Annotated in this window: 50 protein-coding genes and 1 riboswitch (1 of these 51 cut by a window edge); of the genes, 40 read left to right on the top strand and 10 right to left on the bottom strand. The window is 66.2% G+C overall.

Features of this window, described 5'->3' with window-relative positions:
- Positions 1–2,576, top strand: partial view of a M66 family metalloprotease gene (locus ABFX29_RS01805; protein WP_170287752.1) — the 3' portion only. It extends 613 nt beyond the left edge of the window; 2,576 of the gene's 3,189 nt are visible here — the last part of the coding sequence; its start codon lies beyond the left edge, outside the window; the stop codon is at positions 2,574–2,576.
- A gap of 123 nt (positions 2,577–2,699) precedes the next feature.
- Here the strand turns inward: ABFX29_RS01805 and ABFX29_RS01800 are convergent, their stop codons facing one another.
- From ABFX29_RS01800 to ABFX29_RS01790, 3 genes are all read right to left on the bottom strand, one after another.
- Positions 2,700–3,560 carry a PhzF family phenazine biosynthesis protein gene (locus tag ABFX29_RS01800; RefSeq protein ID WP_152227776.1) on the bottom strand — a complete coding sequence of 287 codons (861 nt, stop codon included), beginning with the start codon at positions 3,558–3,560 and terminating at the stop codon, positions 2,700–2,702.
- Between the two features lie 37 nt (positions 3,561–3,597).
- Positions 3,598–4,104, bottom strand: a complete 507-nt coding sequence (locus tag ABFX29_RS01795; RefSeq protein WP_152227778.1) for a flavin reductase family protein — start codon at positions 4,102–4,104, stop codon at positions 3,598–3,600.
- 48 nt (positions 4,105–4,152) lie between these two features.
- Positions 4,153–4,272, bottom strand: a riboswitch (SAM riboswitch).
- Between the two features lie 124 nt (positions 4,273–4,396).
- The gene (locus ABFX29_RS01790) at positions 4,397–4,831 is read right to left on the bottom strand and encodes a hypothetical protein (RefSeq protein ID WP_152227780.1); all 435 of its coding nucleotides are present in this window, start codon (positions 4,829–4,831) and stop codon (positions 4,397–4,399) included.
- Between the two features lie 132 nt (positions 4,832–4,963).
- On the opposite strand from ABFX29_RS01790, the gene ABFX29_RS01785 reads away from it, so the two are divergent.
- The 14 genes from ABFX29_RS01785 (at position 4,964) to nusB (ending at position 18,548) form a co-directional block, all read left to right on the top strand.
- A complete protein-coding gene (locus ABFX29_RS01785) occupies positions 4,964–5,800 on the top strand; it encodes a PhzF family phenazine biosynthesis protein (RefSeq protein WP_152227782.1) in 837 nt (278 codons plus the stop codon).
- A 104-nt stretch (positions 5,801–5,904) separates the two neighbouring features.
- Complete coding sequence (locus tag ABFX29_RS01780) at positions 5,905–7,305, top strand: replication-associated recombination protein A (protein WP_420831110.1); 1,401 nt, start codon at positions 5,905–5,907, stop codon at positions 7,303–7,305.
- Between the two features lie 265 nt (positions 7,306–7,570).
- A complete protein-coding gene (rpsD, locus tag ABFX29_RS01775) occupies positions 7,571–8,197 on the top strand; it encodes a 30S ribosomal protein S4 (RefSeq protein WP_152227785.1) in 627 nt (208 codons plus the stop codon).
- A gap of 197 nt (positions 8,198–8,394) precedes the next feature.
- Positions 8,395–8,769, top strand: a complete 375-nt coding sequence (locus ABFX29_RS01770; protein WP_055240989.1) for a DUF948 domain-containing protein — start codon at positions 8,395–8,397, stop codon at positions 8,767–8,769.
- Positions 8,770–8,805: 36 nt separating this feature from the next.
- Positions 8,806–9,060 carry a hypothetical protein gene (locus ABFX29_RS01765; protein ID WP_387013231.1) on the top strand — a complete coding sequence of 85 codons (255 nt, stop codon included), beginning with the start codon at positions 8,806–8,808 and terminating at the stop codon, positions 9,058–9,060.
- Positions 9,061–9,121: 61 nt separating this feature from the next.
- Positions 9,122–11,815: an alanine--tRNA ligase gene (gene alaS, locus ABFX29_RS01760; protein WP_152227787.1), complete on the top strand. Its 2,694-nt coding sequence runs from the start codon at positions 9,122–9,124 to the stop codon at positions 11,813–11,815.
- Positions 11,781–12,392 (top strand): Holliday junction resolvase RuvX, encoded by a 612-nt coding sequence (gene ruvX / locus ABFX29_RS01755; RefSeq protein ID WP_152227789.1) that lies wholly within the window; start codon positions 11,781–11,783, stop codon positions 12,390–12,392. The genes alaS and ruvX overlap by 35 nt, the downstream gene beginning before the upstream one ends.
- Entirely contained in the window at positions 12,389–13,750 is a 1,362-nt protein-coding gene (gene mltG, locus ABFX29_RS01750; protein ID WP_246167448.1) for an endolytic transglycosylase MltG, read from the top strand. Before ruvX ends, mltG begins: the two co-directional genes overlap by 4 nt.
- Entirely contained in the window at positions 13,751–14,632 is an 882-nt protein-coding gene (locus ABFX29_RS01745) for a shikimate dehydrogenase (RefSeq protein ID WP_152227791.1), read from the top strand.
- A 32-nt stretch (positions 14,633–14,664) separates the two neighbouring features.
- Positions 14,665–15,876 (top strand): chorismate synthase, encoded by a 1,212-nt coding sequence (gene aroC / locus ABFX29_RS01740; RefSeq protein ID WP_152227794.1) that lies wholly within the window; start codon positions 14,665–14,667, stop codon positions 15,874–15,876.
- On the top strand, positions 15,869–16,384 hold the full coding sequence (locus tag ABFX29_RS01735) for a shikimate kinase (protein ID WP_246167450.1): 516 nt from the start codon (positions 15,869–15,871) through the stop codon (positions 16,382–16,384). Before aroC ends, ABFX29_RS01735 begins: the two co-directional genes overlap by 8 nt.
- Complete coding sequence (gene aroB / locus ABFX29_RS01730; protein ID WP_152227796.1) at positions 16,385–17,506, top strand: 3-dehydroquinate synthase; 1,122 nt, start codon at positions 16,385–16,387, stop codon at positions 17,504–17,506. It begins immediately after the preceding gene.
- Between the two features lie 71 nt (positions 17,507–17,577).
- Complete coding sequence (gene efp / locus ABFX29_RS01725) at positions 17,578–18,141, top strand: elongation factor P (protein ID WP_055240995.1); 564 nt, start codon at positions 17,578–17,580, stop codon at positions 18,139–18,141.
- Entirely contained in the window at positions 18,138–18,548 is a 411-nt protein-coding gene (gene nusB / locus ABFX29_RS01720; RefSeq protein ID WP_152227798.1) for a transcription antitermination factor NusB, read from the top strand. Before efp ends, nusB begins: the two co-directional genes overlap by 4 nt.
- 87 nt (positions 18,549–18,635) lie before the next feature.
- Here the strand turns inward: nusB and ABFX29_RS01715 are convergent, their stop codons facing one another.
- Complete coding sequence (locus tag ABFX29_RS01715; protein WP_152227799.1) at positions 18,636–19,829, bottom strand: PrsW family intramembrane metalloprotease; 1,194 nt, start codon at positions 19,827–19,829, stop codon at positions 18,636–18,638.
- 112 nt (positions 19,830–19,941) lie between these two features.
- Here ABFX29_RS01715 and pyrR point away from each other — a divergent pair, with 112 nt between their 5' ends.
- The 13 genes from pyrR (at position 19,942) to ABFX29_RS01650 (ending at position 35,025) form a co-directional block, all read left to right on the top strand.
- Positions 19,942–20,523 carry a bifunctional pyr operon transcriptional regulator/uracil phosphoribosyltransferase PyrR gene (pyrR, locus tag ABFX29_RS01710; protein WP_152227801.1) on the top strand — a complete coding sequence of 194 codons (582 nt, stop codon included), beginning with the start codon at positions 19,942–19,944 and terminating at the stop codon, positions 20,521–20,523.
- The gene (locus ABFX29_RS01705) at positions 20,520–21,518 is read left to right on the top strand and encodes an aspartate carbamoyltransferase catalytic subunit (RefSeq protein WP_152227803.1); all 999 of its coding nucleotides are present in this window, start codon (positions 20,520–20,522) and stop codon (positions 21,516–21,518) included. The genes pyrR and ABFX29_RS01705 overlap by 4 nt, the downstream gene beginning before the upstream one ends.
- Positions 21,519–21,568: 50 nt before the next feature.
- Positions 21,569–22,912 carry a dihydroorotase gene (locus tag ABFX29_RS01700; protein ID WP_152228384.1) on the top strand — a complete coding sequence of 448 codons (1,344 nt, stop codon included), beginning with the start codon at positions 21,569–21,571 and terminating at the stop codon, positions 22,910–22,912.
- Complete coding sequence (locus ABFX29_RS01695) at positions 22,900–23,415, top strand: PH-like domain-containing protein (protein WP_152227804.1); 516 nt, start codon at positions 22,900–22,902, stop codon at positions 23,413–23,415. Before ABFX29_RS01700 ends, ABFX29_RS01695 begins: the two co-directional genes overlap by 13 nt.
- A gap of 38 nt (positions 23,416–23,453) precedes the next feature.
- Positions 23,454–24,590, top strand: coding sequence for a glutamine-hydrolyzing carbamoyl-phosphate synthase small subunit (gene carA / locus ABFX29_RS01690; protein ID WP_152228385.1), 1,137 nt, complete (start codon positions 23,454–23,456; stop codon positions 24,588–24,590).
- Entirely contained in the window at positions 24,590–27,886 is a 3,297-nt protein-coding gene (gene carB / locus ABFX29_RS01685; RefSeq protein WP_152227805.1) for a carbamoyl-phosphate synthase large subunit, read from the top strand. The genes carA and carB overlap by 1 nt, the downstream gene beginning before the upstream one ends.
- Positions 27,879–28,742 (top strand): orotidine-5'-phosphate decarboxylase, encoded by an 864-nt coding sequence (gene pyrF / locus ABFX29_RS01680; RefSeq protein ID WP_152227806.1) that lies wholly within the window; start codon positions 27,879–27,881, stop codon positions 28,740–28,742. Before carB ends, pyrF begins: the two co-directional genes overlap by 8 nt.
- A gap of 142 nt (positions 28,743–28,884) precedes the next feature.
- On the top strand, positions 28,885–29,202 hold the full coding sequence (mihF, locus tag ABFX29_RS01675) for an integration host factor, actinobacterial type (RefSeq protein ID WP_091604601.1): 318 nt from the start codon (positions 28,885–28,887) through the stop codon (positions 29,200–29,202).
- A gap of 64 nt (positions 29,203–29,266) precedes the next feature.
- Positions 29,267–29,836: a guanylate kinase gene (gmk, locus tag ABFX29_RS01670; RefSeq protein ID WP_152227808.1), complete on the top strand. Its 570-nt coding sequence runs from the start codon at positions 29,267–29,269 to the stop codon at positions 29,834–29,836.
- A 39-nt stretch (positions 29,837–29,875) separates the two neighbouring features.
- Positions 29,876–30,136: a DNA-directed RNA polymerase subunit omega gene (rpoZ, locus tag ABFX29_RS01665; RefSeq protein ID WP_091604606.1), complete on the top strand. Its 261-nt coding sequence runs from the start codon at positions 29,876–29,878 to the stop codon at positions 30,134–30,136.
- 34 nt (positions 30,137–30,170) lie between these two features.
- The gene (gene coaBC / locus ABFX29_RS01660; protein WP_152227810.1) at positions 30,171–31,445 is read left to right on the top strand and encodes a bifunctional phosphopantothenoylcysteine decarboxylase/phosphopantothenate--cysteine ligase CoaBC; all 1,275 of its coding nucleotides are present in this window, start codon (positions 30,171–30,173) and stop codon (positions 31,443–31,445) included.
- Between the two features lie 180 nt (positions 31,446–31,625).
- Positions 31,626–32,852, top strand: a complete 1,227-nt coding sequence (gene metK / locus ABFX29_RS01655) for a methionine adenosyltransferase (RefSeq protein WP_152227813.1) — start codon at positions 31,626–31,628, stop codon at positions 32,850–32,852.
- 4 nt (positions 32,853–32,856) lie between these two features.
- Positions 32,857–35,025, top strand: a complete 2,169-nt coding sequence (locus ABFX29_RS01650) for a primosomal protein N' (RefSeq protein WP_152227814.1) — start codon at positions 32,857–32,859, stop codon at positions 35,023–35,025.
- A gap of 6 nt (positions 35,026–35,031) precedes the next feature.
- Here ABFX29_RS01650 and ABFX29_RS01645 read toward each other — a convergent pair whose 3' ends face one another.
- Positions 35,032–35,439 (bottom strand): Hsp20/alpha crystallin family protein, encoded by a 408-nt coding sequence (locus ABFX29_RS01645; protein ID WP_170287753.1) that lies wholly within the window; start codon positions 35,437–35,439, stop codon positions 35,032–35,034.
- On the opposite strand from ABFX29_RS01645, the gene ABFX29_RS01640 reads away from it, so the two are divergent.
- Both ABFX29_RS01640 and ABFX29_RS01635 read left to right on the top strand, forming a co-directional pair.
- Positions 35,438–36,055 (top strand): DinB family protein, encoded by a 618-nt coding sequence (locus ABFX29_RS01640; protein ID WP_338079093.1) that lies wholly within the window; start codon positions 35,438–35,440, stop codon positions 36,053–36,055. The two genes, ABFX29_RS01645 and ABFX29_RS01640, sit on opposite strands and share 2 nt — an antisense overlap.
- Positions 36,056–36,142: 87 nt before the next feature.
- On the top strand, positions 36,143–37,156 hold the full coding sequence (locus ABFX29_RS01635) for an NADP-dependent oxidoreductase (protein ID WP_152227818.1): 1,014 nt from the start codon (positions 36,143–36,145) through the stop codon (positions 37,154–37,156).
- Here the strand turns inward: ABFX29_RS01635 and ABFX29_RS01630 are convergent.
- The 3 genes from ABFX29_RS01630 to ABFX29_RS01620 are packed head-to-tail and all read right to left on the bottom strand — an operon-like array spanning position 37,153 to position 40,006.
- Complete coding sequence (locus ABFX29_RS01630) at positions 37,153–38,247, bottom strand: glycosyltransferase family 4 protein (protein ID WP_152227820.1); 1,095 nt, start codon at positions 38,245–38,247, stop codon at positions 37,153–37,155. The two genes, ABFX29_RS01635 and ABFX29_RS01630, sit on opposite strands and share 4 nt — an antisense overlap.
- On the bottom strand, positions 38,244–39,170 hold the full coding sequence (locus ABFX29_RS01625) for an alpha/beta fold hydrolase (protein WP_152227822.1): 927 nt from the start codon (positions 39,168–39,170) through the stop codon (positions 38,244–38,246). The genes ABFX29_RS01630 and ABFX29_RS01625 overlap by 4 nt, the downstream gene beginning before the upstream one ends.
- Positions 39,170–40,006 (bottom strand): aldo/keto reductase, encoded by an 837-nt coding sequence (locus ABFX29_RS01620; protein ID WP_152227825.1) that lies wholly within the window; start codon positions 40,004–40,006, stop codon positions 39,170–39,172. Before ABFX29_RS01620 ends, ABFX29_RS01625 begins: the two co-directional genes overlap by 1 nt.
- A gap of 265 nt (positions 40,007–40,271) precedes the next feature.
- Between ABFX29_RS01620 and ABFX29_RS01615 the strand changes: the two genes are divergently transcribed.
- The 5 genes from ABFX29_RS01615 (at position 40,272) to ABFX29_RS01595 (ending at position 46,024) form a co-directional block, all read left to right on the top strand.
- The gene (locus ABFX29_RS01615) at positions 40,272–41,012 is read left to right on the top strand and encodes an MIP/aquaporin family protein (protein WP_152228387.1); all 741 of its coding nucleotides are present in this window, start codon (positions 40,272–40,274) and stop codon (positions 41,010–41,012) included.
- Between the two features lie 46 nt (positions 41,013–41,058).
- A complete protein-coding gene (gene glpK / locus ABFX29_RS01610; protein ID WP_152227827.1) occupies positions 41,059–42,585 on the top strand; it encodes a glycerol kinase GlpK in 1,527 nt (508 codons plus the stop codon).
- Between the two features lie 171 nt (positions 42,586–42,756).
- Positions 42,757–44,133: a flavin-containing monooxygenase gene (locus tag ABFX29_RS01605; RefSeq protein ID WP_338079092.1), complete on the top strand. Its 1,377-nt coding sequence runs from the start codon at positions 42,757–42,759 to the stop codon at positions 44,131–44,133.
- Positions 44,133–45,059: a bile acid:sodium symporter family protein gene (locus ABFX29_RS01600; protein WP_152227829.1), complete on the top strand. Its 927-nt coding sequence runs from the start codon at positions 44,133–44,135 to the stop codon at positions 45,057–45,059. Before ABFX29_RS01605 ends, ABFX29_RS01600 begins: the two co-directional genes overlap by 1 nt.
- Positions 45,056–46,024 (top strand): SDR family oxidoreductase, encoded by a 969-nt coding sequence (locus ABFX29_RS01595; protein WP_152227831.1) that lies wholly within the window; start codon positions 45,056–45,058, stop codon positions 46,022–46,024. The genes ABFX29_RS01600 and ABFX29_RS01595 overlap by 4 nt, the downstream gene beginning before the upstream one ends.
- A 57-nt stretch (positions 46,025–46,081) precedes the next feature.
- Here the strand turns inward: ABFX29_RS01595 and ABFX29_RS01590 are convergent, their stop codons facing one another.
- A complete protein-coding gene (locus ABFX29_RS01590) occupies positions 46,082–47,125 on the bottom strand; it encodes a sigma-70 family RNA polymerase sigma factor (RefSeq protein ID WP_170287754.1) in 1,044 nt (347 codons plus the stop codon).
- A 452-nt stretch (positions 47,126–47,577) separates the two neighbouring features.
- On the opposite strand from ABFX29_RS01590, the gene leuS reads away from it, so the two are divergent.
- The 4 genes from leuS to ABFX29_RS01570 all read left to right on the top strand — a co-directional run bounded on the left by leuS (position 47,578) and on the right by ABFX29_RS01570 (position 54,979).
- On the top strand, positions 47,578–50,019 hold the full coding sequence (gene leuS / locus ABFX29_RS01585) for a leucine--tRNA ligase (protein WP_152228389.1): 2,442 nt from the start codon (positions 47,578–47,580) through the stop codon (positions 50,017–50,019).
- Between the two features lies 1 nt (position 50,020).
- Complete coding sequence (locus tag ABFX29_RS01580; RefSeq protein ID WP_152227834.1) at positions 50,021–51,136, top strand: DegV family protein; 1,116 nt, start codon at positions 50,021–50,023, stop codon at positions 51,134–51,136.
- 477 nt (positions 51,137–51,613) lie between these two features.
- Positions 51,614–52,255 carry a ComEA family DNA-binding protein gene (locus ABFX29_RS01575; protein ID WP_152228390.1) on the top strand — a complete coding sequence of 214 codons (642 nt, stop codon included), beginning with the start codon at positions 51,614–51,616 and terminating at the stop codon, positions 52,253–52,255.
- Positions 52,256–52,513: 258 nt separating this feature from the next.
- The gene (locus ABFX29_RS01570; protein WP_170287755.1) at positions 52,514–54,979 is read left to right on the top strand and encodes a ComEC/Rec2 family competence protein; all 2,466 of its coding nucleotides are present in this window, start codon (positions 52,514–52,516) and stop codon (positions 54,977–54,979) included.
- 56 nt (positions 54,980–55,035) lie between these two features.
- Here ABFX29_RS01570 and ABFX29_RS01565 read toward each other — a convergent pair whose 3' ends face one another.
- On the bottom strand, positions 55,036–56,349 hold the full coding sequence (locus tag ABFX29_RS01565; RefSeq protein ID WP_211372380.1) for a TetR/AcrR family transcriptional regulator: 1,314 nt from the start codon (positions 56,347–56,349) through the stop codon (positions 55,036–55,038).
- Between the two features lie 248 nt (positions 56,350–56,597).
- Here ABFX29_RS01565 and holA point away from each other — a divergent pair, with 248 nt between their 5' ends.
- Positions 56,598–57,605 carry a DNA polymerase III subunit delta gene (gene holA / locus ABFX29_RS01560; RefSeq protein ID WP_246167455.1) on the top strand — a complete coding sequence of 336 codons (1,008 nt, stop codon included), beginning with the start codon at positions 56,598–56,600 and terminating at the stop codon, positions 57,603–57,605.
- The last annotated feature ends 66 nt before the right edge of the window (positions 57,606–57,671 follow it).

Raw genomic sequence — 57,671 nt, 5'->3', positions numbered from 1 at the left:
TCATCAGTTCAATTCAGCTTGGCATGCTGACCGATTACCCCCAGTCCAGCGGCCATTACATGTTCAACGAGCCGGAGAAGTCGGGTTCCGACTACTTCCAGACAATTCCGGTCTCCAAACTCACCATGGCCGTCTATGAACCGGTCCGGCTTGAAAAAGTCATTGTTGCCTCCGGAGTGATCTATGCGGAAAAAAGCGCCGTCAACGGAGATGTTTATTCCGGGGACCTGCGCGAGAACGTCGGCAAGGCGCAAGTCAGCACGGGCATCAACCTGGCGAATTTCGGCACCACCAGCGGACCCATGGACCAGCGGCAGCCCGGCACCTTCAACCAGCGGATCATTCACCACTCGGCCGGGAACTACGCCAACGGGGTGCACAAGCACGGGCTCAGCGGCGGCAATGGCATGGCAACCCTGTATGACTCCGTGGGCAACGAGCTCAGCCACGAACTCGGCCACTCCTACGGCCTGGGACACTACCCGGGAGTCGACACTTCCAAGCAGGGCGACGACCGGGTGATCAACGCCAGCCACCACAGTGAAAGCGGCTGGGGCTACATTGCCTACCGGGACCGGATGCGTTCAAACCTGTCCTCGAACACGGCCTTCACTGCCGAAGGATTCGACCTGAGCGCCGGCAAGTTCACGCAGAACTACCAGGGCCTCTACAACTACCACCGTGACACCATGTCCGGCGGAAGCAACTCCAGCACCCTTTCCCGCTACACCCACGTCACCGGCTACAGCACCGACATCACGCAGCGTTCCCTGCGCACCGTGGTGCCGGACCTCGCCTATCCCAGCGGGTACCGGGACTGGGACGCCGCCGCCGGAAAATACGTCGACGCGAAGGTGAAGACACCGGCGTTCTCCTCACCCCGGCCCGAGCAGGTAGGAGTGCCGGTCTACACCCTGCTGGGCGGGTACAACCCCGCCAAACCTGAGCAGACAGTTCTCTATCCGGCTTTCCGCAGCAACTATGGCAACGTGTTCAGCCTTCCCCAGGCGGACACCGCGGCCACCGATTCGACCCGCCGCTGCTGGCTGGAGGTCACCTTCGCCGACGGCCGGGTGGATAAGACGGCCCTGCAGGCGGGTGACGGCGTGAAGCAGTTCAACGTCAACCTGGCCCACACGGACCAGCCCTCAGGGGCGTCGATCTACTGCCGGACCAACGGGATAACCACCAAGCTGGGCAACTCGATTTCGATCGCTGCGGACCAGGAACCGCTGCGTCCCGCCGTCGTTATTGGCCAGGAGGCCGGGTACGAAGCCCTCCGCGCCGTTGAACTGCCGGAACTTGAGGCCAAGCTGCAGGCCGTGGCAGGCCGGCCCGCCCCGGTGCTGGATACCGACGGCGCCGTCCTCCTGGCCAGCTGGAAGGACAACCTGGGGCCACTCACCCCGGCCGCCCGCGCAATTGCCGAATCCGTCCTGGCCCAGACTGAGTCTGCCGCCTCGGTGGACGCATTCATCCAGCTCAACCAGGAACGGCTTGATGCCGCAGATGCGGCCGCGACGGCAGAACTGTTCGCCCTGCTGACCTCGGCCGGCTTCACTGAGAGCCCCACCCAGGTGCTGCCGGCGGGCGGGCGGCTGCTGGTCGACGGCGGCCATTGCCTGGTGCTGGGTGAGGACCTTGGCGTCACCGTGCCCCGGGACAAAACCCTGTGCGCCGATACAGCGTCACAGCGCTGGTTCCAGGACGCACGCGGAGCCATTCACAGCGAACTGCGCCCGGATCTGTGCCTGGTGCCCGGAACACCGGTGAGCACCGCGCCTTGTGCGCGGACCGCCGGAACCCAGGTCTGGATCCAGGAGGCTGACGGACACCTCAAGAGCGCTGTCTCCAGTTACCTGGACTTCTACCGCCACCAGGGAATAGCAGGAATGTACGGGAAGGGGACCGGAGCGAACCAGATCTGGACCGGCCTGGCTGCGGCTGGGAGTCCCGGCATGGCTCTGCTGAGCGCAGGCAGCCTGGCGACCCTCGCCGGCCTGGATTTCGCGGCTGCGTCAACGGATGCGTTTATCCAGGTGAACGGTGCAGCCCTTGAAGCCGGGGATCCGGCTGCGAATGCACAGCTCAAGTCCCTCCTGGCAGCGAACGGCTTTATGGAAAACCAGGAGAGGTTCCTGCCGGAGGGCAGCCGACTGCAGGTCAACAACGGCCACTGCCTGGTGTTGGGGGAGGACCTCGGCGTAACCGTCCCCATCAGCAAGAACCCCTGCGCGGATACTGACGCGCAGCGCTGGTTTATGGACGCCCGGGGTGCCATCCACAGCCAGGCCCGCCCTGACCTGTGCCTGGTGCCGGCAACCCCGGTGAAGGCAGCCCCGTGCTCTCCGGCTGACGGATCCCAGGTATGGCTTCCGGAGGCTGACGGGCACATCAAAAGCGCTGTCTCGAGCTACCTCGACTTCTACCGGGAGAGAGGGTTCGCCGGGATGTACTCGAGGAACGACGGGGCAAACCAAATCTGGACCGGACTCCAGACAGCTTCAAATCCGGGCCTGGCCAGGCTGAATTCGGGCAGCCTGGCCGTGCTGTTCCGGCTGGGACTCGATGCCTAGCTGAGTGCTCAGCGGTGCCCGTCCTGACGCAGGGCGTGCGCCGCTGAGGCGGCGGTTGAATCCGTACCACCGCCGAGATGTGCAGGAACGGAGAGTTTTCCCAAACCGGACCGATCCGCTGCGTCAGATCCTGAGAGTCCCGGCGATGAGGGTAGTGCACTGCCCGCCAACCCAGATGTCTTCCCCGTCAGCTTCAACATGGACGCGTCCGGTTCGGCCAAGGACCGTCCCCTGGGCGGCGACGTACGACGACGGTGCCCGGCCGCTGCCCATCAGCCACTGGGCCACCCCGGCATTGAAACTGCCCGTCACCGGGTCCTCGCAGGGAAGCTCATCGGCGATGAAGGTGCGTACTTCAAACGTGGTGGCGGCGCCGTCGGGATGCGGGCCGATGACACCGACGGCCAAACCGGCCATGGCGGGGTAGTCGGGCCGTACGGCCAGTACCTGCTCTGCCGAGTCGAGCAGCACACCGATCCACTCCGGACCGTTGACCAGCCAGGCGGCATCCCGCAGTGCCTCGCGGGGCAGCCCCAGGCCGGCGGCCACGCGGTCCAGCGCCTCTTCCGCAACAGGTCCGAACCGTGTCAGCGGCGGAGCCGCAAAAGCCAGCAGGCCGGCGTCGTCCGTCTTGATCCGTACCAGGCCGGCTGCTGATTCCTGGACAAGTGTGCCCTCCTGCCGGGGTTTCCCTCCGGCTTCAAGCCAGGCATGGGCAGAGCCAAGGGTGGGATGCCCGGCGAACGGCAGCTCCTCGGTGGGAGTGAATATTCGCACCCGATAGTCCGCCAGCGGATCAGACGGGGGCAGCAGGAAAGTGGTCTCTGCCAGGTTGGTCCAGTTCGCGAACTGCTGCATCCGGGCGGTGGTGAGGCCGGATGCATCGAGAACGACGGCGAGCGGGTTGCCGCCTAAGGGGTCGGGGCTGAACACATCGACCTGGACGAACGGTCGGCTGGTGGATACGGGAGTTTCGGAAGTCACTGTTTGAGCTTAGTGAGGCGCCCGGACCGCGGGCGACTCAGGCGAATGCCGGAACCGCGAGATTCCGGAACGCCGAGCCGTGGAAGACGAGCGGCTCATGTGCGCCGTCGTGGGTTGAGTAGCCGTGCACGCGGAGCAGGACGACGGCGTGGTCCCCGGCCGGAACCTCGTTCTCAACCGACGTTTCAAGCCAGAGGGCGGCCTCATCCAGGAACAGGGCGCCGGTGTCGGCTTCGTGCAGGCTCAGCCCGGCGAAGCGGTCGCCGTCGCGGGAAGCGATCTGGCGGCAGACGCCGTCGTGCCCCGTGCCCAGGATGGACACGCCGATCCGGACCGCAGTCCGAAGCAGCGGCCAGGTGCGGGAAGTATTCTGCACCGCGAACATGACCAGGGGCGGATCCATCGAAACGCCCACGGTGAAGGAAGAGGCCACGATTCCCTGCGGTGCGCCGTCGACTTCGGCGCAGAGCGCTGCGATTCCGGAGGGGAAGCGCCCAAAGGCCTGGCGCAGTGCGTTGGGCTGGAGATCGGTTTCAAGTGTCATGGAGATTCCTCTGCCTGACGCGCAGCCCGCGGCGCAATACCGCGGAAGACGCTGTACTTGCCGGACCGGGAGATCCACCGGAACGGCCGAATCGTCACCTGGAGCACCCCGCTACGGCGAGAGGGTTGCCGTCCAGCCGGCCAGGGCCTGTGGCTGGAACTCTTGATTCTGGCTACCAATCTAGGAGCCATGATGTCCCGGGGCAAACGTCCGTCACATATCGGCAATGCCGGGCAACAGTTCGTAACGGGCGTACTTAACCGGTGGGCGCCCGGATTTGTCCCAGTGCCGCCTACAGGCCGACCCAGTAATTGTCGAGCACGTACCCTTCGGGAAGGTACTGGTTCACCAGACCCACCACATCGTTCCAGTCGCGGTTCATTTTGAAATCAATTCGAACACTGTAGTCCCAGCCACCGTCATGCGGCATGCGCGTCATCGACAGATAGATGTAGCGGCTGATCCTGGCTTTGTCCTCCTCCGTGCAGGACTCGCTGAACCGTGCGGGGTGGGTATCGAGGTGCGGAACATCCGCCGGGTCCACACCACCCTCGTTGCCCTGCTTCGACCGGTCACCGTGATGGTGCATTGAAACGTAGACCGGGAATGGACTGTGATCATCCGGGCCAAGATACTCACCGGCGTAGCTGAGGCCTCCCGCAACCCACGTGGTGTTGTAGTGGTCAGGAACCACCTCCGGGAAGTCCTGATCAATACTTCGCTTCACTCTTGTTCCCGTCTGTAGTGCCCTGTGCTTTGGTGCGGCGGAAGAGGTTCTGCCGCTTTCTCATGTGTAGAGCCTAACGGCACCACCGGCACGCCTTTCCGCGCACGCGGGGCCAGCTATTACAGTGTCCGCATGAGACAACGCTGGTTCAAACAGGTAGACGTCTTCGGCAGCAAGCCTTACCAGGGCAACCCGCTGGCCGTGGTGCTGGACGGGGAAGACCTCGACGACGACGCGATGCTGCAGTTCGCCCGCTGGACGAACCTCTCCGAAACCACCTTTATCCTCCCGGCGACGCAGGAGGAAGCGGACTACCGGGTGCGGATCTTCACGCCGGGCGGGGAGATCCCCTTTGCGGGGCACCCGACGCTGGGAACCTGCCACGCATGGACCGAGGCCGGGAACACCCCGATGAAGGCCGGACTGGTCGTGCAGGAATGCGGAATCGGACTGGTTCCTCTTCGCGTCAACGCCGGTCTGGCCGCCTTTGCAGCGCCCCGGCTGATCCGCACCGGGCCGGTGGAGGAGGGCACCCTGGCCCGGGTAACGGCCGCGCTGGGACTCACTGCGGACCAGATCCGCGGCCATCAGTGGGTGGATAACGGTCCCGGTTGGCTGGGACTCCTGCTGCCCGACGCCGAGACGGTGCTCTCGCTGCGCCCCGACCACGCCGCGATCGGCGACCTGCGCGTCGGCGTGATCGGACCCCAGCCTGAAGCAGCGGAGACGGACTTCGAAGTCCGTGCTTTCGCGCCCGGCCTCGGCGTCTCCGAGGATCCGGTCACCGGCAGCCTCAACGCCGGACTCGCCCAGTGGCTGATCGGCGAGGGCATCGCGGAGGAACGCTATACCGTCACGCAGGGCACCGCCGTCCACCGCTCCGGACTGGTCCGCGTCTTCACCCGCGAAGGACGGATCTGGATTGGCGGCGAGTCCGTCACCTGCATCGACGGATCGGTTTCCCTCTAACAGTCCATCTAGTGCATCATGCCCATCGAGATGACACTTACGGCTCTTTTCAGCGCTGAAAGGAGCCGTAAGTGTCATCTCGATGGCACGGGTAGCCTTGAAGCGTGAATGACTTGTTCAACAGCGGCGAGGATCAGAACCTGCAGGACCACGACGACGACGACGCCACAGCGGACGGCGACTCACGGCAGCGCCCGCGCAGCCCCCTTGCTGTACGCATGCGCCCCCGCAGCCTGGACGAGGTTGTCGGCCAGCAGCACCTCCTGGCACCCGGGTCACCGCTGCGCACCCTCGCCGAAGCACCTCAGGGAGGGCCGGCCGGCCCTTCCTCGGTGATGCTCTGGGGCCCACCGGGCACCGGCAAGACCACCCTGGCGCACGTCGTTGCCCGTGGTCCCGGCCGTAAATTCGTGGAACTCTCGGCAATCACCTCCGGCGTCAAGGACGTCCGCCGGGTCATGGATGAGGCGCTGACGGCACGGGACCTGCACGGCATCACCACCGTCCTGTTCCTGGATGAAATCCACCGTTTTAATAAGGCCCAGCAGGACGCCCTTCTGCCCGGCGTGGAGAACCGGTGGGTTGTCCTGATCGCAGCCACCACCGAAAACCCGTCCTTCTCGGTGGTTTCCCCGCTGCTTTCCCGGTCCCTGCTCCTGACCCTCAAGCCCCTGACCGAAGCGGATATCTCCGGGCTGCTGGTGCGTGCAGTCGAGGACGAGCGGGGCCTGGCCGGGCGGGTGGAACTTAGCGGCGAAGCCCTGGAGCACCTGGTGCGCCTGGCTGCCGGGGACGCCCGCCGAGGGCTGACCGCACTGGAGGCCGCTGCCGGCGTCGCGTACTCCGAACGCGACCCCGACGTCGCTGTCCCCACCGTGGAGCTGGCACACGCCGAACAGGCCCTCGACGTCGCCGCACTGCGCTACGACCGGGCCGGCGACCAGCACTATGACGTCACCAGCGCCTTCATCAAGTCCCTGCGCGGATCCGACGTGGACGCTGCCCTGCACTATCTGGCCAAAATGCTTGAGGCGGGGGAGGACCCACGCTTTATCTCCCGCCGGCTGATGATCTCCGCCGCGGAAGACGTTGGCATGGCGGACCCGACGGCGCTGCAGACGGCGGTGGCCGCAGCCCAGGCCGTGCAGATGATCGGTATGCCCGAAGGCCGGCTGATCCTGGCCGAAGCGGTGGTGCACATTGCCACCGCGCCAAAGTCCAACGCGTCCTACAAGGCGATCGGTGCTGCCACAGCGGATGTACGTGCCGGATACGGGACAGGCGTTCCGGCGCACCTGCGCGACGCCCACTACCCCGGTGCCAAGCAGCTGGGGCACGGCAAGGGCTACATCTATTCCCATGACGAGCCGCACGGCATCGCCAAGCAGCAGTACGCCCCGGACGACCTGGTGGGCAAGGACTACTACAAACCCACCGCCAACGGGGCGGAACGGGATATTGCGGCACGGCTGGAACGCCTGCGCGGCATCATCCGCGGAAAGTAGGGTCCGCGGCGCCGCACGCCCGCACCCCGCAGGCCCGCGCATGCTAGGATTGATGGTTGACTGGCAAGCGCACTGCCGGACAATCCCACGTACCAGCCGGATTCACTTCCGGACGGGGTGGAACTGTGTCCGGTAACTGCGTTGCAGCAGAAGGCAGCGGTTGGCCGGAGCTCTCCCTAATGGAGGCCAGTGACTACGTATTAGCCGCGCACAGCGGGTTTTCCCGGTGCGTGCGGCAAGACCGCCAAAACAGTGAAAGGTGAACGTGGCTAACAACACACGTGCACGCCGTCAGGCCCGCGCTTCGCGCGCCCTCGGCATTGCTTTGACCCCCAAGGCAGCAAAGTACTTCGAGCGCCGGCCTTACCCCCCGGGTGAGCACGGCCGCGCACGCCGCAAGCAGGACAGCGACTACGCAGTCCGCCTGCGCGAAAAGCAGCGCCTGCGCGCACAGTACGGCATCCGCGAAGCACAGATGACCCGTGTCTTCGAGGAAGCCCGCCGCACCGCCGGTCTGACCGGTGAAAACCTGATCGAGCTTCTCGAGATGCGTCTTGACGCCCTCGTGCTGCGTGCCGGCTTCGCCCGGACGATCGCCCAGGCCCGCCAGCTGGTTGTGCACCGCCACATCATGGTTGACGGCGCCCGCGTGGACCGCCCGTCGTTCCGCGTGTCCGAAGGCCAGCTCATCCATGTGCACCAGCGCAGCGAGACCATGACGCCGTTCCAGGTTGCCGCTGCCGGCGCCCACCGCGACGTCCTGCCCGCTGTTCCGGGTTACCTGGATGTCTCCCTGGACAAGCTGCAGGCTCGCCTGGTTCGCCGCCCGAAGCGCTCGGAAATCCCCGTGACCTGCGAAGAGCAGCTCGTGGTGGAATACTACGCACGCTAATTCGACTCTCTTCCCGCTTTTGCGGGAGGTATGGCGAAATGGAACAGCCCGCGGCCCCGTGCCGCGGGCTGTTTCGTTTCCCGGCGGTGTCCGCGAACCTGCCGGGTACAGAACGCGCCGCCGCCAAGTAAGTGTCCGGTCCCGTCAATGGGTAAGGTACATAGCGGAAACTCTTCGAAAACAACCCAAGGAGAACCATGTCAGGTGGAGATATTGCCGGTCTGATCGCAGCCGGGGTTTTTGCCGTGCTGGTTGCGCTGCTGGCCGTCCCCATCCTCAAGCTTGGGAAGGTGTTCGACGAGCTTCGCGGATCGATCAAGACCCTCAGCGACGAGACCACTCCGCTGATTGACGAGGTCACCACAACGGTCTCCACCACCAATTTGCAGCTGCAGAAGGTTGACGGCATTTCCTCGAACGTCTCCGACGCCTCTGCCAACGTCTCCGCGCTCACGTCCCTGGTCGCCGCCACCGTGGGTTCCCCGCTGATCAAGGTATCCGCGTTCACCTATGGAGTCCGTACTGCCCTGGCCTCCCGCCGGCCCGCCGGGCGCGGACGCCGCAGCCGCTAGGGCCTTCCGCCATCCAGTCCACCACAGGAGCAGCACATGATTAAGCGTGTCTTTTGGATGTCGATCGGCATCACCATCGGCGTTATTGCGGTTCGGCGCATCTCCGACGCCAAGGAAAGCCTCGGCCCGGCCGGGCTCAACCGGGCCGTCGGCACCGCCGCCGACGCCCTGCACGATTTCACCGATGCCTTCCGTGACGCCATGACCACCCGCGAGGGCGAGCTCCGTTCCGCCCTGGGCCTGGACACCACGGACACGGTGTCCCAGACCATGTCCTCAGCCCGGCGCTGACTTTCTCCCGCCGCGCAGCTGCCCTGCGCGGCATTGATTTACCAGAAGGGTAAGAAACACCATGAAGTCCCACGAGATCGCACGCCGCTGGCTGGATTTCTTCAGCAGGAAGGGCCACACGGTCGTTCCCTCCGCGTCGCTCGTCACCAACGACCCCTCGCTGCTGTTCACCGTCGCGGGCATGGTGCCCTTCATCCCATACCTCACCGCGCGCGAAACCCCTCCCTACAGCCGGGCCACCAGCGTCCAGAAGTGCATCCGCACCGCGGACATCGAAGAGGTCGGCAAGACTGCCCGCCACGGTACGTTCTTCCAGATGGCCGGCAACTTCTCCTTCGGGGACTACTTCAAGGAAGACGCCATCACCTTCGCCTGGGAGCTGCTGACCAGCCCGGTTGAAGAGGGCGGCTACGGCCTGGATCCCGAGCGCCTCTGGGTCACTGTCTACGAAGACGGCGACGAGCGCGACGACGAGGCCCGCGCAATCTGGCGGGACAAGATCGGCGTTCCCAACGACCGCATCATCGGAACCGGCAAGGCAGACAACTACTGGAACACCGGCCAGGCCGGCCCCGGCGGTCCCTGCTCCGAGATCTACTACGACCGCGGCCCGGCATACGGCCTCGAAGGCGGCCCGGCCGTTGACGAGACCCGCTACATCGAGATCTGGAACCTGGTCTTTATGCAGTACCAGCTCTCCGAGGTGCGCTCCAAGACCGATTTCGACGTCGCCGGCGAACTGCCGCAGAAGAACATCGACACCGGCCTTGGCCTGGAACGCCTCGCCATGATCCTGCAGGGCGTCGAAAACATGTACGAGACGGACCAGGTCCGCCCCGTCCTGGACAAGGCCGCCGAACTCTCCGGCAAGGCCTACACCTCCGCGGAAGATCCCTCTGACCCGCATCACGCCGACGACGTGAAGATGCGCGTTGTGGCCGACCACATCCGCTCAGCCCTCATGCTGATCTCCGACGGCGTCACCCCCTCCAACGAAGGCCGCGGCTACGTGCTGCGCCGCCTGATCCGCCGCGCCGTGCGCGCCATGCGCCTGCTCGGCGTGGAAACCGCTGTGCTGCCCGAGCTGCTGCCCGTCTCCCGCGACGCCATGAAGGGCACCTACCCGGAAGTCGAGACCGACTTCGCGCGCATCTCCCGGATCGCGTACGCCGAGGAAAAGGCGTTCCTGCGCACCATCGCCTCCGGCACCGAACGCCTTGAAGTTGCCGTGCAGGAATCCAAGGCTGCCGGGCGTCCGCTTTCCGGCGCCGACGCCTTTGCCCTGCATGACACCTACGGCTTCCCGATCGACCTCACCCTGGAGATGGCCGAGGAAGCGGGCCTGAAGGTGGACGAGGCCGGCTTCCGGTCCCTGATGCAGGAACAGCGCAAGCGCGCCCAGGCTGACGCCCGCGGCAAGAAGCACGGCCACTCGGACATGTCCGTGTTCAACGAACTCCTCAAGGCCGGCAACACCGTGTTCACCGGCTACGACGAACTGCGGACCGAATCTTCGGTCCGCGGCATCGTCTCCAACGGCAAATCCGTCTCCTACGCAGGCCAGGGAACCGAAATCGAGCTGGTCCTGGACGAAACCCCGTTCTATGCGGAGGCCGGCGGCCAGGCTGCCGACGTCGGACTCATCACCGGCGACGGCTTCGTGGTCGAGGTCTCCGACGTCCAGCGCCCGGTCAAGGGACTCACCGTCCACAAGGCCGTGGTCCGCGAAGGCGAAATCTCCGCCGGTGCCCTGGCCCAGGCAGCGGTCGACGCCGAGCAGCGCCACGCCGCCGAGCAGGCACACTCCGGCACGCACATTGTGCACGCCGCCCTGCACCAGATCCTCGGCCCGGAAGCGCTCCAGCGCGGTTCCTTCAACAAGGCCGGCTACCTGCGGTTCGACTTCTCCTGGGGCGAAGGCCTCTCCGCGGCTGCCAAGTCCGAGATCGAAGAGGTCTCCAACCTGGCCATCCGCAGCAACCACAAGGTCGAAACGAAGATCATGTCCCTGGCTGACGCCAAGGCCCTCGGCGCCACGGCACTGTTCGGGGAAGCCTACGGCGACCAGGTGCGCGTAGTGGAGATCGACGGCGAATGGTCCCGTGAGCTCTGCGGCGGCACGCACGTTGACTCCACATCCCGGATCGGCAGCCTGACCCTGCTGGGCGAACAGTCCGTGGGTTCAGGCAACCGCCGCGTGGAAGCGTTCGTCGGCATGGACGCCTTCCGCCACCTGGCCGCCGAGCGCGCCCTGGTGAACGAACTCTCCGAACTGCTCAAGGTTCCCTCCGTCCAGGTCCCGGAGCGCGTCGCAGCGACCCTGGCCAAACTGAAGCAGGTCGAAAAGGAACTCGAGCGCCTGCGCCGCGAGCAGCTCGCAGCCTCCGCGGCAGCACTGCTGGGATCCGCCGTGGACATTGACGGCGTCCGGCTGCTGGCCCACGACGCCGGCACCGTCTCCGGTGCCGACGACCTGCGGACCCTGGCACTGGACCTGCGGTCCAGGCTGGGCAGCGAAGCGGCCGTGGTTGCCGTTGCCGGTGCGGCCAACGGACGTCCGGTGGTCATTGTCGCCACGAACGAGGCGGCCCGGGAAGCCGGAGTCAAGGCCGGTGCGCTGGTCAAGACTGCTGCCGGCGTCCTCGGGGGCGGCGGCGGAGGCAAGGACGACGTCGCCCAGGGCGGCGGCGCCGATGCCGCCAAGATCTCCGAGGCGCTCGATGCCATCCGCGCAGCGGTGGCGAACCGGGGCTAGCGCCACAGTGTCCGGCTATCCGCGCGGAACCAAAATCGGCGTCGACGTTGGACTGGCACGCGTCGGGGTCGCAGCATGCGACCCCGACGGCCTGCTGGCCACTCCCGTCCGCACGCTGAAACGCGATGCCAAGAAGAACAGCGACATCCAGGTCCTGGTCCGCGAAGCCGCTGAGCGGGGGACCGTCGAGTTCTTCGTCGGCCTGCCGCAGAGCATGAAGGGCACGGAAACCGCCTCCACGGCGATGGCCAGGGACTACGCCCAGGCCTTGGTGCAGGCCCTGGACAAGGCAGGACTCACTGTTCCGGTCCGGCTCATTGACGAGCGCCTGAGCACTGTCAGTGCCCACCGCTCACTGCGTGAAGCTGGCTTGGAGACACGAAATCACCGTAGAGTAGTAGACCAAGTGGCCGCTGTGGGTATATTGCAGCAGGCCATCGACATGCAGCGTTCCCTGGGACGCGATGTGGGGGTGCCGGTCACACTGCGCCGGAGCACGCATTCTGCTGTTCCGGCCCCGAACGAGGAGCCAACTATTTTCGAGGAACGCCGCCCCGAAAGCGACAAGCCGTCGTGAGCCACAGGTACCCCGACCCCTACGGAACGGGAGAGCGTCCGGACCACGAACCGGCCGCTGACGGCTATGCCGGCGAGGAGTATGTGGACACCCGGTATCCGGACCCGCCTGCCGACGACGTCCGGTACGAAGATGACACCTATCAGGACGTCCGGTACTCCCGGCAGGCCGAGGCGCATGCGGATGCCTACGCCGGCGGGCAGCACCAGGAGGCTGCCCCCGCCGTCCAGAACTTCTTCGCCGAAGAGGAAGCTGCGCCGAGCAGGCGCAGCCGCCGCCCGTCCCGGGAAAAGCAGCGCCGCCGGCGCCGCCGCACCGTGGTCATGATTGCCGTGCTTGCCGTTTTTGCCGGTGTTGTCTTCGGACTGACGGTTTTCCTGCGCGATCTCCTCGGCATGAACGAGGTCGAGGACTATCCCGGGCCGGGGGAGGGCACGGTCTCCTTCGTGGTGCAGCCGGGTGACGGTCCGCTGGTGATTGGCAACAACCTCGCCAGCCAGGACATCGTTGCCAGCTCCAAGAAATTCGTTGAAGTTTTCCAGCAGGAATCCCAGGGCCGGGAAATCCAGCCGGGCACCTTCGAAATGCGCCTGCAGATGAGTTCGTCCGGTGCGCTTGGCGCACTGCTGGGCGACGGCGGAACTGCCGTCCACTACGCTGCCATTCCCCGCGACCAGCGGCAGAGCGAGACCTTCGACGAGCTGGTTGCTTCCACCGGCATCCCGCTGGAGGAGTTCACTGCCCTGGCGCAAAACCCCCAGGCATTCGGCCTGCCGCAGCAGGCCGTGAGCCTGGAAGGGTACCTGTTCCCCGGGGAATACCGCTTCCCGGTCGATATGACGGCCGAGGAGATCATCACCGAGATGGTCCAAAATGCCTTTACGGCGCTGGAAGAAGCAGGCGTGAGCGATCCGGCTGAGCAGTACCGGGTCCTCACCAAGGCGAGCATTATCCAGGCCGAAGCCGGGGAAGCCGATTACGCGACGGTTGCCGGCGCGATCGAGAACCGGCTGCGCGCTGACAACACTGAGACCAACGGCCTGATCCAGTCGGATGCAACGGTCACGTACGGCCTCGGACGGAAGAGCTACAACCTCACGCCGGAAGAGAAAGCGGATACCTCCAACCGCTGGAACACCTACGCCAACCCGGGCCTGCCCGTGGGGCCGATCGGTTCCCCGAGCGTAGAGGCGATCGACGCCGCAGCGAACCCAGCTGACGTTCCCTACTTCTACTGGGTCACGGTCAACCTGGACTCGGGGGAGACCAAGTTCTCCTCCACCCTGGCTGAGCACGGACGCTACGTTGCCGAATACCAGCAGTGGTGCAGCACCCAGGAAGCTGGAAGGTGCGAGTAATTGTCCGTCCGCAAACGGGCGGCGGTACTGGGACACCCGATCGGGCATTCCCGTTCGCCCCAGCTTCACCGTGCCGCCTATGACTATCTGGGTTTCGACTGCAGCTACGACGCGATAGACGTTACGGAGGAGGCAGCGGCGGAATTCGCCGCTGCCGTCCGGGCCGAACCCAATTGGAACGGGCTCTCCGTCACCATGCCGCTGAAAGCAGTGATGGCCGCAGCCGTCGACCGGCTGGACCCACTCGCTGAGGCACTCGGTGTGCTCAATACCGTCACCTTTGACCACGGACCCGCCGGGACTGTGCTCACCGGATGGAACACTGACGTCCTTGGCCTCGTCAACGCGCTGCGGCATGCCGGCGCCGGGGAAGCTCCGCGCGGGGTCATCCTCGGCGCCGGGGGGACGGCCTGCGCGGCTGTCGCTGCCCTGGCCCGGATGGGTTGCACCAGCGTGGACGTCCATGCCCGGAGCTTCCGCGGCGCGGGTGCGTCCGGGCGGCAGGCAGACGTTGCGCAGGTGGGCAGCCGGCTTGGCGTGCAGGTAAACCTGCGCCCCTGGGAGGAAGCCGCCGCAGCCTGTGCTGCCGCCGACGTCGTAATCTGCACCCTGCCGCCGCGCGGCGCCGACGCCCTGGCGGATCAGTTCCGCACCCTGGCTGCTGACCGCAGCGGAGCAGTCCTCCTTGATGCTGCCTACGACCCCTGGCCCAGCCAGATGGCGGCGGCCTGGGAAAGCGCCGGGGGAACAATCGTGCCCGGACTCGAAATGCTCCTCTACCAGGCGGTGGAACAGGTGCGCCTGTTCACCGGCAGCGCGTTCCGCGACGAGCCCGCCGTCATAAACGTGATGTGTGACGCAGTGGGACTGCCCCGGCGCTGAAGGCCCCTTCCGAACGTGGCAGTATTGAAGCCATGTTGCGTTGGTTGACCGCCGGTGAGTCCCATGGGCCTGCACTGGTTGGAATTATTGAGGGCGTCCCTGCTGGCGTCGAAGTAAGCACCCCGTCCATCCAGGAAGCACTGGCACGCCGCCGCCTCGGCTATGGCCGCGGCGCCCGGATGAAGTTCGAACAGGACGAGGTCCGCATCCTGGGCGGAGTCCGCCACGGACTGACCCAGGGCGGCCCCGTGGCTATTGAGGTGGGCAACACCGAGTGGCCCAAGTGGGAACAGATCATGGCCTCGGATCCCGTTCCAGCGGAGATCCTAGACGGTCAGGCACGCAACGCCCCGCTGACCCGGCCGCGCCCCGGCCACGCAGATTTCACCGGCATGCAGAAGTACGGCTTCAGTGAAGCCCGTCCGGTCCTGGAGCGCGCCAGCGCCCGGGAAACCGCAGCCCGCGTTGCACTCGGCGCAGTGGCCTCGGCTTTCCTGAAGCAGCTTGGCGTTGAACTGGTCAGCCATACCGTGGGCATCGCCGGCGTCGCGTCGCCTGAGGGCTCAGCCCTGCCGCTGCCCTCCGACGTTCCCGCGCTGGATGAAAACCCGATGCGCTGCTTTGACCCGGCCGTCACCGAAGCCATGGTCGCCGAGGTGGACGCCGCCCACAAGGAAGGCGAAACCCTGGGCGGAGTCGTGGAAGTCCTTGCCTACGGTTTGCCGCCGGGACTGGGCAGCTACGTTCACTGGGACCGCCGCCTTGACGCCCGCCTGGCCGGAGCCCTGATGGGTATCCAGGCCATCAAGGGTGTTGAAGTCGGCGACGGTTTCCTCACCGCTTCCCGCCGCGGTTCCGCAGCCCATGACGAGATCCTCCAGGACGAATCCGGCCGGGTCATCCGCTCCGGCAACCGTGCCGGCGGCATCGAAGGCGGCATGAGCATCGGTGAAGTGCTGCGCGTCCGTGCTGCCATGAAGCCCATCGCCACCGTTCCGCGTGCCCTGAAGACCGTGGATGTTTCCACGGGTGAACCTGCCCGTGCCCACCACCAGCGTTCGGACGTGTGTGCCGTACCTGCCGCCGGCGTCGTAGCCGAAGCCATGGTGGCCCTGGTCCTTGCCGAAGCCATGACCGAGAAGTTCGGCGGAGATTCCGTGGCGGAGACGGCACGGAACCTGCGAACGTACCTGGAGAGCATTCCGGATTCGCTCTCCTCGACCGGTACCGGTACAGGTGCCTGAGCAGCACCTGGTCCTGATTGGGCTGATGGCCGCCGGCAAGTCCGTCGTCGGCCGGTCGCTGGCTGCCCGCCATGGGCTGCCCTATGTGGACACCGACCAGCTGGTGGTCGAGGAGCATGGGCCCATCCCGGAGATCTTCGCGCGCCACAGCGAACGGTTCTTCCGCGAAGCCGAGGCGCGGGCCGTAGCCGGTGCGCTTGACTCGCCCGTGCGCTCAGTGATCTCCCTCGGCGGCGGGGCAGTGCTGGACACCGGAACCCAGCAGCTGCTGGAGCACGCTACGGTTGTATTTCTGGATACCGACCTGGCCACGGTGCTGCCGCGCATATCCCGCACGGCCCACCGTCCGCTCCTGGCCGGTGATCCGGCGCAGCGCTGGAGCGCGCTGGCAGAGGTCCGCAGGCCAATTTACGAATCGCTGGCAGACATAGTCATAGATACCAGGGGACTGGCAGTAGCCGAGGTGGTGGAACGCATCACCGCAGCCCTGGACGAAGGAGAGAACTAAATGCCCGCTGAAGCCACCGTCATCGAAGTGACCGGTGAGAAGCCCGCAGAGAACTACGACGTCGTCATCGGCAACGGTCTGCTGGGCCGCCTTCCGGCGATGCTGGGGGAGCGGGTCCGGCGCGTGCTGGTGATTCACCCCCGCGCACTGCGCACCACCGGTGACACCGTCCGCGACGAGCTCGCCGAAGCCGGCCTTACGGCGCTCACCGCGGAGATTCCCGACGCCGAAGAGGGCAAGCACATCCAGGTGGCCTCCTTCTGCTGGCAGGTGCTGGGGCAGAACGACTTCACCCGCTCGGACGCCATCGTGGCCGTAGGCGGGGGCGCGGTCACCGACGTCGCCGGCTTTGTGGCAGCCACCTGGCTGCGCGGCATCAAGGTGGTGCACATCCCCACCAGCCTGCTGGGCATGGTGGACGCCGCAGTGGGCGGCAAGACCGGCATCAACACCGCTGAGGGCAAGAACCTGGTGGGCGCTTTCCATCCGCCCGCCGGAGTGCTGGCAGACCTGGACGCCCTGGGCTCGCTGCCGAAGAACGAACTGCTCAGCGGCATGGCCGAGGTAGTCAAGTGCGGCTTCATCGCCGATCCGGCCATCCTGGACCTGATTGAGGCAAATCCGGAGGCAGTAGCCGACGGCGGCTCCGACGTCGTGCGTGAACTTGTCGAACGCGCGGTCCGGGTCAAGGCGGAGGTAGTCTCAGCCGATCTGCGGGAAGCGGGACGCCGGGAGTTCCTGAACTACGGCCACACCCTGGGCCACTCCATTGAACTGGCCGAACGTTACCAGTGGCGCCACGGGGCCGCTGTCTCCGTGGGCATGGTCTTCGCTGCCGAACTGGGCCGCATGGTGGGACGGCTGGATGACGCCATCGCAGACCGGCACAAGGAGATCCTGACCTCACTTGGCCTTCCGGTGACCTACCGCCGGGACCGCTGGAGCGCACTGCTGGACGGTATGCGCCGGGACAAGAAGTCGCGCGGGGACCTGCTGCGCTTCGTGCTCCTGGACGGGCTGGCCAAGCCCTCCATCCTGGAGGTCCCGGATACGTCCCTGCTCTTCGCCGCCTACCAGGAGATCGCCTCCGAACCTGAGACCGGGATTCGCCTCAGCCTGTAGGTAATCGCCGAACAGGTAGAATGGTCGACGGATAAGACTCGAAGCAGAAGCGAAACGACGAAAGAGAAACTGTGGCAACGACCAACGACATCAAGAACGGCACCGTGCTGAAGCTTGAAGGCAACCTCTGGAGCATCATTGAGTTCCAGCACGTAAAGCCGGGCAAGGGTGGTGCGTTTGTCCGTACCAAGATGCGCAACGTCCGCTCAGGCAAGGTTGTCGACAAGACGTTCAACGCCGGCATCAAGATCGAAACCGCCACGGTTGACCGCCGCGATTACCAGTACCTGTACAAGGACGGCGAAGACTACGTCTTCATGGATACCTCGGACTACGACCAGCTCACGGTCCCGGGTTCGATCGTCGGTGACTACGCCAACTTCATGCTTGAGTCCATGATGGTCACCATCGCCATGCACGAAGGTGCCCCCCTGTACATTGAACTTCCGGCTTCCGTGGTCCTGGAGATCACCTACACCGAGCCCGGCCTGCAGGGCGACCGCTCCACCGGCGGCACCAAACCCGCCACCGTGGAAACCGGCTACGAAATCCAGGTTCCGCTGTTCCTGGAAACCGGCACCAAGGTGAAGGTTGATACCCGCACCGGAGACTACCTGGGACGCGTTAACGAGTGAGTGCACGCAGTAAAGCAAGAACACGGGCACTTGAGGTGCTCTTCGAAGCGGAACAGCGATCCATGTCTCCGCTCGAGTCCCTGCGTTCCCGCCGGGAAAAGACGGACCAGGTAATCAACCCCTACACCATGGACCTGGTGGAAGGCGTGATTGCCAAGCAGGAGCAGATCGACGAGTTCCTCAGCACCTATTCCCAGGGCTGGCCATTGGAGCGGATGCCTGCGGTTGACCGCATCATCCTGCGCCTTGGCAGCTGGGAACTGCTCTACAACGACGACGTACCGGACAAGGTCGCCATCAGCGAAGCTGTTGAACTGGCCAAGTCGCTCTCCACGGATGAGTCGCCTGCGTTCATCAACGGACTGCTGGGCCGTCTGCATGAGCTTAAGGATTCCCTGCTGGCCTAGGCAGGCGGGAACAGCTACGCGTAAAGCCCGGCGGGATTCCCCGCCGGGCTTTTGCGTGCTCGGGCAGCCGGCCCTCGGAGGGGATACCTACCAGCGGCGCCCTGCGGCAGCGACGCCGAGCAGCTGGGTGCGGGTTCGGGTCAGCTCTGCGAGCAGCCGGTGCTCGCGTGCCGTGTTCTTCTCCGGATCCCGGCCGTTGACGAGCTGCTGCCGGATCAGGGCAAGGTTCGTGGCCTCCCGGATGAACGCGCGCATGCAGGCCTTCGCACCGAACGCTCCTGCCCAATGCAGGGCCTGGCGGCGCCCGCCCGGCGTGGAGAGCAGGTTCACCTCCGCAGGGGTAAACCAGCCGGCGGCTGCGTACTCTCCGAGCCGCTGGCCCGTGAGGCGCTGTTCCTGCCGCCGGAGCCACGTCACGCCGCCCACCGCAAGGGCGAAGAGCGGCACCTGCAGCAGGAAGTAGAAGGCGAAAAAGTCGTCGGCCACCAGGGCCATGCCGCCGTTCCAGAACATGTGGCCGGCCACTGCCGCCGCCAGCCCTGCGGCGAATCCGCCCGTGATCCGCCCGGCACCGGGCCTGCGCACGGCGATGCCAAGGGCCAGGCCAATCGCGGCGGTGAACAGCACGTGCGCGAAGGGCGAGAAGAGCCCGCGCAGCACAAAGACGAAGCCAAGCTGCAGGCCCACTCCGCCGGCCTCGAACAGTGCAGCGCTGAAGTAGAGGATGTTCTCCGTGAACGCGAAGCCGGCGCCGACTACGCCCGCGTAGACAATCCCGTCCAGCGGTCCGTCAAAGTGGCTGCGGCGCGCGAAGACCAGCATCAGGACCCCCAGTCCCTTGGCGGTTTCCTCGACCAGGGGTGCCTGGATGACAGTGGTCAGCACATCGGCCGGGGTGAGGGGCAGCAGCATTACCAGGACCTCATTTACCGCACCGCCCAGCAGCAGGGTGATGGCCACGGAAACACCGGCTCCCCACAGGAAAGCGAAGACCAGTGCGCCCCGGGGCTCGGGTTCCCACCGGTCGATCCAGTGCAGGCCCAGCAGGCAGATGCCCAGGGGAATCAGTGCCAGGATCCCGCACAGGACAAAGGCCTCGCTGCCCAGGGCCGCAAAGAGAAACAGGCCAACCACTACCAGCACCACTGACGCTGCCACGATCAGCACTATGTTCAGGACTCCCGAACCGCCGCGTCCGGCGGCTGGAACGCTGAGCCCAGGCAGCGGTTCGGCCGGCTGCCGGGGCGGATTGGCAGGCCCGTTGCCGGGCATCAGTGTCATGGGCGCATGCCTGTCATGGACCCAAGAATATACGTGTGGGCTGCTGTGATAGTTTTGAGGAGCATTCAACCTTTAAGTCCGTCCTGTGAGGCGGGGAAGGAGGAAGCAGAATATGGATCCCAGTGGTCCCCCGCAGGCACACCTGCCTGCCCGTACCGTTCTGACTTCAGCTGACATTGACCGCGTGCTGACACGCATCGCCTACGAGATCCTTGAAGCAAACAAGGGCGGCACCGACCTGGTGCTGATGGGCATTCCCCGCCGGGGCTATCCACTGGCCCGCCGGCTCGCCGCCAAGATCGCGGCAGCGGACCCCACTGTAAACGCAGAGGCCATCACCGGGCAGCTGGACGTCACCATGTTCCGTGACGACCTGGCGCACCACCCCACGCGTCCCCCGCACCCCACGCAGCTTCCCGCCGGCGGCATAGACGGCAAAGTCGTAGTCCTGGTGGATGACGTGCTGTATTCCGGCCGCACCATCCGCGCCGCGCTGGACGCCCTGATCGACCTTGGCCGTCCCCGCGCCGTGCGGCTGGCCGTCCTGGTGGACCGCGGACACCGCGAACTGCCTATCCGCGCGGACCACGTTGGCAAGAACCTGCCGACAGCAGCCGTGGAAAAGGTCCGGGTGAGGCTGGCGGAGACTGACTCACCGGCCCTGGACGAAGTCGTGATCGAAGGCGCTGCATGAAACACCTGCTCTCCACCCTGGACCTCTCCTACCAGGACGCCATCTCCATCCTGGACACTGCGGAGGCCATGGCCGCAGTAGGGGAGCGGGAAGTCAAAAAGCTTCCCGCCCTGCGCGGCCGCACGGTGGTCAACCTCTTCTTCGAGGACTCAACCCGGACCCGCATCTCCTTCGAGGCCGCAGCCAAGCGACTCTCTGCCGACGTCATCAACTTCTCCGCCAAGGGATCATCGGTTTCCAAGGGCGAGTCACTGAAGGACACCGCCCAGACCCTGGCCGCCATCGGTGCCGACGCCGTGGTCATCCGCCACGGAGCCTCCGGAGCACCGGCCAGGCTGGCCAACTCCGGCTGGATTGACGCCGCCGTCCTCAACGCAGGCGACGGTACCCATGAACATCCCACGCAGGCCCTGCTGGACGCATTCACCATGCGCCGGCACTGGGCACAGCTGCACGGGGTTCCTTCCTCGGGGACGGACCTGGCGGGCATGCACGTGGCGATCGTGGGAGACATCCTGCACTCCCGCGTGGCCCGCTCCGACCTCTGGCTGCTGAAGACCCTCGGCGCGGACGTCACGCTGGTGGCGCCGCCCACTCTGCTGCCCTTCGGCGTCGAATCCTGGCCCTGCAAGGTCAGCTACTCCCTGGACGAGACGCTGGAAACCAAGCCGGATGCCGTCATGATGCTTCGCGTGCAGGCCGAACGCATGCACTCCGCGTTTTTCCCCACGGTGCGGGAGTACTCCCGGCGCTACGGGTTCGACGACGTCCGTCTGGACCACCTGGACGCCCTTGGCATGGACAACACGATCCTGCTCCACCCCGGGCCGATGAACCGCGGCCTCGAAATCTCCTCCCGGGCCGCCGACTCGCCGCGCTCCACCGTCCTGGCCCAGGTCAGCAACGGCGTCTCGGTCCGCATGGCCGCCCTCTACCTGCTGCTCTCCGGTGAAGGCAGCTCCCCGCGCACACCACAGGAAGTATCTGCTCAGTGACTACAGCAAACCCCGCTACACCCGCCAAACCCGCCCCTGCGGCCACCCCGGTGCTTTCATCCACCGGAACCTACCTGCTCCGCGGCGCAATGCTGCTGGGCAAGGACCGCTCCGACCTCCTGATCCGTGACGGCATCATCGCCGCCGTTGGCCAGGACCTGGAAGCGCCCGACGGCGCGTTGAGAATTGATGCCGACGGCCTGGTTGCCCTGCCCGGCATGGTTGACCTGCATACCCACCTGCGTGAACCCGGCCGGGAAGACGCAGAGACCGTAGAGACCGGAACCCGGGCCGCGGCCCTGGGCGGTTTCACCGCCGTGCATGCCATGGCCAACTCCAACCCCGTGGCGGACACCGCCGGCGTGGTGGAGCAGGTCTACAGCCTGGGGCTGAAATCCGGCTGGGTGGACGTCCGCCCGGTAGGCGCCGTCACCGTGGGCCTGAAGGGGGAGCGCCTGGCTGAGCTCGGTGCCATGGCCGACTCCCGTGCCCGCGTCCGGGTCTTCTCCGATGACGGTATGTGCGTCCATGACCCGGTGCTGATGCGCCGCGCGCTTGAATACGTCAAGGCGTTCGACGGCGTGGTCGCCCAGCACGCACAGGAACCGCGCATGACCGACGGCGCGCAGATGCACGAGGGCGAAGTCAGCGCCGTCCTGGGACTGCCTGGCTGGCCCGCCGTGGCGGAGGAATCCATCATTGCCCGCGACGTGCTGCTGGCCCAGCACACCGGCTCAAGGCTGCACGTGTGCCATGTCTCCACCGCCGGATCCGTGGAGATCATCCGCTGGGCCAAGGAACGCGGCATCAACGTGACGGCTGAGGTCACTCCGCACCACCTGCTGCTCACCGATGAAGCCGTGCGCAGCTACGACCCCGTGTACAAGGTGAACCCGCCGCTGCGCACTGAATCCGACGTCGAGGCACTGCGCCGCGGTCTGGCGGACGGCACGATCGACATCGTCGGCACCGACCACGCACCCCACCCCAGCGAGCACAAGGAATGCGAGTGGGCGCAGGCCGCCATGGGCATGACCGGACTTGAAACGGCACTGTCCGTGGTCCAGGCCACCATGATCGAAACCGGCCTGATGGACTGGGAGGGCTTCGCCCGGGTGACTTCCACCACGCCGGCCCGGATCGGACGCGTAGCAACACAGGGAAGACCGCTCCAAACCGGTGAACCGGCCAACGTCATATTGGTTGACCCGGCTGCGCGGCGCACCGTGGACCCCCATAAGATGGCAACCATGGGCAAGAACAGTCCTTATGCGGGGCTGGAACTGCCCGGAATGGTCCGTGCCGCTTTCTTCGCCGGCCACCCCACCGTCCTGGACGGCGCACTAAACGGCCCCCGGGCCGCAGCAGCAGAGGAGACTCCATGGATTGGCTGATCTTCCTCATCGGAGTTCTTGCAGCCGCAGCGATTGTGCTGACGCTGTTTGCCGTCGGCTGGCGGGGACGCCGCCGGCGCCAGTCGGACATTCCCCGGCCCCGGCCGCTGCCGGCAGACCTGGAGCTGCCCCGGTTCGAGGCTGACGGACAATACGTCGCCACCACCACCGCGGGCGACTGGCTGGACCGGGTGGCTGTCTACGGCATGGGCGTCAAATCAGTGGCGACTGCCGCAGTCTTCGATGAAGGCCTGCTGTTCGCACGGACGGGCGCACCGGACGTCTGGATTCCCCGGGAAGACCTGCGCGATGTACGCCTGGAGCGCGGGATGGCCGGAAAATTCGTGGAGAAGGAGGGCCTGGTCATGGTGACCTGGCAGCTCGGACCAAAGCGGGTCGACACCGGGTTCCGTACCCGTGCGGCCGACCACAAGAACCCCCTGGTTTCGGCGATCAAGGCGCTGGGCCCGGAATCAGCAACATCTAGCGAGGAACAACTGTGACAGTGAACCAAACCCCCGCCCCGAGAACAGCTGTCCTCATGCTGGAGGACGGCCGCAGCTTCCGCGGCCGCAGCTACGGGGCCACGGGCACCGCCCTGGGCGAGGCAGTCTTCGCCACCGGCATGACCGGCTACCAGGAGACCATCACGGACCCCTCCTACGCCCGGCAGCTGGTCGTCCAGACGGCCCCGCACATCGGTAACACCGGTGTGAACAGCGACGACGCCGAGTCCCGGCGGATCTGGGTAGCGGGCTACATTGTCCGCGACGCAGCCCGAAAGCCCTCCAACTGGCGCTCCGAGCGGACCCTCGACGAGGACCTCGCCGCCCAGGGTGTGGTTGGCATCTCCGGCGTCGACACCCGCGCCATCACCCGCCATCTGCGGGAGCGCGGCGCCATGAAGGCCGGGATCTTCTCCGGCGAGGCAGCCCTGCGCAGCGACGCTGACCTGCTCGCTGAAGTGCGGGCCCAGGAGTCAATGGCCGGCTCCCGCCTCGCCGAGGAAGTGAGCATCGAGGCAAGCTACGTCGTCGAGCCTTCCGCCCACGGCTGGGAAGGTGAGCCCCGCTTCACCGTGGCCGCCCTGGACCTGGGCATCAAGTCCATGACCCCGGTGCGTTTCGCTGAACGCGGCGTGCGGGTGCACGTGCTGCCCGCTTCCGCCACCCTCGAAGACGTACAGGCACTGAACCCCGACGGCGTCTTTATGTCCAACGGTCCCGGCGACCCCGCCACGGCCGATAACCAGGTGAAGCTGCTGCGCGACGTGCTGGACACCGGCACCCCGTTCTTCGGCATTTGCTTCGGCAACCAGATCCTCGGACGTGCCCTGGGCTTCGGCACCTACAAGCTGCCCTACGGCCACCGCGGCATCAACCAGCCCGTCCTGGACCGGCGCACCGGCAAGGTGGAAATCACCTCGCAGAACCACGGCTTCGCCGTCGACGCTCCGCTGGACGGTCCCGTCACCGCGCCCGAGGCCCGGTTCGGCCAGGTGGAAGTGAGCCACATCAGCCTCAATGACAACGTGGTGGAAGGCCTCGCCTGCCTGGACATCCCCGCGTTCTCCGTCCAGTACCACCCCGAAGCCGCCGCCGGCCCGCACGACTCCGCCTACCTGTTCGACCGCTTCGTCGACCTGATGGCCTCCAGCAAGAACAAGGAATCCCGCTAATGCCCCGCAGAACCGATCTCAAGTCCGTCCTGGTGATCGGCTCCGGCCCGATCGTCATTGGCCAGGCCGCCGAATTCGACTACTCCGGCACGCAGGCACTGCGCGTGCTGAAGGAGGAAGGCCTGCGGGTCATCCTGGTCAACTCCAACCCGGCCACCATCATGACCGACCCGGAGTTCGCCGACGCCACGTACGTCGAGCCGATCACTCCCGAGGTGGTCGAGAAGATCATCGCCAAGGAACGCCCCGACGCCGTGCTGCCCACCCTGGGCGGCCAGACCGCCCTGAACACGGCGATCGCCCTGGACAAGAACGGCGTGCTGGAGAAGTACAACGTCGAGCTGATCGGCGCCAACATCGAAGCCATTGAACTCGGCGAAGACCGCGAGAAGTTCAAGGGCGTCGTCGAGCGCTGCGGCGCCGAGTCCGCGAAGTCGATCATCGTGCACAGCATGGATGAGGCTTTCGCCGCCGCCGAGGAACTCGGTTACCCGATGGTGGTCCGCCCGTCCTTCACCATGGGCGGACTGGGCTCCGGCCTGGCCTACAACGCCGAGGACCTGCGCCGCATCGCCGGCGCCGGCATCCAGTACAGCCCCACCTCCGAGGTGCTGCTCGAAGAGAGCATCCTGGGGTGGAAGGAATACGAACTTGAAATGATGCGGGACAAGCACGACAACGTGGTGGTTGTCTGTTCCATCGAGAACTTCGATCCCGTAGGCGTCCACACCGGTGACTCCATCACCGTGGCACCGGCCATGACCCTCACCGACCGCGAGTACCAGAAGCTGCGCGACATCGCGATCGCCGTCATCCGTGAAGTTGGCGTGGACACCGGCGGCTGCAACATCCAGTTCGCCATCGAACCGGACACCGGCCGCGTCGTCGTCATCGAAATGAACCCGCGTGTCTCCCGCTCCTCGGCACTGGCTTCCAAGGCCACCGGGTTCGCCATCGCGAAGATCGCCACCAAGCTCTCCCTGGGCTACACCCTGGACGAGATCCCGAACGACATCACCAAGAAGACGCCGGCGTCCTTCGAGCCGACCCTGGACTACGTAGTAGTGAAGGTTCCCCGCTTCGCGTTCGAGAAGTTCCCGGCCGCGGACCCCACGCTGACCACCACCATGAAGTCCGTCGGCGAGGCCATGGCGATCGGCCGCAACTTCACCGAGGCGCTGCAGAAGGCGCTGCGCTCCCTGGAGCAGAAGGGCTCCCAGCTCAGCTTCGACCCCGTGGACCCCGCCGAGGTTCCGGCACTCATCGAGGCAGCCAAGCGCCCCACCACGGGCCGCCTGGCCCAGGTCCAGCAGGCACTGCTGGGCGGCGCCACTGCCGAGCAGCTTTACGAAGCCACCGGCATCGACCCCTGGTACCTGGACCAGCTTGAGCTGATCAACGAGGTCGCCGAGGAAATCCGCGGCGCAGCCCAGGTCACGGAGGACGTCCTGCGCCTGGCGAAGCGCCACGGCTTCTCCGACGAGCAGATCGGCAGGCTCACCAACCAGTCCGAGGCCGTGGTCCGCGGAGTGCGGCACGTCCTGGGCATCCGCCCGGTCTACAAGACGGTGGACACCTGCGCCGCCGAATTCGCGGCGTACACCCCGTACCACTACTCCTCCTACGACGAGGAAGACGAGGTGGCGCAGCACGCCAAGCCGTCGGTGATCATCCTCGGTTCCGGTCCGAACCGCATCGGCCAGGGCATCGAGTTCGACTACTCCTGCGTCCACGCCACCATGGCGCTGCGTGAAGCCGGCCACGAGACGGTCATGATCAACTGCAACCCGGAGACCGTATCCACGGACTACGACATCTCCGACCGCCTGTACTTCGAGCCGCTCACGCTCGAAGACGTGCTGGAAGTCATCCACGCCGAACAGCGCACCGGCGGCGTGCTGGGCGTGTTCGTCCAGCTCGGCGGACAGACCCCGCTGAAGCTCGCACAGGAATTGGCCGACGCCGGTATTCCGATCCTGGGCACCTCGCCGGAGGCAATCGACCTGGCAGAGCACCGCGGCGCCTTCCAGCGCGTACTGGACGAAGGCGGGCTGATCGCCCCGAAGAACGGCACCGCCGTGTCCTTCGAGGATGCCAAGAAGATCGCTGACGAGATCGGCTACCCGGTCCTGGTGCGCCCGTCCTACGTACTGGGCGGCCGCGGCATGGAAATCGTCTACGACGAGGCCAACCTCTCCCGCTACATCGCCAACGCCACGGAAATCACCCCGGACCATCCCGTCCTGGTGGACCGCTTCCTGGAAGACGCCATCGAGATCGACGTGGATGCGCTCTTCGACGGCACCGACCTGTACGTGGGCGGCATCATGGAGCACATCGAGGAAGCCGGCATCCACTCCGGCGACTCCGCCTGCGTGCTGCCTCCCATCACGCTGGGTGCGGACGTCATCGGCCGCGTGGTTGAGGCCACCGGCGCCATCGCGTCCGGCGTCGGCGTGCGCGGCCTGATCAACATCCAGTTCGCGCTGGCCTCCGACGTGCTGTACGTCATTGAAGCCAACCCGCGCGCTTCCCGTACCGTTCCGTTCGTCTCCAAGGCCACCGGCGTCCAGCTTGCAAAGGCCGCCGCCCTGATCGGCATGGGCACCACCATTGCCGAACTGCGTGCCGCCGGAAAGCTCAAGGCAACCGGAGACGGTTCGGCGCTTCCGCTGGACGCCCCGGTGGCCGTGAAGGAAGCAGTGCTGCCCTTCAGCCGCTTCCGCACCCCCGAGGGCACCGTGGTGGATTCACTGCTCGGCCCGGAGATGCGTTCCACCGGTGAAGTCATGGGCATTGACAAGTACTTCGACACGGCGTTCGCCAAGTCCCAGGCAGCGGCGAACTCGGCGCTGCCCACGGCTGGAAAGATCTTCGTCTCCGTCGCCAACCGCGACAAGCGCTCGATCATCATGCCGGTGAAGCTCATGAGCGACCTCGGCTTCGAGATCCTTTCCACCGGCGGCACGGCAGACGTCCTGCGCCGCAACGGCATCCAGGCCACCACCGTCCGCAAGGTCGGCGAAGGTGCGGGACCCAACGGGGAAGGCACCGTGGTGGACCTGATCACCGCCGGCGACATCAACATGGTGATCAACACCCCCTCCGGCGGCCAGGCCCGCGGCGACGGCTACGAGATCCGCGCTGCCGCGACGTCGATCGGCTGCCCGGTGATCACCACCGTGTCCGAATTCACTGCGGCGGTCCAGGCCATCGAAGCGATGCGCTCCTACGAATGGGACGTCTGCTCGCTCCAGGAGTACGCAGCCAAGCTCCAGGCTTCCACCGTTGCCTGAGCACGGCACTAACGCTGCCGGCGGGCGCGCACCCTTTGGTGCGCGCCTGCGGGCAGCGATGGACACGCGCGGACCGCTCTGCGTCGGCATCGACCCCCATCCCGGCCTGCTGGCCGCCTGGGGACTGAACGACGACGCCGCCGGGCTGGAACGCTTCTCGCTCACCGTCCTGGAGGCGGTGGGGGAGCAGGCTGCTGCCCTGAAGCCGCAGGTTGCACTGTATGAGCGCCACGGGTCGGCAGGCATCGCCGTCCTGGAACGGCTGCTGGCTTCCTGCGCTGAGGCCGGCGTCCTTTCGATCGCTGATGCCAAGCGCGGAGACATCGGCTCCACCATGGCCGCCTACGCAGACGCGTGGCTGCGGGACGACTCGCCGCTGGCGGCTGACTCGGTCACCCTGAGCCCGTATCTTGGCTACGAGTCGCTGCGTCCGGCCCTGGACCTGGCTGACGCCACGGGCAGGGGAGTTTTTGTCCTGGGACTGACCTCCAACCCAGAGGGTGCCTCAGTGCAGCACGTTGGGGCGGACCGGTCCGTGGCTGCACGGATCATCGATGCCGCGACGGCGGAAAACGCTGCCGCCCGGCCCCTCGGGTCCACGGGCCTGGTTATCGGGGCAACCGTCGGTTCTGCACTGGCTGACCTGGGCATTGACCTGGCTGCCGCAAACGCGCCCATCCTTGCACCCGGGCTCGGTGCCCAGGGAGCAACAGGGGAAGACCTGCGGAAAACTTTCGGCGCCGCCTACGCGAACGTGCTCGCCACGTCCAGCAGGGACATCCTCAAGGCAGGCCCGGATCGCGCGGCACTGCGGGAAGCTGCCGTCCGGACGCTGGACGGACTCCCTCAGCCATAGTGGAAACCGGTACGTCTAACGTACCGGTTTCCATTGCATTGCCCGCACAGTGCGGATAGGTTCGGACCCTAGCCCAAGAAACCGCAAAGCCGCCGGTCACAACCAGTTTGACGGGCGGTCAGTCTTCGCCCGGGAGAGCCAATTGAACCTCAAACCACTGACTGAAGCCGAGCGCACCAGGGCGCGGGAAAAGGCCACCGCCGCCCGCACCGTGCGGGCCGAGATCAAGTCCAAGATCAAATCCGGTGAACTCTCGGTCGAAGAGGTCATCGTCTCCCGTGCTTCCGAGGAAGCAGTGGGCCGCCTGAAGGTCGTAGACCTGCTGCGGGCACTGCCTGGTGTGGGGGAACGCCGCGCAGCTGGAATAATGGCTACCGTGGGTATCGCCCCAACCCGCCGGGTGAGGGGTCTTGGTGTCCACCAGCGCAAGGCGCTGATTGAATTACTGGAGTCCGACTAAGCCGGCCGCCGCCTACCGCGGCTGCGGCGCCGTCGGACCTGTTCCCTAAACAAGTGAGGTCTACGTGTCGCAACCGCGGCTGACAGTTCTGGCAGGTCCCACCGCCGTTGGCAAAGGCACTGTGTCCACCTACATCCGGGATAACTATCCCGAGGTCTGGCTTTCCGTGTCCGCTACCACCCGCGCCCCTCGCCCGGGCGAGGAAAACGGCGTGCACTACTTCTTCGTGACGTCGGACGAGTTCGACGACCTCGTCTCCGAGGGGCAGATGCTCGAGTGGGCCGTGGTCCACGGACACAACCGCTACGGCACGCTGCGCCGCACCGTGGAAGCTGCCATGGCTGACGGCCGCTCGGTATTGCTGGAGATTGACCTGCAGGGCGCGCGGCAGGTCAAGGAGTCCATGCCGGAGGCGAATTTCGTCTTCTTGGCACCGCCTTCATGGGATGAAATGGTCCGCCGCCTGGTGGGCCGCGGCACTGAAACACCCGAGGAGCAGCAGCGGCGGCTGGAAACCGCTAAACTGGAACTTGCTGCCGAGCCCGAGTTCGATCACACTGTCATCAATGATGACGTTCAGCGGGCTGCAGCAGAGCTCGTTTCACTCATGGGGATCAGCCCTCGCCAACGCTGAGCTGCTGTTCTTGATCCGCACGAAAACTTTGGAGATCTTTTGTCTACCCAGCCTGAAGGCATCATCAACCCGCCGATCGACGACCTGCTGACGGCCGCTGATTCCAAGTACGCCCTGGTCATCTACGGCGCCAAGCGCGCCCGGCAGATCAACGCCTACTACTCCCAGCTGCACGAAGGCCTGTTCGAGTACGTGGGCCCGCTGGTGGAAACCAAGCTCAACGAAAAGCCGCTTTCCATCGCCCTGCGCGAGATCAACGAGGGCATGCTGGTAGTCCGCGCCAACGAAACCGCCGAGTAAGGCACAAAACCTACGGCTAGGAGGTTGGACAGGCGTGCGCATTGTCCTGGGGGTGGGCGGCGGTATCGCTGCCTACAAGGCAGCGTCACTGCTGCGCCTGTTCACCGAAGCCGGCCACAGCGTCCAGGTGGTGCCCACCGAGGCATCCACCCGCTTTGTGGGCATAGCCACCTGGGAAGCACTCTCCGGGCACCCGGTCAGCACCACGGTGTTCGACGCCGTGGACACCGTCAACCACGTCCGGCTCGGCCATGAAGCCGACCTGATCGTGGTGGCACCGGCCACTGCGGACCTGCTGGCCAGGGCCGCGGCAGGCCTGGCCTCCGACCTGCTCACCAACACGCTGCTGATGGCCAGCGGACCGGTGTTCTTTGCTCCGGCAATGCACACCGAAATGTGGAACCACCCGGCCACGCAGGCCAACGTGGCCACGCTGCGCTCCCGCGGCGCAGTTGTCATGGAGCCGGCCATTGGCCGCCTGACCGGCAAGGATTCCGGCCCGGGACGGCTCCCGGAGCCGGAGGACATCTACGCTGCGGCGCTGGCTGCGGCTGGAGAAGCCGGCTCCGCGCCGGCTGCCGGCCTGCTGGCCGGCCGCCGGGTAACCGTTACCGCAGGAGGCACCCGGGAACCCCTGGATCCCGTCCGCTTCCTGGGCAACCGGTCCTCCGGCAAGCAGGGTGCGGCTGTTGCGGCTGCAGCCGTAGCCGAAGGAGCCCAGGTGAGGTTCGTCGCAGCCCACTTGGAGGTTCCCGTCCCTGAGGGGGTGGAACTGGTACAGGTGGAAACCGCCCTGGAACTGCGCGACGCCGTCCACGATGCGGTGCAGTCCACGGATGTGCTGGTCATGTCCGCAGCAGTGGCAGACTTCCGGCCCGGAGAAAACGCGGACACCAAAATCAAGAAGCGCGACGACGGAGCGGACCCCGTGATCACGCTGGTGCGCAATCCGGACATCCTGGCCGAAACCGTGCAGAACCGCTCCGCTTCCGGCACCGGACCCTCCCTGATTGTGGGTTTCGCCGCGGAGACCGGCGACGGCAGTGGATCGGTGCTGGAGTACGGACGCCGCAAACTCGAACGCAAGGGCTGCGACCTCCTGGTCCTGAACCAGGTGGGCCGTTCGCTTGTGTTTGGCCAGGACAGCACTGAAGTGAGGATTCTCTCACCGCATGAGGACCCCCGGATCGAGCCGCCGGCACTGACGGGAAGCAAAACCGACATTGCCCGGCACCTGGTGGAACGGATCGCCGCTGAACTTGCCGGTGCTCCGGCGTCCAGCTCCACCGGCGCCGTTCCTCCGGGATAGCGTTTCCAGCCCGTTCGTTTTCCCTCCCGGCCGCTGAGCAACCCGCCGACCCTGCGCGCCTGCCCTGAGGCCGGCAGGATCGGGTATTTCTTCCCGTGCAGCAATGCGACTCCCGATGACCGTGCATGGCACGGCATGACCCAGACGGGGACTGTCCCCGGAACGAAGTAGAGTAAACCCGTGACTTCCAGCAATACGACTGCCCCCGCCGAATCCAGTGCCCTGCGGCTGTTCACCTCCGAGTCGGTGACCGAAGGCCACCCGGACAAGATCTGTGACCAGATCAGCGATGCGATCCTCGACGGCCTGCTCAAAGCCGACCCCGAATCCCGCGTTGCCGTGGAGACCCTCGTCACCACGGGGCTGGTCCACGTTGCGGGTGAGGTCACCACAGAAGGCTATGTGGAGATCCCGCAGCTGGTCCGCGACACCATCCTGGAGATCGGCTACGACTCCTCGGCCAACGGTTTCGACGGTGCACGCTGCGGCGTCTCCGTCTCCATCGGCCAGCAGTCCCCGGAGATCGCCTCCCGCGTCTTCAACTCTGTGGAGAACCGTTCCGGCGACGCCGTAGACCCCTTCGACGCCCAGGGCGCCGGCGACCAAGGCATCATGTTCGGCTTTGCCAGCGATGAAACCAGCGTCCTGATGCCCACACCGATCTGGCTGGCCCACCGCCTCTCCGAGCGCCTGACGCAGGTCCGCAAGGACGGCACCCTGCCTTACCTGCGTCCTGACGGCAAGACCCAGGTCACCATCGGCTACGAGGGCGACCGCCCGGTGTCCGTGGACTCAGTTGTTGTTTCCACCCAGCATGCTGCGGACCTCGACCAGGGCCAGCTGCACCGGGACATGGTTGAGTACGTGGTCAATCCCGTCCTCTCCGGAACCGAGCTGGACACCTCCGGAGTGCGCCACATCATCAACCCCGGCGGCCCCTTCGTCATTGGCGGCCCCGTAGGCGATGCAGGCCTCACCGGGCGCAAGATCATCGTGGACACCTACGGCGGGTTCTCCCGGCACGGCGGCGGTGCCTTCTCCGGCAAGGACCCGAGCAAGGTTGACCGTTCAGCTGCCTACGCAATGCGCTGGGTTGCCAAGAACGTGGTTGCCGCAGGGCTGGCGCGCCGGGCCGAAATCCAGATCGCCTATGCAATCGGCATGGCCCGCCCCGTGGGTATCTACGTTGAGACCTTCGGCACGGAAACCGTAGACCCGATGCGTATCTCGCAGGCCATCAACGAGGTTTTCGACCTGCGTCCGCTGGGCATCATCAACGCCCTGGACCTCAAGCGGCCCATCTACCAGAAGACAGCCGCCCACGGGCACTTCGGCCGCGAGGATGAAGGCTTCACCTGGGAGCGCCTCGACAAGGTCGAGGAACTGCGGCGCTGGTTTAACGCCTAGCCCCATGGGAGAGCATCCGCCGCAGCGTGCGCCCGGGGGAGGGCGCGCTTCAGCGGAGGAAGGTGTGCAGCTCTCCCTGCTGCACGGCTTCAGCACGCCCGCAACACCCGTGGGGAAGTCCCAGCCGGCACCTGAACTGCCAATCGCCCGGGTATTGCTGGACTCACCCCTGCCGCACCTTGACCGTCCCTTCGACTACCTGGTGCCTGCCGACCTCAGTGACGCCGCGGTGCCCGGCGTCCGCGTGAAGGTCCGTTTCGGCGGCCAGGAGCTTGCCGGGTTCCTGATTGAGCGGCTGGCATCCACGGATACCACGGCCCGGCTGGTGAACCTGGGCAAGGTGGTATCAGCGGTACCCGTGCTGAGTCCGGAAATACTGGGCCTGGCCCAGTCCGTTGCCGCACGCTGCGCCGGATCCGTCCACGACGTGCTCAGGGTTGCAGTTCCGCCGCGGGTGGCCCGGGTAGAGAAGGAGTTCGCTGACCGGGTGCCCGGAGCCGGGACCCAGGACGAACCCACCGCCGGGACGGCGGAAAAAGCGGAGGAAAAAAACGGGCCATCCGACGCTCCGCCGAAGCAGGGCCAACCTGCCGGGAACCCTTTCCGGCGGTACGCGCACGGCCCCCGTTTCCTGAGCCATCTTGCTGCCGGCCACAGCCCGCGTGCCGTGCTGAGTTCGCTCCGCGGCTATGGTCCTGACGCCTGGCCGCGGGAAATAGCCGCAGCCGTGGAGGCCACCGTGCTATCCGGGCGGGGCGCCGTCGTGGTGGTGCCGGACCAGAAGGACCTGGCACGCGTCATGGACGCGCTGCAGGACAGGGTGCCGGCGGATACCGCCGTTCGGCTCACGGGCGAGGACGGTCCCACCCCCAGATACCGCAGTTTCCTGCGGCTGCTCTACGGCGACGCGTCCGTGGCGGTGGGCACCCGCTCCGCCGCCTACGCGCCCGTGGCGAATCTTGGCCTTGTCTGCATCTGGGACGACGCCGACGACCTCCATGCCGAGCAGCGTGCACCGTATCAGCATGCGCGCGATGTCCTGCTGCTTCGGGCCGAGGCCGCCGGTGCCGGGATGCTCGTTGCCTCGCATACCCGCAGCACCGAAGCCCAGCGCCTGATCGAGTCCGGATGGGCGGCACCACTGGACGCCGAGCGTGCGCTGGTGCGGGCCTCCACGGCACGGGTGATGAGCACCGCGGACACCTTCAACCTGGAGCGGGACCCGCTGGCCGCCCGCGCACGAATTCCGCATGCGGCGTGGAAAGCGGCCCAGGATGGCCTGAAGCGCGGCCCCGTGCTGGTGCAGGTAGCCCGGACGGGTTTCTCCCCGGCGCTGTCCTGCCAGGACTGCCGGGAACCGGCCCGGTGCCGGCAATGCCAGGGGCCGCTGGCCCAGGCGGGCCGGAATTCCCCGCCCGCCTGCCGCTGGTGTGCCCGGCCGGAGCCGAGATGGCACTGCCCCCACTGCGGCAGCTTCCGGCTGCGGGCATCTACCGCCGGTGCGGGACGGACGGCCGAGGAGCTCGGACGGGCTTTCCCGTCCGTGACCGTGGTGTCCTCGGCTGGAGACCATATCCGTTCGGAGGTTCCTGACGCACCTGCCCTGGTTGTTGCCACCCCCGGGGCGGAACCGGTGGCGCCGTCGGGCTATGCCGCCGCCCTGCTGCTGGACGGAACCGCCATGCTCTCGCGGCAGTCGCTGCGGGCACAGGAAGAAACCCTGCGCCGCTGGCTCACCGCCTCAGCCCTGGTCCGCCCGGCGTCAGAGGGGGGAGTGGTAGTGGTTACTGCCGATGACACCGCCACCGTAGGCCATCTGCTGCGCTGGGATCCGGCAGGTGCTGCCGAGCGCGAACTTGCCCTCCGCCGGGAGCTGGGACTGCCGCCGGCTGTGCGCTACGCGGAGCTGACCGGCTCCCGTGAAGGCCTGGAGGGATTTGTGTCCCGTCTTGGCCTGCCCGAAAGCGCCCGCATTGTGGGCCCGGCTCCCGTGGAAGAATCGACGGTTCACGGCGCCGAAGCCGCCGCCCAGCGCTGGCGGACCCTCTGCTTCTTCCCCTACAGCGAGGCAAACGTGATCACGCCGGCCATGCGGGCTGCCAAGGCAGCCCTTTCCGCCCGGCGGACCGGCGATCCGGTGTACATACGCGTTGACGCCCCCGACGGCCTCTAGCACCGGCTAGGCGGCTTTACCGCGCCGGGAGTACTGCACGGGGACCGTGCGGCGGCTGCCCGGCTTGACGGGGAGCTGCAGGCTGAGGACGCCGTTGGCGTAGTGCGGTGCGGCCCGTGAAGGGTCTACGCTCCCGCCCACCGGAATTCGGCGGAGGATCAGGCCGTCCTCCCGCTCACGCACGTTCCAGAGCGTTCCGCTGTCCATGCCGCGCAGGCTGCGGTGCGCCCGGATCAGCAGGGAATCGCCGTCCAGCTCCACGGAAAGTGATCCCGGGTCGATCCCGGGGAGGTCTGCGTTGAGGACAATGAAGCCTTCGTGGCGGTAAAGGTCCACGGCGGTGCCGCCGCGTGCCTGGCTCCGGGCCTCCAGTGCCGCTCTTTGCCGTTCGTGGTCCCGGGGAGGAACCCCCATGGGCATGATGATCATCTCCTGGCAGAAATTCGATTCCGGTGCTGCAATTCTAGAAGTGGTGCGCCCGGCAATCCGAATCCTCTACAGTGTGGCAATGGCCATAACCCCTGACACTAAGAACTGGACCTGGGTCCTGGACCGGACATGCCCCGAATGCGGGTTTACCGCCTCGGAAACCGCTTACGAGGACATCCCGCAGCTGTTGATGGCCAACGCCGAGGCATGGCAGGACGTCCTGGATCGCCCGGATGCGGCGGTGCGGCCGGACGAGAGCACCTGGTCGCCGCTGGAATATGCAGCGCACGTCCGTGACCTGTGCAATGTCTACCGGATGCGCCTGCTGCTCATGGTGGACACCGACGGAGCGGAGTTCGCCGACTGGGACCAGGACGCCACAGCCGTGGCGGAACGGTACGGCGAGCAGGACCCGGCACGGGTTGCCGCCGACCTGGCTGACGAAGCCGAAGCCACTGCGGAGGCCTTTGCCGCCGTCGAGCCCCGGGACCGCACCCGGCGCGGCCTCCGCTCGGACGGGAGCACGTTCACCGTTGACTCCCTGGCCCGGTATTTTATGCACGACGCCGCCCACCACCTTTGGGACGTCCGGCCCAGGTAGGCCGCCGCGCCCGTCCAGGCAGGCATGATAGACAGGTTGCTGATGTTTCATCTGCGCCTGCCATCGGCGGCGCCCGAAAGGAGACCCATGACGTACCCTGCGGCAACCCGTGAAATCCAGCTGGCAACCCGTCCCGAAGGATGGCCAACAGGAAAGAATTTCCGGCTCGCCGAAGTTGATGTTCCCGCGCTGCAGGACGGACAGGTCCTGGTGCGGAACACCCTCATGTCGGTGGATCCCTACATGCGCGGGCGCATGAACGACGCAAAGTCCTATGTTCCGCCGTTCCAGCTCGATGCCCCTCTTGAGGGCGGCGCCGTGGGCGAAGTGATCGAGTCGCGTGCGGGGACGCACAAGCCGGGGGACACCGTCCTCCACAACCTCGGCTGGCGGGACTACGCCGTCCTGGATGCCAAGCGGGCCCGCGTGATCGACACGTCCATAGCCCCTGCCAGCGCCTATCTGGGTGCCATGGACCTGACCGGACTAACGGCGTGGGCCGGCCTAACCAAGGTGGCGGACTTCCGCGAAGGCGACTCGGTGTTCGTCTCCGGTGCTGCCGGGGCCGTAGGCTCCATGGCCGGGCAGATCGCCAAGGCACTGGGCGCGGGCAAGGTCATTGGCAGCGCAGGTTCTGAGGAGAAGGTCCGCCGGCTGCGCGAACTCGGCTTTGACGCCGCCTTCAACTACCACGACGGCCCGGTGAAGACCCAGCTCAAGGAAGCCGCCGGCGCCGGGGGAATCGATGTCTACTTCGACAACGTCGGAGGGGACCATCTGGAGGCGGCAATCTCCGTGCTGAACAAGTACGGGCGTGTGGCACTGTGCGGAGCCATCTCTGCCTACAATTCCACCGAACCGCAGTGCGCCCCCCGAAACCTGTTCCAGGCCATAGGCAAGGAACTGACCCTGAAGGGCTTCATTGCCAACAGCTACAACCAGTACGCCGGTGAATTCGCATCACTGATGGCCGGGTGGCTGCGGGACGGCAGCGTCAGCTATGACGAGACGTTCGTTGACGGACTTGAAAACGCCCCGCAGGCCTTCATCGACCTGATGAAGGGCGCGAATACCGGAAAGATGATTGTCCGGCTGGGCTAGGCCTTCCTGCGGGTCCGGGCCGCAAACGCCCGGGATGCTTCCGCCGCGGCGTCAAGGAGCTGATGGGCGGAAGTATCCCAGTCATACGCTGCGGCCCGGGCCAGTCCTGCGCTTGATGCCTCGCGCCAGCGATCCGGATCCGAGAGGCTGCGCACCGCACGGGCAAAGCCTTCGGAGCTTTCAGCATCCACCAGCACGGCAGCCCCGCCGGACACTTCCCGGAAGATCGGTGTGTCAGCAGCGATCACCGGGGTGCCTGCCGCCATCGATTCGATGATCGGCAGGCCGTAGCCCTCTGCCTTGGAGAGCGACACCAGCGCTGTGGCACGCCTTAGCAGCGAGTCGTATTCCTCATCCGTGACGCCGTTGTGGAACACCACCCGGGACGGGTCGCTGCACAGTGCTTCCAGCTCGCTGCGGCGGACCGGCGAAATCCTGCTGAGCAGGTGCAGGGTGTACCCCGGCAGCGCATCCATGCCCCGGACAATCGTCTCGACATTCTTGTACGGCATGAAGGAACCCATATAGAGCAGCGACTTCTCCGGATGCTGCGCCGGATCGCGCGGTTCCGTGCCGGGCTGCGGGGCGTTTGAAACCATCCGCACCGGCCGCCGCGTCAGCCGGTGCCGTTCCATCAGCCGGCGTGTGGTGTCCGAGATGGTGGCAACGACGTCGGCACGGTTCAGCAGCAGGCGCTGCGGCCAGTACGCCAGATGGTAAACCCGCCACAACAGCCGGACCGGCAGCGGCAGGAAACCCGGCGGAGTGGGGTTCTGGTAGTAGATCAGGTCGTGCAGGGTCAGGATCAGCGGATAGCGCCGCCCCCAGCTGCCCATGGTCTGCATGGGGCACACCACCACGTCGGCGCCCAGCTTGTTGACGTGCCGGGATACAAAAAGCTCGGCCGGGGACAGCGGGGAGTTGATCCTGGTCCACGGCACCTGCGGCAGCAGCGCCAGCTGGCGTTCATCGCTGATCAGCATGTGCACGTCCGCGTGGCGGGACACCGCCTCGATGAGACTGGCCCCGTAGCGGCTGATGCCGTCGTGCTGGTCGGTGCGGGTGAAGCGCGCGTCAAAGACAATTCTCATGCGCTGCGGTGCCTCCGGCCCAAAAAGTCAGTGATGAGGGCTGCGGCGGAATCCGGTGCCTCATAGTGGACCAGATGGCCCACCCCTTCAAGGATCTCAAGTTCAGAATCGGGAACCAGCGCCGCAAGCCGGCGCTGGGCGGGAACGGAACCCAGATCGTCCCGGTCGGCAGCGATGAGCAGCACGGGCATCTGCAGCTGCGGAGCGTAATCGCGAACGGTTTCGGAGATCGAGGAGCGGAACGCCTCCAGGACGACCGCGCGTGAGGCAAAGGCGCTGAAGTAAGCATCATGCTGCCCATGGATCCAGCGCCGCAGGGCGGGGTCCCGGGTCTTGGCCATGAGCATGCTCATGCCGCGCACGATCAGCGGGTTGGCCAGCAGCGCCCGTCCCGGTTTCTCGGGCAGCCTGGCCGCGGCGAGGTAGTACAGCTCCGCCAGCTTGCTGGTGAACCCCTTGGGACCCTCAAGCGCAGGTTCGCTGATCGGGTTGACGAGGATGACTTCGCTAAGCAGCTCCGGATGCGCGGCCGCCGTGCGCGCGGCAATGATCGAGCCGAACGAATGTCCCAGCAGAACCGTGTCCGGTCCCAGGCCCATCACCTCGAAGCTGGTCCGCACAAAATCTGCGTAAGCAGCGGCGTCGTGGGTCCCGGGCAGGACAGCGCCTTGGCCGAACCCGGGCAGGTCCGGCAGGATGACCCGGTTGTCTGGCAGCGCCTCAACCAGCCGCAGCAGCCCGTGATGGTCGCCGCGGAAGCCGTGGACCATAAAGACAGCAGGGCCTGCGGTGTCCGGGTCAGCGGCGGGAAAATCCCAGAAGCGCTGGGCACTTCCCTGTACTTGAACGGTCCGGACACTGGCCTTGCGCTGGAAGGGGGCCGGAGCGCCTGTCTTCGCGGCCGCGCGGCGGCGCAGCAGCATCAGTTCACCTCGCTGGGGTTGGACCCGGTCCGGCGCCCGCAGTCAAGGGCGTCCAGCACGGCCACGTGTTCAGGTTCAAGCGCAAAGGAGAAGATGTCCAGGTTCTCCGCAATCCGCTCCTCGCTGCTGGCCTTGGGAATCACGGTGTGCCCGGCCTGAACATGCCAGCGCAGCACTGCCTGGGCCGGAGAGCGCCCTAAATCACCGGCGATTTCCCGCACCCCGGGATCTTCGAGAATGGCCCCGCGCCCCAGCGGGCTCCAGGCGACAGTGCGGATGCCGTTGGCCTCATGGAAAGCCCGCAGCTCCCGCTGGGCGAGCCAGGGATGAAGCTCCACCTGGTTGACGGCAGGAACGACGGAGGTTCCGTCCATCAGTTCTTCCAGGTGTTCACGGTTGAAGTTCGAGACGCCGATCGCGCGGATCCGTCCCTCGGAATACAGCTTTTCCAGTGCCCTGTAAGTGTCGAGGTACAGGCCGCGCTCCGGGCACGGCCAGTGGATCAGGTACAGGTCCAGATAGTCGAAACCGAGTTTCTGCAGGGATGTATCGAAGGCCCGGAGGGTGGCGTCGTAACCATGGTCCGTGTTCCACACCTTGGAGGTAACGAAGAGGTCTTCGCGGACTATGTGTCCGGCGTCCGTGAAATTCCGGACCGCCTGGCCCACTCCCTCTTCGTTTCCGTACAGGGCGGCGGTGTCTACGTGCCGGTAGCCAAGGGACAGTGCCGTGCTGACCAGCGGCGCCGCATCCTGCGCGGGAACCTTGTAGGTACCGTAGCCCGCCTGGTCCATGAGTACGCCGTTGTTCAAAGTCAGTTTTGGTGCCGGATCCATGCTGCAACTCTACCGAGGTGCGCGCGGCGTGCGCTCCTGCCGTGCCGCGTGTACCGTGAAGAGCCTGTAAACGCCTGCTGACAAGCAGTTTCCCTAAAGCCATGGCGTTTCTGGAAAAAGATTGATTGCATAGGGCCTTACAGTGCGCCGACAGGCTGCGGCAGGTGAAAATGCCCCCGTTCCACGCCGGAGCCCGTGGCGGGACCTGCATCCCTGTTTTACCCCCAACAAAATGGCACTACTAAAAGGATCGGAGTAGTCGATGGTGACTCTTGGAGAGGTTTTTGTCAGCGAGATGCTGGGTACAGCAGCGCTGATAGTCCTGGGCTGTGGTGTAGTCGCCAACGTTGCCCTGGGTAAAACCAAAGGCAATGGCGGCGGCTTCCTGATGGTCAACTGGGGGTGGGGGCTCGGCGTGTTCGCCGGCGTCTACCTCTCTGTGATGTCCGGGGCGCACATCAACCCCGCCGTGACGGTAGGCATCATCACCGGCGGCGCGGAGGAATTCGTGCCCGGCGTGGCAGTTACCATCGGATCCACCCTCACCTACTTCGGCGGACAGATGCTCGGTGCCATCATCGGCGCCTTTGTGGCGTGGCTGGCCTATAAGAAGCAGTTCGATGAAGAGCAGGATCCGGCGAACATCCTGGGCGTGTTCTCCACCGGGCCCGCGATCCGCTCCTACGGCTGGAACGTGGTCACGGAGGTCGTCGGCACGTTCATGCTCGTGTTCGTGATTGTCGCTTTTGCCGGAACCCCCTCCGGGCTCGGCCCGCTGGCCGTTGGCCTGCTGGTTGTCGGTATCGGCGCCTCACTCGGCGGACCCACCGGGTACGCCATCAACCCGGCCCGTGACCTTGGTCCCCGCATCGTGCACGCCCTGCTGCCTATCCGCAACAAGGGCAACAGCGACTGGTCCTACTCCTGGGTTCCCGTGGTTGGGCCGCTGATCGGCGGCGCACTGGGTGGCTGGGCCGGCGGCTTCATCCCGCTGCCGGACCTCTAACCGTTACTTCGTCCGCAAGACTTACGACCTCAAAGGAGAGACCCACGTGACCGACAGCAAGCCGCAGTACGTGATCGCAATCGACCAGGGCACCACCAGCAGCCGGGCCATTGTCTTCGACCACGACGGCAAGATTGTTTCAACCGGCCAGAAGGAACATGAACAGATCTTCCCCCGCGCCGGCTGGGTCGAGCATGACCCCATGGAGATCTGGACCAACGTCCGCGAGGTGGTGGGCACCGCCCTGTCCAAGGCGAACCTGACCCGGCATGACATCGCCGCCGTCGGCATCACCAACCAGCGCGAAACGGCAGTGGTGTGGGACCGGAACACGGGCAAGCCCGTCTACAACGCAATCGTCTGGCAGGACACCCGAACCCAGCCGATCGTTGACGAACTGGCAAAGGAAGGCGGCCTGGACAGGTTCAAGGACACTGTTGGGCTGCCGCTGGCCACCTACTTCTCCGGAACCAAGATCAAGTGGATCCTGGACAACGTTGAGGGCGCCCGCGAGAAGGCCGAAAACGGCGACCTCATGTTCGGCAACACGGATTCCTGGGTTACCTGGAACCTGACCGGCGGCACGGACGGCGGTGTGCACATCACTGACGTCTCCAATGCTTCCAGGACCATGTTCATGGATCTGGACACGCTTTCCTGGGACCAGTCGATCCTGGATACCTTCGGGGTTCCGGCATCAATGCTGCCTGAAATCCGCTCCTCCTCCGAGGTCTACGGAACGGTGCACGGCTCGCAGCTGCTGCGCGAAACTCCCGTGGCCGGCATCCTGGGCGACCAGCAGGCAGCGACCTTCGGCCAGGCCGCGTTTGGCGTCGGCGATGCCAAGAACACGTACGGCACGGGTAACTTCCTCATCTTCAACACGGGTGAGGAAAAGGTCATGTCCGAAAATGGACTGCTCACCACCGTTGCCTACAAGATCGGCGACGCCGCCCCGGTCTACGCACTGGAGGGCTCCATTGCAGTCACCGGTTCACTGGTGCAGTGGCTCCGCGACAACCTCGGCATCATCAACAGTGCCCCGGAAATCGAGAAGCTGGCCAGCGCCGTCGAAGACAACGGCGGCGTCTACATTGTTCCGGCCTTCTCCGGCCTCTTCGCACCCCACTGGCGTTCAGACGCCCGCGGCGTGATCGTGGGCCTGACCCGGTTTGTGAACAAGAACCACATTGCGCGCGCCGCCCTCGAATCAACAGCCTTCCAGACCCGGGAAGTCCTTGATGCCGTGAACGCCGACTCCGGTGTACCGCTCACGGAACTGCGGGTTGACGGCGGCATGGTTGCCAACGACGCCCTCATGCAGTTCCAGGCGGACATCCTCGGAGTGGACGTAGTGCGTCCCGAAGTCGTGGAGACCACGGCACTCGGTGCCGCCTACGCCGCCGGCCTGGCAGTCGGGTTCTGGAACTCCACGGACGAGGTGGCTGCGAACTGGAATGAAGGAAAGCGCTGGACTCCGAATATGGACCAGGCAGAGCGTGAGCGGCAGATGCGGCTGTGGAGCAAGGCCGTAACCCGTACCTTCGACTGGGTTGATAAGGACGTCCTCTAGCCCAGGCGCCAAGCCTCCCAGCCGGAAACAAGCCGCTCCCGGATCAACGGATCCGGGAGCGGCTTTTTGCGTACCGATTCCCGGGTGTGTTGCGTTTGACCTGCAGGAACGCAGCCCGGTAGCGTGCTGGCAGCATCAATGGTGATGCACATCACATAGAAGCGGGACGCAGTGGCAGCTACAGCAGATACAAACGGGGTCCGGACGGTGAGGCGTCCGCGCCCGGTAGCAGTGATAGGTGCCGGTCCCAGCGGGCTGGCTGCCATGCGGGCTGTGTCTAAACGCGGACTGGACGTCGTTGGATTCGAGGCACACAACGACGTCGGCGGGCTATGGAACATTTCGAACCCCGCCAGCACGGTGTACGAGTCCGCCCACCTGATCTCCTCCCGGACCACCACGGAGTTCGCAGAGTTTCCGATGCCGGAGGGAACGCCGGACTATCCGGGCCACCGGCACCTGCTGGAGTACTTCCGTGCCTACGCCGGACATTTCGGACTCACCGGCCGCATTCGGTTTGGCACCCGCGTCACCGCCGCTCGCCAAACGGACGACGGCGGCTGGGAAGTGGCGTGGGAGGGGCCGGAGGGTGCGGGAAGCGGTCGGTTCAGCGCCGTCGTCGTCGCGTCCGGCACCTTGCACACCCCGTACCTGCCGGCTTTCCGGGGAGAATTCTCCGGGGAAATCCGCCATTCGGCGCAGTACAAGGAAGCCGTGGAGCTGGCCGGCAAACGGGTGCTGGTTGTGGGTGCCGGAAACAGCGGCTGCGACATAGCCGTGGACGCCGTGCACCATGCCGCTGCCGTGGATATCAGCGTCCGCCGCGGCTACTACTTTGTGCCGAAATACGTTTTTGGCCGGCCCACGGACACCCTGAACCAGGGCAAACCCCTGCCGCGGCCGCTCAAGCAGTTCCTGGACAAGCGCCTGCTGCGCATGTTCACGGGAGACCCTGCCCGTTTCGGCTTCCCGAAGCCTGACTACCGGATCTACGAATCCCATCCCGTGGTCAACTCCCTGGTCCTGCATCACCTGGGCCACGGCGACCTGTCCGTCAAGCCGGACATCGACCGGCTGGAGGGTTCCACCGTTCATTTTCGGGACGGGACGTCGGGGGAGTACGACCTGCTGCTCTGCGCCACCGGCTATGTGCTCAGCTATCCGTTCCTGGCCCCGGACCTGCTGGGCTGGACCGGAGCCTCACCCCAGCTGTACCTGAACATTTTCAGCCGCCAGGCGGAGAACCTGATGGTGGTGGGGATGGTTGAAGCCTCCGGGCTGGGCTGGGAAGGCAGATACCGCCAGGCCGAGCTGGTGGCCGCCTACCTCGCCGCGAAGCAGGAAAGGGCGGAGGTGGCCGCCGCGTTCGACGCCGCTGTCCGCGGACCGTCCCCGGATGTCACGGGCGGCTACCGCTATCTGGGACTGGACCGGATGAGCTACTACGTGAACAAGGATGCCTACCGGGCGCAGCTTGAGGCGCACCTCGCCAGGCTGGCAGCACCGGCGGGCGCTTCCGTTCCCGCGCCGGCGGAGGTGAACCGCTGATGTCCATCGACGACGTCGTACTTAACTTCTCTCCCGGCTCCCTGGTGATCCTGAACGTGGTCCTGGCCGTGATTATCCTGGGCATTGCCCTGGAGGTCCGTCCCGCCGACTTCCGCACAGTCGCCCGGAGCCCCAAGGCCATCCTGCTGGGCCTCGCGGCGCAGTACCTGCTCCTGCCTGCGGTGACCGTGGGAATTGCACTGGCACTGCAGGTTCCGGCCTCGATTGCCCTGGGCATGATCCTGGTGGCCTGCTGCCCGCCGGGCGGTATTTCGAACGTGCTGACCCACCGGGCGCACGGCGATGTGGCGCTGTCCGCGTCCATGACCGCCGTGTCCAACCTGGTGGCGATCATCGTGATGCCGCTCAACGTGGCCTTCTGGGCCGCGCTGAGCCCGTCCACGAACTCCCTGATGCGCGACTTTTCCCTGGACCGGGGCGGAATGCTGGTCCAGGTCCTGCTGATCATAGGAGTCCCGTTTGCGCTGGGCATGCCGCTCGCCCGCCGCTTTCCCGAGCTCACGGACCGGCTGCGGCCCTGGGTGCAGCGGATCGGACTGGTGGCGCTGCTGGCGTTCATCGTTGCCGGAACCGCCAGCAACCTTGGCCCCCTGCGCGAGCACCTCGGCACCATCTTCCTGGTGGTAGCCCTGCACGACGCCGTTGCGCTGGCCGTTGGATACTGGGCAGCCGCGGCCGTTCGGCTGAATGAAGCCAGCCGGCGGGCGGTGACGTTTGAGGTTGGTGCCCGCAACACCGGACTGGGACTGGGACTCACCCTGACCTTCTTCTCCGGGCTGGGCGGGATGGCCATGGTCGCTGCCTGGTGGGGGATCTGGGACATCCTGGCGGGGCTGGCGCTGGCCGCCTGGTGGCGCCGGCGTGATGCCCGGAAAGCCGCCAGGGCACAGGAGGCCGCACTGTGAACCGGGTATGCGTGACCGGAGGCAACGGCTTCCTGGGCAGCGCCGTCGTGTCCCGGCTGGCGGCAGACCCTGCAGTGAGCCACGTCCTGAGCCTGGACCTCCGGGAGCCCTCGGCTGAGCGGAAGGTTGACGGCGTGGTGTACGCGCTGGCGGACGTCTGCTCCCCGGACGTTGCCAAGGAGCTGCAGGAGCACCGGATCGACACCGTGGTCCACTTGGCGGCGATCGTGAATCCCGGCAGGGACACCACCCGGGAGCAGGAGTACCGCGTCGATGTTACCGGCACGCAGAACGTACTGGCCGCCTGCCTTGAATCAGGCGTGAAGCACGTGGTCATCTCATCCTCCGGCGCCGCCTACGGCTACCACGCAGACAACGCCCCGTGGCTGAACGAGTCCCACCCGCTGCGCGGCAATGACGAGTTTGCCTATTCCCGGCACAAACGCCTGGTCGAGGAGGAACTGGCCCGGCTGCGCACTGAGCACCCGGAACTGCGGCAGACCATCTTCCGGATCGGAACGATCCTGGGGGAGCGGGTCCGGAACCAGATCACGGCGCTGTTCGATGCGCCTCGGCTGCTGCGGGTGGCCGGCAGCGAGTCGCCGTTCGTCTTTATCTGGGACCAGGACGTCGCTGATGCCATGGCACAGGCCGTGATCACCGGACGCAGCGGGATCTTCAACGTGGCCGGCGACGGCGCCCTCACCGTCCGCGAGATCGCGGGGCTTCTGGGGAAACGGACACTGACGGTTCCCGCTCCGCTCCTGGCAGCCGGTCTCTGGGCGGGGCAAAAGCTGAAACTCACGGTGCACGGTCCGGAGCAGCTGCGCTTCCTGCGCTACCGTCCGGTCCTGGACAACACGGCCCTGAAACAGGAGTTCGGCTTCACCCCCACGCGAACCAGCAGGGAAGCCTTCCTCGAGTTCCGGAAAGCGCGGGAGACCGCCGGCGCCCGGCAACGATGACGGATCCGCTGCCGGCCGCAGTGGATTGCGCGGCCAGCAGCGGATCCGTGGAAAGTGCTAGAAGTAGCTCACACCATTGGTCTTGAAGGGCAGGCCCAGCCCGCCGGCCACTTCCGCCACAACCTCGGGGCAAAAGAAGTACCACTTTAGTTCCGCGACCAGCGGGGCGCCGAAGGCGGGCCGGAGCCGCAGGACGTCCGAGACCACCTCCGGTGCCCCGGGGGCATTCTTCTGCCGCTCCCACATCAGGATGATGTCCTCCCCATCGAAGTAGTGGACTGTTGACCGGTGAATCTCTGCGGCGTCCGGACCGAACGTGTCCGTCAGGGAACCGGCACGGATTTCCTCATGCCCGGTTTCAGTGGCGTTGCCAACCACCTCGGACCGTCCGCTTGCCAGGAACAGGGACACCATGGCGTCAATGTCGTAGGCGTTGAAAGCCGCGGCCAGCCGGCGCAGCAGCGCCTGGTGTCCGGGATGCCCGGCGGCGGCCCGGGGACCGGGTGCCACGGTTTCGGGGGAAGGTCCTGCAGAGTCCGTACGCGCCGCCCGCAGCGTGGCCCGGCCGCGGTGCAGGGCGGACTTGACGGCGCCGGGAGTCGTCTCCAGCATCTCGGCAATCTCGGCGAGGGAATAGGAGAACACATCCTTGAGGACCACACACGCCCGTTCCCGGGGAGGCAGCAGGTGCAGCAGCTGACGCAGTGCGGACTCGACTGCAAGGGCTGCCAACGGATCCTCCGCCTGGTCATCAGGAAGATCAAGGGTGGATTCTGCCCGCTCAAGGGTCACCCGGCCGCTGCGGCGCAGGGAATCGATCCACGTGTTCGTGGCGATTCGGACAAGCCATGCCTGGATATTTCGGATCGGTTCATACCGCTGCGATGCTTCCGCCAGGGCCTTCGTCAAGGTCTCCTGCAACAGGTCCTCGGCGTCCCACACGGTGGGGGTCAGGCTGCGGCAGTAGGCGTACACCGAAGCCCGGACCGGTTCCATCGCCACCAGGAAATCGCGGCGGGCCTGCCGCAGGATCACCCTGTTTTCTGCCAAAGCCTGCGTTTCGCCGGGTGTGCCGGCTTCGAAGTCCGTTCCCGTTGTCATTGCGCATCCCCTCGCTCTCCCGCCCATGGCGGTGCCTGATAAAAAGCATGGCACTGTGCCATGCCCTTACCGGGTAGACGCACAGGCAAGCCCAAAAGATACGCCGTAGCCGGCGCCTTCCGCCGCATGGCTGAAGCGCCGGAGGGGAACTGCGGATGTCCGGTCCGTTACAGCCCTGTGGCGGGCACCGCCGTCGGGCGCTGCCTGTTGTAAAGTGGAGAAATGACCGCATTGCTCCTCCTTAGATAGCCGCGTTTGTATCAAACGCGGCAGCCCCTTGCATCTGACGAGGGGCTTTTGTGTGTCTGGGGAAGAGTCAACAGCGCAGGCGGAACCGGCGGCACGCCGGAGTCCGCGGATCACCGGGATTTTCTTGAGGACAGAGGCGAAGCATAGTGAGCACGCAGTCACAGACTGACCAGTCGGAAGAGGCCGTATACAGTTTCGCGGCCATGGAGAAGAAGTGGCCGGCTGTCTGGGACGACCTTGGCGTTTTCACCCCGGCCGACGACGGTTCGAAGGAGCGCCGCTACGTCCTGGACATGTTCCCTTACCCGTCCGGCGACCTGCACATGGGCCACGCTGAAGCGTTCGCGATGGGCGACGTGGTTGCCCGCTACTGGCGCCAGCTCGGCTTCGACGTGCTGCACCCGATCGGCTGGGACTCCTTTGGCCTGCCCGCGGAAAACGCCGCGATCAAGCACAACGCGCATCCCAGCGAGTGGACGTACCGCAACATCGACACCCAGGCCGGCTCCTTCAAGCGCTACGCGATCAGCGTTGACTGGTCCCGCCGCCTGCACACTTCGGATCCGGAGTACTACCGCTGGACCCAGTGGCTGTTCACCCGTTTCTACGACCGGGGCCTGGCCTACCGCAAGAACTCCCCGGTCAACTGGTGCCCGAAGGACCAGACCGTGCTGGCCAACGAGCAGGTCGTCAACGGCGCCTGCGAACGCTGCGGCACCCAGGTCACCAAGAAGGCCCTGAACCAGTGGTATTTCAAGATCACCGACTACGCCGACCGCCTGCTGGACGACATGGAGCAGCTCAAGGGCCACTGGCCTGAGCGCGTGCTGGCCATGCAGAAGAACTGGATCGGCCGTTCTGAGGGTGCCCACGTCCGGTTCGCCATTGAGGCTGCCGGGAACAAGCCCGAAGAGCAGGTCACCGTCTTCACCACCCGCCCGGACACCCTGTACGGAGCAACGTTCTTCGTAGTGGCAGCGGATGCACCGCTGGCCCTGGACCTGGTGGACGACGAGCACCGCGACGCGCTGCTGCAGTACCGTGAGGACGTCAAGGCGCTCTCCGACATCGAACGCCAGGCCACCGACCGCACCAAGACCGGTGTCTTCACCGGCCGCTACGCGATCAACCCGCTCAACGGTGAGAAGCTGCCGGTCTGGGCAGCCGACTATGTGCTGGCCGACTACGGTACCGGCGCCATCATGGCGGTACCCGCGCACGACCAGCGCGACCTCGACTTCGCCCGCACCTTCGACCTGCCCGTCCGTGCGGTCCTGGATACCGGCGAAGAAGATCCTGCCGTTTCCGGCACCGCCACCACCGGCGAGGGCACCCTGGTGAACTCCGGTGAGCTGGACGGCCTGCCGAAGTCCGAAGCCATTCCCGCGGCGATCCGCATCCTGGAAGAAAAGGGCACCGGCGAGAAGTTCGTGAACTTCCGCCTGCGCGACTGGCTGCTCTCCCGCCAGCGGTTCTGGGGCACCCCGATCCCCATCATCCACTGCGAAAAGTGCGGCGAAGTACCGGTTCCCGATGACCAGCTGCCGGTCACCCTGCCCACCGGGCTGAAGGGTGAGGCGCTGGCTCCCAAGGGCACCTCCCCGCTGGCCTCCGTGGAAGACTGGGTCAACGTTTCCTGCCCGTCCTGCGACGGTCCGGCCAAGCGCGACACCGACACCATGGACACCTTCGTGGATTCCTCCTGGTACTTCATGCGCTTCGTTTCCCCGCACTTCACCGAGGGTCCGTTCGACCCCGAAGCTGTCCGGAACTGGATGCCCGTGGGCCAGTACGTGGGCGGCGTCGAACACGCCATCCTGCACCTGCTCTACTCCCGCTTCTTCACCAAGGTGGTGAAGGACATGGGCCTGATCGAGGCCGATGAGCCTTTCACCGCACTGCTGAACCAGGGCCAGGTGCTCAACGGCGGCAAGGCCATGTCCAAGTCGCTGGGCAACGGTGTTGACCTGGGCGAGCAGCTGGACAAGTACGGCGTCGACGCCGTGCGCCTGACCATGATCTTTGCCTCCCCGCCGGAAGACGACGTCGACTGGGCGGACGTCTCGCCGTCGGGCTCCGCCAAGTTCCTGGCCCGTGCCTGGCGCCTGGGCCAGGATGTGGTCTCCGAACCGGGTGTGGACGCCGCGGCCGGGGACAAGAAGCTGCGCTCCGTGACCCACCGGACCATTGCCGACGCCACTGAACTGCTGGATGCGGGCAAGTTCAACGTGGTGGTCGCCAAGCTGATGGAACTGGTCAACGCGACCCGCAAGACCATCGACTCCGGCGCCGGTGCATCCGACCCGGCGGTCCGCGAAGCTGCCGAGACCGTTGCCGTCATCCTGAGCCTCTTCGCCCCGTACACGGCCGAAGATCTCTGGAACGCGCTGGGCCACCCGGCATCGGTCGCCAACGCGGGCTGGCCGTCGGTCGATGAGTCCCTGCTGGTGCAGGACACCGTCACCGCGATCGTCCAGGTCAAGGGCAAGGTCCGCGACCGCCTGGAGGTTCCGGCGGACATCACCGAGGACGCGCTGCGTGAGCTGGCGCTGGCTTCGGAGCAGGTGCAGAAGACGCTCGACGGCGCCGGCATCCGCACCATCATCGTGAAGGCACCCAAGCTCGTGAACATCGTGCCTGCCTAACATGATGGACTGGGCGGCGCTGCGCGGACGGTGGTTCCGCTCCCGGGAATCCGGGGGTGAACCTGTTCTCCGTCCGCGCGTCGCCGTCGTTACCGACTCATCCTGTTCGCTGCCTGAGCAGTGGGCGGAGAGCCCGCAGCTGGCTTCGCTCGTGCGGGTTGTCTCGATGCCGGTCATGATCGGTGACCAGATCTACGGCGAGGGCACCGACAGGATGATCGGTGCCCTGGCGCTGGCCCTCGCCCAGGGACAGGACGTACGTACCTCCCGCCCGGCGCCTGGCCAGTTTGAAGCCCTCTACGCGAAGCTGGCGGCCGAGGGTTTCGAAGCCGTAGTCTCGGTCCATCTTTCCTCCAAGCTCTCCGGAACGGCGGATTCCGCCCGGCTTGCCGCCCGCACCGCCCCACTTCCGGTGACCGTGGTGGACACAGCATCGGTCGCCATGGGGCTTGGCTATGCCGTGCAGGATGCAGCCCGGGCAGCAGCTGCCGGAGCCGAAGCGGCCGGCGTCGTCGCCGCGGCGCGCGCCAGCGCTGAAGCCGCACACATCCTTTTCTATGTACCCAGCCTTGAGCAGCTTCGCCGCGGCGGCCGCATCGGCGCTGCAGCAGGCTGGTTTGGCACTCTCTTTGCCGTCAAACCGATTCTGGCGATCCGGGACGGACTGGTCGTTCCGCTGGAGCGCGTCCGGACCGCACCCAAGGCCCTGGCCCGGCTGGAAGAACTCTCCCGGGAGGAACTTGCCCGCCGAACCGGCCCGGTGCGCGTGGCTGTCCATCATTTTGGCAACGAAGCAGAGGCGGAACGTCTGGCTTCTGCCGTGATCCGTGAAGTGCCGGAAGCCCAGGTGCTGCTCTGCCCCCTGCCTGCAGTGCTTGCCGCGCATGCGGGCCTGGGCGTGCTGGCGGTTGCTATTGCACCCAGTACGTCGACTGGGCGGGCGCCAGGTGCTGCCGATACCGGGAGTGTCGCCGCGGCGGGTGGTTCCCCGGCCGGCGGTGCCGAGAAGAAGCGGGGCCCGGGACCCGCCGGGGGCGCAGGCGAGGCCGGTGACGTGCCGGGCACGGTGGGCCGGCCAGCCGCCCGTCCCGGGGACCTCGACCGGGATATCGACTAACCCTGCGGCAGCTTCGACGTGCCCTGCGCCGGCGTCCAGCCCCAGTTCCGACTCAGTCTTCCTGCACAGTAGGGGTCGGATAACAGGCGGCCCACAACAGCCTGCGGCGGAAACCAACGGTTCTTCCGGGACCGTAAGCTCCCCGTCATGGCCAATCACCGCTGGGATACAGAACCAACAGCCACCCTGCCTTCCCGGCTCGTTGCACGGCGGCGGGCCGTTACTGGAGGCGGGATGGACGGGGCCCGGTGGCCCGGTTCTGAGCCATCCGGCTATGGCGGTGAATCCTCCCTTTTCAAGGACGGCGAAGCCTGGGTGCTTCCCGGGCAGGTGGGCCCGGATCCGGATGGCCCCGACGGTGAGGGTGCTGAACCTGCCAGCGACAGCTTCGAGGGCGGGCCACGCCGGGAGGGTCGGAGCGGACAGCGACGGCGTTGGCGCTTCCCGCTGGGCGCCGGAATCCTTGCGGCCTGTCTTATGCTTGCGGCTGCGGCTGCGGTGCCGCTTCTGCGCGGCCGCGAGGCCGTGCTTGCGGTGGAACTAGGCTCCAGTCCGGCTGCGGGGGAAAGCACCAGTGAGGAGGAGCCGGCAGCGGACGGGCTTCAGCAACCCGGCGATGGAGCGTCGTTAGAGCCGGAACCAGCCGGCGGTGTCCTGGTGGTTCATGTTGCCGGCGCCGTAGCGGCGCCGGGACTCGTGCGTATCCCGGAGGGAGCACGCGTTGCCGACGCCGTGGCAGCAGCTGGCGGGGCCTCGGGTGAAGCCGACCTCACCCGGGTGAATCTGGCCGCGGCCATGACGGACGGCTCCATGGTTGTCATCCCGGCTGAAGGGGATCCGCCTGCCGGAGCGGTTACTGCACCATCAGGCGCTGTTGGTTCGACAGCGCCTGATGGGACCGCGGGCCAGGGAGGCGGCAGCGGCGGCCCAGCGGTGAACCTGAATACTGCCGATGAGTCCGAACTCCAGACCCTGCCGCGGGTGGGTCCCGTGCTGGCAGGCAGGATCATTGCCTGGCGCACCGAACACGGTCCGTTCCAGCGGCCGGAGGACCTGGACGCCGTGCCCGGAATCGGGGAGGCCATGCTGGCCGCACTGCTGCCCCTGATAGCCGTGTGAGTCCGGTGCGCTGGTGTCTCCACCCGTCCTGCCCTGGCCTCTTCCGCGGCATACCTGTTGCCAATGGGACGTAAGAGCCGGTGGGAACGTTACACAGCGGCTGCCACGGCCGGGGCAGCCGCTGGGGGAAACAGCAGAGCGGACGGCAGCTCCGGAGCGGAAGGGACCCGGAATCGGAAGGTCACTGATTGGCGCCGGACGGACGGAGACCGTTCTCCCGGAACCGCTGCCGGTACCGCCCTCAGGCCACACACTGAATTGCGGCTCGTCCCGGTCACCGTCTGCGCCTGGACTGCCGCTGCAGCGGCAGTCCGCCTACCGGGTCCTGCCACTCTGCTGGCCGCTGCGGCCGGGGCTGCACTGCTCCTGCTGCTTCTGCTGATGTCGCGGCGGAGGAGGACCTCACGCTTCGGGCATCCGGCGGCGGCTGCACTGGCCCCACTTGCCGTCCTGGTGCTGGTGGCCAGTTCTGCTGGGTCAGCTGTTGTGTCCCGGTCTGCCGGTCCTGCAGGTGCGGCCGTCGCCACCGGAGCCGCCATCACAGGAGAACTGGTAGCCAGCAGTGACGCCCGCCCTGCCGCCGCGGACCGGTTCAGCGGCAAGCCGCGGTATCTCCTGGAAGCAGAACTGCGCAGCTTCACCCTGGCCGGTGAACGATCACCTGCCAAGCTGCCGGTCCTGGTTATCGGCGGCGAGGCGTACGCCGGTATCCACTTGGGGGACAGCTTCAGCACTGCGGGAACTCTCAGCGCCTCCAAACCCGGCGACCGCAACGCCGCAGTGCTTCGTGTTTCCCGGACACCTGCTGTCGGCTCCGCCGGCGGGCTTTTGGCCTTTGCCACCGATCTCCGAACAGGCTTTGCTGCCCGTGCCATGACCCTGGGTGATGGGGACGCGGCGGGCCTGCTGCCCGGCATGGTGCTGGGGGACAGATCGGCTGCCCCGGAGGACCTCACCAAGGCAATGCAGGACACCGGGCTCACACACCTTACAGCGGTGTCAGGAGCGAACTGCAGTTACCTGCTGGCCTTCGTGTTTCTCGTTTCGCGCTTTCTTCGGGTGCCGCGGGCTGCTGCAGCCGCCGTCGCCGTGATGGTCCTGGCCGGCTTTGTCCTGGTGGTGCGGCCCGACGCCAGTGTGCTGCGGGCAGCGGTCATGGGGTCGATCGGAACAGCGGCCGTGCTGACCGGACGGGGAAAGGTGCCCGCCGCACTGCTTTGCCTGTGCGCCACGATACTGCTCGTTGCTGACCCCTGGCTCAGCGGCAGCTACGCGTTCATTCTTTCGGTGTGCGCGACGGCGGGGCTGATCTTTCTGGGGCCGCGGCTGACTGTAGGCCTGGGCCGTTTTCTTCCGCAGCCGCTGGCGGTCCTCACCTCCGTTCCCCTCGCGGCGCAGGTTGCCTGCTCTCCGGTCCTCATCCTGCTGCAGCCGAACCTGCCCGCATACTCCCTGCCGGCCAACATAGCTGCTGCCCCGGTCGTTCCGTTCGTGACCATCGCGGGAATGGCGGCTGTCCTGCTCGGGCATCTGGCCCCGCCACTGGACTTTCCGCTGCTGCTCTCCGCGGGCGCTGGCGCCGGGTGGGTCGCGGGTGTTGCACGTTTTTTTGCCGGAGCTCCCGGCGCATTGCTGCCCTGGCTTCCCGGTCCCGCCGGTGCTGCCGCCATGGCCGGAGCAGCGGCGCTGCTCACGTTCGGAGTTATCCGGCTGGGACGCGCGCGGCAGGACCCGGCCGGCGAAACCGCGCATGGCAGGCGGAAACAGCGTCCAGGCGGCAGGTCCTCGGGAGCCGGCCACGGCTCCCGAATGTCCCGAAGCACACCAAGGACCCGGGGCGCCATCCGGTTCGGAGCGGTGCTGGCGGGAATCCTCGCCGCGGTCCTGGCAGCCTCCGCTCTCCGTTTCTTCCAGTCCGATGCCGCGAGCCGGGAGTGGATTGCCGCAGCGTGTGATGTGGGACAGGGAGATGCGCTGGCAGTTAGAACGGGGCCGCAATCGGCCATAGTGATCGACGCCGGCCCGGACCCTCCGGCACTGGACACCTGTTTGGACAGACTGGGTATCCGGACCATCGAGATGCTGGTTATTACGCATGCCCACGCCGACCACTACGCCGGGGCAGCAGCTGCCGACGATGGCAGGGAAGTGAAATCGCTGGCCTTCTCGTCATCGGAACCCGGGTTGCCGGCGGAAATCGCGGAAGTGGCCGATGAGTTCGGAGTCCGCCCCGAACGCCTGGCCAAAGGTGGGCACGGCGAGCACGGCGGGGTCCGCTGGAATGTGCTCTGGCCGCCTTCGGGCGGCTCGGGAGGAGCAACCGGGAACGGAGCCCCAACCGGGCTCGCCGAAAACGATGCCAGCGCCGTCCTTTTGGTCAGGGCGGCTGGAATAAACCTGCTCTTCACCGGTGACCTCGAAGAAGACGCTGCCCGGCAGATGCTTCGGACCAGCCCGGAACTGCGAACTGAACCGGTGCACGTGCTCAAGGTGGCACACCACGGGGCACGCAACTCCGGCGCGGTGCTGCCTGCCGAACTGAGGCCTCCGCTGGCGCTCATCTCCGTCGGGAAGGAGAACACCTATGGCCATCCCGCACCGGAAACGCTGAAGAACCTTGAGCTGGCCGGCGCCCGGATAGCCCGCACGGATCAGCTGGGCAGCTTTTTCCTGCATCTTGAGGACGGCAAACTGCTGGTCAGCGGGCTGGGCGCCGGATTCTGATGTTCCGGTCTGCCAATGCGGGCGGTGTGGCTCACGGCTTAGTTAGCCGGCAGCGATCAGGCGGCCTGCCGGGACAGGATGGTTCGCAGGTTGGCCATGGCTGCAGTGAAAACCTTTGTGCTGGCCTGGACATCGGCGGCTGCGCCCAGCCATCCGTCTTCCACGACGGAAATCGCGGCGTACGCCGCATTGGCTGCGAGGGACGCTTCATAGGCCGGGTCGCCGGTGGTGGTGCTCGAGTACTGCGGGTTGGCGGCAAGCCAGTTCCGGATGGTTGCCATAATCTGCGTGCCGGCATCAACCAGCGTTGTGGTTCCGGCGTCACGGGCGGCGGTCTGTTTGCGGGACAGCTCTGCCCGCAGCCGGGCAACCTCGGCGTTGGTGGGTCCCAGCGAAGCAAAAATGAGCGCGAAAGCGCCTGCTGCGGTGTCCCTGCCGTGCCTGGAAAGGACCTCGTTCGCTGCCTCCTGCGGCAGCACTTTCATCGGCCTTCCCACGATGGCCGCATCCCGGGAAGGGAAGTAATTAAAGAACGTGCTCCGGGAAATCATCGCCTCTTCGCAGATCTCGTCCACCGTGACCGCCGCGAAGCCGCGCTCCAAGGCACCTCGGACCGCGGCGAGTTCAACGCGGTTTTCAGTGTCGCGGCGCTTTCTCTCCCGCAGCCCAGGTACGGGGGCAGAATGTTCCACGGCCTCGGGAAGCGGTACCCAGGGGACGCTTTCCAGCCGCGAGGGGTCGTCCACTCCAACCACTTCCCGCAGCGCATCGGCAGCGGCAAGGCAGGCGGACATAGGTTCAGGAAGGTCGCGCAGCGGAATGCTCCACCAGTTCGAGGCAGCGTACAGTGCGGCGTAACCTGCCGTGACCGCAAGGATCGCTTCCGTCCGGGGCTTGCCGGGAAGCCGGGCATGCTGCGGATTGGCGCGCAGCCAGCCTTCAACGGCATCAGTGAGGCTGTACTGGACCGAGATGAGTCCGCTGGAATATTGGCGCATGGCTGCCGGCTGTTCGGTGATCAACCGGGTCCGGTCCCGCAGGACATCGGCATCGGCCGTCCGGTGGACAAGGCCTGGAACCTGCATCTCCAGCAGCCCCCGGACCAGGTCATCCGGGTACCCGGAGAGAATCGGGTGCGTCACCTCGGGTCCGGGCACGGTTAGGGGCTTGCCGATGATTGCTGCGTCGCGGGAAGGGAAATGGTTGAAGAACGTGCTCCGGGAAATATCAGCCAGGGAACAGATCATCTCAACGGTCACATGCTCATAGCCGTGTTCCAGCGCTGCACTCACGGCGGCACGCGCAACTACAGAAGGCGGCTGCCGGCGGGAGGCCTTGCGGCGGGAGGGGGTACCCTCAACTGCGGCCACGAAATCACTCTCCTCTAGGCGTATGCCTCCGCAACATTAGCGGCACCCGCCGGTGCAGACAAACTTGACTGCCGCCGCCGTCGTTGCTTTGTGTCTGTGTGGTCAGCCCACTGTGAGGGGTGCAGGCAGCACACAGGGTGTGGCAAAAACGACGACGGCGGAAGTTGGCGGGCGGGGTCCACCGTGGCAATGTTGGGGGTGATTGATCCCCTTACCTCTCCAGGAGCAGTGCATCCGTGAATCCGGCCGTGCCCAAGAAATCTTCCGCTAAACCGGCGGCAGGTACTGTCTCCTGGCGGCAGGCCGTACCGGCTCCCGTGGTGCTGTTGACGGGGCCGGAGGAGTACCTCGCCGGACGGGCGATGGAGAACATCCGCCTGCAGCAGCGCAGCCAGGCTCCGGACACGGAAGTCATCCGGATCGACGCCGCCGCCTATGCCGCCGGTGAGCTGACACTGATTGCCAGTCCTTCGCTGTTCGGCGAGGCCAAGCTGATTGAGGCTTCGAACCTGGCGCACATGAGCGAAGAGTTCCTGAACGACACTCTGGCCTATCTCCCGGATCCGGCACCGGACACGGTTCTGGTTCTGCACCACTCCGGCGGAAACCGGGGGAAGAAGCTGCTGGATGCCGTCAAGGCTGCCAAGGCACCGGTGGTGGACTGCCAGCCGTTCAAGAAGGACGCCGACAAAGCCGATTTTGTTTCCCAGGAGTTCAAGGCCGCGAAGCGCCGGATCGACGGCGGCGCAGTGCGTGCGCTGGTCAGTGCGGTGGGTTCCAGCCTGGCTGAACTCGCGTCGGCCTGCCAGCAGCTGATGAACGACACTTCCGGGGAAGTCACCGAGGAAACTGTCGAGAAATACTACGGCGGGCGGGTCGAAGCCACGGCCTTCAAGGTAGCCGACGCCGCACTGGCCGGCCGGGCGGGAGCGGCACTGTCCATGCTGCGGCATGCCCTGGCCACTGGCGTGGACCCCGTTCCGATGGTGGCAGCGCTGGCGATGAAGGTGCGGGGAGTGGCCCGGGTAGCCGACCTGCGCGGCTCATCCGCATCGTTGGCCAAAGACCTGGGGATGGCTCCCTGGCAGGTGGACCAGGCACGGCGGGACGCGCAGCGATTCTCCTCGGAATCGCTGGTGAAGGCCGTACAGGTCCTCGCCGAAGCGGACGCGCAGGTCAAGGGTGCCGGGCGTGATCCGGTGTACGCGGTGGAGCGCGCCGTTACGGTTATCGCGCTGGCTGCGTCCGGCCGCTAGGGATCACCCGCTGTTTGTGGCTGCTGCCCGCCGCCGGAAATCCGGCTCGCCTAACGCAAAAACGGC

It is taken from the genome of Arthrobacter gandavensis, assembly GCF_039528575.1.
Lineage (GTDB): Bacteria > Actinomycetota > Actinomycetes > Actinomycetales > Micrococcaceae > Arthrobacter_B > Arthrobacter_B citreus_B.
This window is presented reverse-complemented; position numbering and strand designations above follow the sequence as displayed.

What these genes read in the sequence shown, in the direction of transcription:
- carB (WP_152227805.1), top strand. Translation starts at nt 24,590, where the DNA reads ATGCCCCGCAGAACCGATCTCAAGTCCGTCCTGGTGATCGGCTCCGGC.
- ABFX29_RS01705 (WP_152227803.1), top strand. Translation starts at nt 20,520, where the DNA reads ATGAAACACCTGCTCTCCACCCTGGACCTCTCCTACCAGGACGCCATC.
- ABFX29_RS01630 (WP_152227820.1), bottom strand. Translation starts at nt 38,247, where the DNA reads ATGAGAATTGTCTTTGACGCGCGCTTCACCCGCACCGACCAGCACGAC.
- aroC (WP_152227794.1), top strand. Translation starts at nt 14,665, where the DNA reads ATGTTGCGTTGGTTGACCGCCGGTGAGTCCCATGGGCCTGCACTGGTT.
- pyrR (WP_152227801.1), top strand. Translation starts at nt 19,942, where the DNA reads ATGGATCCCAGTGGTCCCCCGCAGGCACACCTGCCTGCCCGTACCGTT.
- ABFX29_RS01580 (WP_152227834.1), top strand. Translation starts at nt 50,021, where the DNA reads ATGATGGACTGGGCGGCGCTGCGCGGACGGTGGTTCCGCTCCCGGGAA.
- ABFX29_RS01590 (WP_170287754.1), bottom strand. Translation starts at nt 47,125, where the DNA reads ATGACAACGGGAACGGACTTCGAAGCCGGCACACCCGGCGAAACGCAG.
- ABFX29_RS01625 (WP_152227822.1), bottom strand. Translation starts at nt 39,170, where the DNA reads ATGCTGCTGCGCCGCCGCGCGGCCGCGAAGACAGGCGCTCCGGCCCCC.
- ruvX (WP_152227789.1), top strand. Translation starts at nt 11,781, where the DNA reads ATGCCATCCGCGCAGCGGTGGCGAACCGGGGCTAGCGCCACAGTGTCC.
- ABFX29_RS01635 (WP_152227818.1), top strand. Translation starts at nt 36,143, where the DNA reads ATGACGTACCCTGCGGCAACCCGTGAAATCCAGCTGGCAACCCGTCCC.
- ABFX29_RS01695 (WP_152227804.1), top strand. Translation starts at nt 22,900, where the DNA reads ATGGATTGGCTGATCTTCCTCATCGGAGTTCTTGCAGCCGCAGCGATT.
- carA (WP_152228385.1), top strand. Translation starts at nt 23,454, where the DNA reads ATGCTGGAGGACGGCCGCAGCTTCCGCGGCCGCAGCTACGGGGCCACG.
- alaS (WP_152227787.1), top strand. Translation starts at nt 9,122, where the DNA reads ATGAAGTCCCACGAGATCGCACGCCGCTGGCTGGATTTCTTCAGCAGG.
- ABFX29_RS01575 (WP_152228390.1), top strand. Translation starts at nt 51,614, where the DNA reads ATGCTTGCGGCTGCGGCTGCGGTGCCGCTTCTGCGCGGCCGCGAGGCC.
- ABFX29_RS01645 (WP_170287753.1), bottom strand. Translation starts at nt 35,439, where the DNA reads ATGGGGGTTCCTCCCCGGGACCACGAACGGCAAAGAGCGGCACTGGAG.
- ABFX29_RS01620 (WP_152227825.1), bottom strand. Translation starts at nt 40,006, where the DNA reads ATGGATCCGGCACCAAAACTGACTTTGAACAACGGCGTACTCATGGAC.
- ABFX29_RS01765 (WP_387013231.1), top strand. Translation starts at nt 8,806, where the DNA reads ATGATTAAGCGTGTCTTTTGGATGTCGATCGGCATCACCATCGGCGTT.
- ABFX29_RS01640 (WP_338079093.1), top strand. Translation starts at nt 35,438, where the DNA reads ATGGGCATGATGATCATCTCCTGGCAGAAATTCGATTCCGGTGCTGCA.
- aroB (WP_152227796.1), top strand. Translation starts at nt 16,385, where the DNA reads ATGCCCGCTGAAGCCACCGTCATCGAAGTGACCGGTGAGAAGCCCGCA.
- ABFX29_RS01600 (WP_152227829.1), top strand. Translation starts at nt 44,133, where the DNA reads ATGTCCATCGACGACGTCGTACTTAACTTCTCTCCCGGCTCCCTGGTG.
- ABFX29_RS01795 (WP_152227778.1), bottom strand. Translation starts at nt 4,104, where the DNA reads ATGACACTTGAAACCGATCTCCAGCCCAACGCACTGCGCCAGGCCTTT.
- ABFX29_RS01770 (WP_055240989.1), top strand. Translation starts at nt 8,395, where the DNA reads ATGTCAGGTGGAGATATTGCCGGTCTGATCGCAGCCGGGGTTTTTGCC.
- leuS (WP_152228389.1), top strand. Translation starts at nt 47,578, where the DNA reads ATGGAGAAGAAGTGGCCGGCTGTCTGGGACGACCTTGGCGTTTTCACC.
- ABFX29_RS01785 (WP_152227782.1), top strand. Translation starts at nt 4,964, where the DNA reads ATGAGACAACGCTGGTTCAAACAGGTAGACGTCTTCGGCAGCAAGCCT.
- ABFX29_RS01715 (WP_152227799.1), bottom strand. Translation starts at nt 19,829, where the DNA reads ATGACACTGATGCCCGGCAACGGGCCTGCCAATCCGCCCCGGCAGCCG.
- ABFX29_RS01650 (WP_152227814.1), top strand. Translation starts at nt 32,857, where the DNA reads ATGGGAGAGCATCCGCCGCAGCGTGCGCCCGGGGGAGGGCGCGCTTCA.